Origin of the sequence: Nostoc sp. DedQUE09, assembly GCF_034530915.1 — a bacterium.
Lineage (GTDB): Bacteria > Cyanobacteriota > Cyanobacteriia > Cyanobacteriales > Nostocaceae > Nostoc.
This window is the reverse complement of record NZ_JAVRCE010000047.1, coordinates 1-57,671: the sequence shown is the minus strand read 5'-3', so window position 1 is coordinate 57,671 and position 57,671 is coordinate 1. Positions and strand designations below refer to the sequence as shown.

The following is a 57,671-nucleotide window of genomic DNA, read 5'->3' as shown; positions in this document are numbered from 1 at the left end:
GGTTAAAAAATGGGTAGAAATTAAAAGCATAAAAAGGTGCGCGAAAATCTATTCCGTTTTTGAGAGCGATCTTTTCAATTAAACGCTGATTACCCACTGGCGAAGACCATCCAGAGAAGTTATCTACTGGCACACCCGCTGTTTTTATCAATCTTTCCAGAGGTGTTGGCGACTTAGAAGACCCTTCATTAAAACTATATAACAGGAATTTAGCGGGTTCCGTCCCACTATTTGTAATTGCATATCGTGACTTGGCAGGAATATAGGCAAAAGTTCCAGCGGGCGCATTCACGACATCACCATTCACTTTTAGTCCCAATTCTCCGTCTAAGACCAGAAGCGCTGTAACGTCGCGGTAGTGGAATGCTATTGGAAGCCCACCATCGTGTTTTTCAATTGTAACCTGGTATGCTGAGTAACCGTCTGCTGTATCTTTTCCTTCTGCTAAAAACTTAAACTTACTGTCAAATAAGGAGTAAGTTGGAGTAGGTGTGTTTGATGCAACAGTGATAAAAGGCGAATATTCTGTATGAGAACTATTGCTTTGTTCAGTTGCTTGTCCTTGGGCGGCTTTCAAGCTTACATTGAATGAAACAAAACAAAACGTCCCTATCAAGATAACTATCAGGAATTTTTTCAGATTAAACATGAACAGTTGTTCTCCCGATAAAGTTCTACATCACATCAAGTTCTTTCTTGCTCGTTTGCCTCCTGCTCCTTTCTCCTCTACATTTCATACAAATTTGCAGCCCATTAGCAAGCTCTGATAATTTAGTTTGCTAATTCAGATTGCAATAGCCAAAAGGAAGCAATGTGATTTTGTTAAATCGAGTTTTAATTCTCAGTTACATAGCTATATTCTCAATAGAAATGAGCTATTTCGCCGCAATATCTGCAATAGGTTATACCTACGCTGACGCACTATTAAATAGGTGATTTATACCCCTAATTTTTAGTACTTAACAAAATCGCACTGCTCCCTTCTTCTTTGCTGTAGGAAGCAAAGTCAAAGCGTAAAAAGCACGCCCGACAAAGTTTGAGGTTCCTTATAGAGTCAAAGCAAACATTAAAGAAAAGCTTGATTTTCTTAGATTGTGAAGGCTGGCAGGCGCAAATCTGCTTCCAATGGAGGAGGATTATCTTGGTCAACAAATCCTTGACTTATCTCAATAATTCTACCGTCTGGATCTGCTACCCAAACTGTGCGCCATCCAGGGATATATTCATCAAAGTTAAAAGGCCCTAAAGTAATCTTAGCATCGTCGCCCATTTCAGCTAGTTTAGCATCCACATTATCGACTTTAAAAGCAAGGTGACGCACTGAGGGATACTCAGGCCCATCATTAATTGGAGGGGCTACAGGAAGCTCCTCTTTAGCCTTAAAAAGCTCAAAGTAGAATGGATAATCACTCATCTTGATGAAGACAATCTGACCGCCATCTGGCAGTTTTGCCACCCTAGCCCGCTTAAAACCAAAGTTTTTAGCATAGAAGATTTCGGTGGCGATCGGGTCTTTGCAAGTAAATGCCACTTGAGAAAAAGTTAGCGAAGCCATCTTTTGTTTCTCCGTAGTCTTTGAATTAGTGTTAATACCAATTTTGTTTGAGGCTGCATAGAATATTGTCTTGACTCACCAAAAGTTCTATGCTGTTCCTAATGTGCGACTTGATTTGGAATTGGTATAAAGGTGAGTAAATTTATTCTGTATTCCTTTATTGAAGAAACCTCTTGCATAAATATTTTTTGTCTCACGCAAAGAAGAAGATGAAAAGAAGGACTTTAGCAAGAGATCTAAGGAATACAGTTCTTCTGGTCAATTCAACTTTTGATTTACAAAAGGGCCAAATGGCAGTGTATCGTGGAAGTTTGCCATGTAAGCAATTTTGCCGTCCTTTATCTGAAAATAATTTGAGCCTCTAGCATCTATTGGTACACCGCTAGCATTAGCCGCCTCAATGTGCCATACAACGCTGGCTTCGTCACCTTGAACAACTATATGTAAAGGACGATTTTGAAAACTGGAGTAGCCCTTTTTAAGTCCATCAATTCCTCCTCTTAAGGACTCGACACCTTCGATACGACCTGCAAGTTGTTCATCCATAACAACATTGTCATCGAATAGTGTTAGCCAAGTTTCCCAATCACCAGCGTTTACAGCATCAAAGTATTTGTCAACTACTTCTTTCGTATTCATACAGACCTCTTGCAACAATTTAAAATGGTATAACGATTTACAACAGCAAAAATCTTGGCAGATGCATTCAGGAAGGTTTTTAATTCGCAAACTTCCTGTTTAGTTCCCGATTAAACATTACGATCGAGAAAAGCAGCAACTAGAGAATTTGTTTCCATGAAGCCATTGAATTTAGCAATCTTGCCATCACGGACAACAATAAAATGGACAATTGGCACATCATAAACTCTATTAGTAGCCCTATTAGAGGCTCTTTCATGGTTGAGAGTCATTGCTTTGTCGTCTTGAGCAACAATTTCCTGTAGCTGAAAAAAATTGACCTTTACTGTCTCATCAATAAGAGCGAAATATTCAGCTACTTTATCGCGGCCTTGTCGCTTACCACACCAGGGTACTACTTGTGTGGGTCCGGGTACTTCCCATTCAATATCATCTGTTACCATATCCAGTACACCCTGCATATTGCCCTTGGCAAATTCTGCATACCATGTTTTAACCAACTGGAGAGTTTCTTGCGTTCTGGATGTAGTCGTTTCTGCTGGACTTTGAACCATGAATTTTACCTTTATTAGAAAAACGACCTGCTTTAGGATGGGTAGATATAATCTTGCTGCTGTGCATTGCAACAGGGATATCTGCAAATGTAAATTTCAGAGAGCATCTGAGCATTAACAATGCTCTTAACTCATGTATAAACCGCCGTTAATATTGATAGTTTGGCCAGTAATAAAACCATTGTTTGCAAGCAGTACCGCTACCTCACCAACTTCTTCTAAGGTACCGAAACGACCCACGGGTATTACCTCCTCAGGTTTAACTTTAATATTTTCAATCACCGCATCAGTTTCAATCAGCGCTGGCGCGATCGCATTAACGGTAATTCCTTCTTTCGCTAGAAGGGAAGCGTAAGAATGAGTCAGTCCCAACTGACCTGCTTTAGTTGCAGCATAATGCGGGCCAACAGCTCCACCAGTGAATGCTGCTATTGAGGACACATTAATAATTCGTCCCCATCGAGCGACACGCATACTAGGCAGTATGGCCTGCGTAACTAGGAATGTAGACTTGAGATTCATTGCAATTAACTTATCCAAGTCTTCTTCGTGGATACTATCGAGTGGTACACGATAGCCGCCGCCTGCATTGTTCACTAAGATTTCCACAGGCCCCATTTCTTGCTCAATGCTTTTTAGCATACGGTTGACTTCAGAGGCTTGTGAGACATCGGCAGCTATAGCTAAGGTGCGACCTCCAAATTCTCTAATCACGGCGCAAGTTTCTATTGCCTCTTTCTCCCGCGATCGATAGTTCACGACAACATTTGCACCAGCTGCGGCAAGAGCTTCAGCAATTCCTTTTCCTATACCACGGCTTGCACCTGTGACTAAAGCCAGTTTGCCGCTCAGTTTGCTGGTCTTTTTAGCTTCAACAATTTCTAAAGTTTGTAAAGTTTGCTTTTGCATAAAGCCCTCTGGATTGATCTAAAGTTATGTAACTATCAAATGGACTGACAAGTGGATTTGAGGGTACTTTCAGTTGCTAGCATCTCAAACCACTGTCAGTAGTTTTTTCACATCAGGATGACGATTCAGCTATTAAGTACGCATCGAGGTAAAAGCAACATCAGTATTAAATGGAACAGAATCGTGATAGTTGCTCAAGTAAACAACTTTGTCATTTTTAACTCGGTAATAGTTAGCACCTTTGGTGTTAATATCTACACCATTAGAAGTAGTTGCCTCAACCTCCCAGAGAACGAATGCCTGGTCTCCTTCAACAAGCACTTTCCGGAGGTGCATAATCCATTTTGTGTAGCCCTCTAGCATCTTGTCTGCTAGGATTGCCATCGGTTGAACCCCTTCTTGGCGGCCTGCTAACTGCTCGTCCATTACAAAGTCTTCGGCGAATATGCCCACCCATTTACTTAGGTCTCCTTGGGCAAAGCCATTGTTAAGATATTCGTAGTAGTTCTCAATTACTTTTCTGGTGCTCATTCTTACTTTCCTTGCTTCTTTGTATACAACAGGACTTTTTTGTTTATGTGAGTAAAAAAGCTGAAACTAATTAACGACGCAGTTTTTTGTAGGCTGTGTCAGAGGCGAAAGGAACAGTGTCATGAAAGTTCTGCATATAGACTATTTTCTTGTCTTGAAATCGACAAAAATTGGCACCCACAGCGTGAATTGGAACGCCAGTATCAGTGACGGCATCAATTACCCAAGCAGTACAAACTTCGTCACCTTCAACAATCATGTATGTTGGCTTGATTTCAAACTTGGAATAATGCTTTACCAAGTTTTTTGATAGGGTTCTCATGGACTCAATGCCTTCAAGATGACCCGCTAACTGCTCATCTACTATAATCTTGTCATCTAGTAAAGATAACCAAGTACTCCAGTCGCGTTCGGTACCAGATTTGTAGTAGGTAGTCATTAATTCTCTAATATTAGCCATAACTTCCTTCAAACCTCTTAAAAACAGTATTGTTCAATTGATTGTGTTGCTTTAACTTTTGGGATTTACAACCAAAACCAATTTTTTGTGGATTATGGCTTTGATTGTTTATGTCTACTTAACTTCAGCGAAAGAATGAACAATGTATTTGGTAATAACGGGTTTACCAGTAGTAAGAGACTTTGTTAAAATCCAAGTTTGAGGAATACGAAAAGCCGATGATGTATTATCAGAATACTTACTTGCTTTCCAGACAACTATGACATCAATTTTTGCTGCATCGGAAATTGTAATGTCAAATTTTTCAACTGTATGGTCTTGATCGTAATAAGTTTTACCAACAGCTTCATACCAGCTTCGGAAATCATCATGATTTTGGATTGTACTGTCCGGAAAAATCATTTCTAACAAAGTGTCTGAAACCATTGGCAAAAGTTCTTCTACATCAGCGTGGCGATTTAGCCTGTCATACCAAATTTTGCCGAATTGAATAAGTTCTTCTTGTGCTAGGGTTGTTTTTTGTCCAACACTATGATTGCGCTCTTGCGATTGAATAGCCATATATTGATTGTTCCTTGTTTGATTTTCTGATTTACAAATTACTTGGTTTACTGTTTATCAACTACTTAGCGAAAAAGTAAGTTAATTACTGCCCACACTTGACGCCAATATTTGTGCCGACAATTTCGTTTGTCAGTACCAAATCAATCAAAAATGGCCCATTGTGATCCAATGCTTTTTGGATAGCTGGGGCAATCTGATCTGGTTTCTCTACCCGAATAGCCTGAACCCCTAAAGACCTTGCTAATTCAGCGAAATCGATATTTGGGTTGCACAAGTTAAAAGAAGATGGGTAGTCGTGTTCTGGTATTTCCTGTTCGCCCCAATAGTGCAGAATATTGAGCTTCAGGATTTGATAGCTGTGATTATTACAGATGACAAATTTGGCATCTATATTGTGGTGGGCAGCAGTCCAGAGGGCTTGGATAGTATACATACTGCCGCCATCACCCGTGAACGCAACTACAGTTTTATCTGGATTAGCCAGCTTAATACCGATCGCTCCAGGAATACCAACACCTAGCGAACCGCCTCGTGTTTGGTAATATTGTCCTAGTTTTGTCGGTGGAATATACCGACAAAGTTCGGGAGAATTGGTAATGGCTTCATCGAAAATAATGGCATCTGCTGGCAGATGGGCAGCTAATTCTTCTGCAAAACGAGTCATGTGCAGAGGTACTGAATCTCGAACCGCCTTATCAGCTTCCAATCGAGCCGTCGATTCCCGCTTCTTGTTTTCAGCTATCCGGCTAGCCCTAAAAGAAGCCTCTTGCTTCTGTTTAGGTGTCAAAGTTGACTCAAGAGCGATCGCTAATTTGCTCAGACTAGTTTTCGGATCGCCAAGCAGTCCCAAATCCACCGGAAAATTCTTCGCTATTTCGTAGGTATTCAAGTCAATGTGAATTACTTTCGCTGACGAAGCAAAAACTCCAGACAGTGCCGGAAATACCTCTGGAAAAACGTAAGTTCCAGTAATCAATATCACGTCTGCTTGTGACGTAATCCGACGGCTATCATCCCCAAACATGTGACCTAACAACCCTCCGAATAGAGGATGTGTGGCGCTCATATTTGCTTCCGATGAATCTGCTCCCCAAACTTGTGCGCCGATGAGTTCGGCTACATCTGTCAACTCAGCCTGGGCATCGGAAAAAGCCACACCATCACCCATAATAATTAGGGGATGTTTAGCGGCAGCCAATAAAGTTGCTGCTTTTGCCAGTTGGTCGGGTTCAGGCGCAACCCGTGTCACTGGAAAAGAAGTCGGAACAACCTCTTCACAATTAGGAGCATCAAGGATATCCATCGGTAGGGAGACGAACACCGGCCCCATAGGCGGCGTAGCAGCTATTTTGATAGCTCGGCGCAGCACACGTAACAAAGAAGAAGGATCGACTACCCTAGTTGACCATTTTGTTACAGGCTTGGCCATACTGACCAAATCTGCTGCCATTTGGGCATCCATCGCATCGTAGCAGATACCAGCTTCGCCAGCCAGTACTACTAATGGTGCATGACCACGCATGGCCTGATAAATCATCCCGATGCCATTGCCTAAACCGACTCCGCTATGGAGTTGCACAATAGTAGGCTTTTTGGTGGCGCGGGCATAGCCATCGCCTGCACCGACTGCGATTGTTTCTTGCAATGCAAAGATATACTCAAATTCTGGATAATAGTCTTTTAACGCATCTAGGAACCCCTGCTCAACAGTGCCAGGGTTGCCAAACATGTAATTTATGCCATCTGCCAGAAGTTGTTCGATCATTGCAAACCGACCATTTCTGTTAGCCTTCAAAGGCTTCTCGTTACTCTGTTTGGTCAAACTTACCATCCGTACCGCCTCAGTCCTTTATCCAGAACTTCCACTACCTTTTGACCAGTTGTATAAGAATCTGCGGTAGACCGACCTGTAATAAATGGATAATCGACAATCACGGAGATTTCTTTCCCAAAATTACCGTGATATGCTCCATCTGGGCCGGTGGCATCTTGGAGAATATACTCTAGAGGATAGGGAGGTGGCCCCATGTTAATGTCTGCGCCGACAAATCCGGTGCCATCCTTGTAATCATATTCCTTGCAATGGCCTGTGACGTGCTTACCCCAAATAATGCTCTTGCGGTCTGCTAAGTCACGAGCAAAGGCGAGACAAGTTACACCGTAGCATTCTGCTGCGATCGCCTTACCCTTTTTGTAGAAACTCAGGATCAGGTCGTGAACCCGATGGTTATTTACTAAATCAACAATAGGGCCACTACCACCGACTATTAGTAGAGCATCGTATTGTTCCAAATCCTTCTGCACTTCATCGAGTGCATTGTTATAGGCTTCCATTTCCCGAAGGAATTTTTCAGCACTCCAGTAAGGGCGATCGGGCAACCATTCTGACAGGATGATTGGGTTGTCCAGTCGTGGGTTCTTAGGATCTTCCAAGCGCTTGACTTTTTCCGCCATCTCCTGGGAGACAACTGTCCGACCTAAAGGTGGGTCGATATAAGTAGCGTCCATGCTGGGAGGAAGCGCTACTGGCCTTTTTCCTGTCGGAGTTGCAAAGTCAGCTTGATACCCCGCAGCATCAAAAGTTTCTAAAGGCCCTACCAGTTCTTCACCCCAATAACCATATTCCGATAAAATTATGAGAATTTTTTTCACAAAATTGTCTCCTAGTCATGAATTAGTTTTGAGATAATTAGCTTGCAACTTTTAGTCTTGAAACAGAGGTAGTAGCCCTTCTGTTTGAGAAACGATTAGTGGCAATAGATAATTGCTGGATTTGTTCGGTAATCGCATCAATGAATGGTTCAACCTCGTGTTTTGAGCGACCAGTAACAAGGTCGCCATCCACCACAACACCTGTAGGTGATGTTGTATAAACTGCGCCAGCATTGAGAATATCTGCAAGGACAACCTCGTGGCAGATAACTTGTCGGCCTTTAAGTAACTCAGGTACTGGTGTCAGTATCCAAAGACCGTGGCAAAGTGCGCCTTTAATAATTCTGGGATTTGCCATTGCCTTGGCGTAAAACTGTACAGCTGGTGAAGTGCGAACTTGTTCAGCACTAATTGGCTGACCTGTTGGTGGCTCAAAGTAACGCAGACGCACGCTAGTATAGTTAGCGGTCATAATCACAGCCGCGTAGTCGTTAACATCTACGTTTTGAAAATCAATGTTTACATCTATTGTTCTAGGCGTATTGCCCGTATCTTCATCACTGAAAAAACGAACACTCGGCTGATTCCAGAGCCTAGACATCAGATGTACCGTTGCTTTAAGTTCTGAGAAGCGTTTTTGATATGCTTCAATTTCTTCAGGGATGAACTCACTTTCTAAAAGAATTGCGATTTTTTTCCCACCAAGGGATCTAGGTATCATATTGGTTCAATATTCTTAGGGTCACTAAATTCTTCTTTTGGAATGTATGTGACTTATTCTTAAGCCTTTAGCAATAACTTTAGAGAGGCTAAAACATAAATACAAGGGTGAATGTTTTGCAGAAAGGTTACTTTTTTTATTGGCAGGATTTTATGTAAATTTAAAAAACCTAAAATAAAATCACAATGGTTGATTTTTTGTTAGAAGGTTGTATTGTTTTGGTAATTACGGCTCGACAAATACTCAGAATAACCTTTATACTGGAAGTAATAATTCAGAACTAATAAAATTTAAATACTTAAAAATAATAAGTATACGAAAATAAATAAGCGTATTATATTTTTATCAATTCTGAGTTTTGACTTCTGATTGCGGAATTATGTGTAATCAGAATTTTTCTCCCACTATCAATAATAATTGGCAATTTCTCACAGACTTATCTCGACTAAACTATGAATTCGATCGACCAAGAAATTTATTACAAGCTGGAGCTAATGCGAAAGGCTCTGAGCGAAACTGGTGCAATGGGCGCGCGATTGCGCGGTTCAGATTGGTTCGCTTGGGCTACTGCTGGCGGTTCTAACACTGTACTACTCGCTAGTGAGACTGGAGTAGCAGAAGTTTTAATAACCGCTCAAGATGCCTGGATATTGACTGATGAAATTGAAGCTCAACGCTTACAGGATGAAGAGCTTCCGGGTAGGGATGAGTCGTCAGATTGTCTTTACAAGCTGCACATTAATCCTTGGGCTGATCGGGTTGCCCGCGAGTCTTTTGTCCGTGAGGCGACAAACGGGGGAAAGATTTTGAGTGATATTCCGACTGCCGATGAAAGCCGATTACCTGTGTCACTCATAAATCAGAAGCGGGTGATCCTGCCAACAGAACTTGAGCGTTATCGGCGAGTCGGGCGTTTAGCAAGTGAAGCCATAACCGAAGTACTTTTAAAAGCCCAGCCTACCTGGACAGAGTACCAACTAGCTGGAGCGGGTGCAGAGGCGTTGTGGTCAAGAGGACTACATCCAGCTTTGACGCTAGTAGCTGGAGAAAGGCGCCTGCCCCTATACCGTCATGCCACGCCCAAACAAGAGGCGCTGGGACGTGCAGCAATGCTGGTTTTTTGTGCGCGGGGATACGGTCTGTATGCGAACTTGACGAGATTCGTCTTTTTTGGTTTGGGACAGGCCAATGCAGAGACACGAAATTTCGCATCTCTGCATTCTCATGTCCATAAGATTGAAGCTGAAGCCTTGAACTTGTGTGTTCCTGGTACCCCTCTCAATGAAATTTATGACGCGCTTGGTCAGGCTTATGAGCAACATGGTTATCCCGAAGCAATTCGTCAACATCACCAAGGAGGAACCACTGGCTATCTATCTCGTGAAATCATCGCTAATCCAACCACCAGCGAAAATTTAGTGGAAAACACGGCTGTAGCTTGGAACCCAAGTCTAGCAGGAGCAAAGATTGAAGATACTTTCATCATCCAGAAAGATGGAGGGCTAGAAAATCTGACTTTCGATCCAAAGTGGCCAAGCGTCAAAGTTGAAGGACGCGATCGCCCCTTACCATTAGAAATTGACTAAAATTGAGCCAGCTGCAAAAAGCCATTGCTACCATATCAATGGCTCTTGCGGCTAGTTTGTTCTAATTTTATTGGTGGTAAGTCGCCCGTCCATAAGTTTCAGTCATTGCTTTGAGGCGATCGCTAATCTCTACCGTTAAAGCTACGGACTGATATCGCCAACCCCAACTCCCTACATTTTTGCCCGGAAAATTCATCCTAGCTTCGGTGCTCAATCCCAAAACGTCCTGTAGAGGAATAATCGCCTGATTGGCTACAGAACTGAGTGCCAATCGAATCAAATCCCAGTGGATTCCAGACTCACTTTGACAACCCAAATAACCTAAGACTTGTTCTTTTTCTGGGGGTAACAATTGATTGAACCAGCCAACTGTCGTGTCATTATCATGAGTACCTGTATACACAATACAATTAGACTGATAATTGAACGGTAAAAAACGCTTTTCAGCTTGTGAACCATCGCCAAAAGCAAACTGTAAAATTTTCATGCCGGGAAATTCAAATCTGTCTCGCAGAGCATATACCTCTGGTGAAATTTCTCCCAAATCCTCGGCGATGATTGGCAGATTACCTAACTTCTGTTTGAGTACCTCAAAGAAAGCTTCTCCAGGAGCTTCAATCCACCTACCATTGATAGCAGTTGTTTCGCCCTGCTTTACAGCCCAGTAAGCTTGAAACCCCCGAAAATGATCGATGCGAATCAAGTCTACATAATTAAGCATGGACTCGAAGCGTTGCACCCACCACTTGAAGTTTTCCTGTTGTAGCCGCACCCAGTTATAGACTGGGTTCCCCCAAAGCTGTCCAGTAGCACTGAAGTAATCTGGTGGTGTTCCTGCCATTAGTGCTGGCTCACCTGTGGATTCATCAAGGCAAAAGTTACCGGGATTAGCCCACACGTCAGCGCTATCGTGAGCCACATAAATTGCAATATCTCCTAGTATTTGAATTTTGCGCTGGTTAGCGTAGCGCTTCAGTTGTAACCACTGCGAGAAAAACTCAAACTGTAGATATTTATGGTAAAAAACTTCATCAGCTAATCGTTGTTGCCATTGCTCGATCGCTTCTGGTTTGCGTTGAGCGATCGCCATCTCCCAAGCATTCCAACTAGCGCCCTTATGGGCATCTTTGAGCGCCATAAACAAGGCATAATCATCTAGCCAGTAAGCCTGACTCTGACAAAACTCTTGAAATTCCTGTAGCTGTCTTGATGTTGCATTAGTTTTGAAGTTTTTGCAGGCTTTTTGCAGCATTGGTATCTTTGTTTGGATAACCTGCGAAAAATCTACTCTTTCAGTGGAAAACTTTGGTAAATTTGTGAAATCTTCAACCAGCAAGCCCTTTTTTTGCAGCAGTTCTGGGCTGATTAACAATGGATTTCCGGCGATCGCTGAATAAGAAGCATAAGGAGAATTACTATCTCCGGTAGGCCCCAATGGTAATATCTGCCAAAGCTGTTGCTTACTTTCTACTAAAAAATCAACAAAGCGATAAGCTTCCGATCCAAAGTCACCAATACCAAACTGACTAGGAAAAGAAGTAGGATGTAGCAAAATCCCGCTAGTTCTGGGAAAAGGCATAATAAACCTCTATCTTAAGAAATGGGAATAAAACAATTGATAGAACTGACCAGCAGAGGATTACGAGCCTATTTGAACTATCTCATATCATGTCCGGTAAATGACTTACGATTAAATGCCATAATATCTCCCATCCTCTCTGTCGGCTAATTGTTATCCCTGTGAATTTACTCAACCAATCTGCAACTTTTTGGTATGGCATTCATCAACTCTGCTGAATGGGTTTCATGCAGAACTTGAAGAAGCATAACTTTTTGTTGTACGATATAAGATTAAGATGCATAAAACATAGACGCAAAGGTTAATTTTTCGTAAAAAGTTTGCATTATTTTGCTCTCTTGTTTTGAAATTAAATTTTCACTAAAACATAATTACTATAACCACCAATCTTTTTAATTTTTGCCAAACAAACTAGATTGAGCAATGCATCACTATAAAAATAAGACTGCACTATCTCATAACTCGTTTCTGATTTAGAGAGAATGAAATGTAAATAAAAATCAGTAAAATCAAAAAACTGCAACCTTTTACCAAAATTATAGCCATTGTATTTATATTAAATACTTTATAAAGTATTTCATGTTTATAGGATATTTTAAATTTTTGATGCCCTTTTATTTAGCAGATATAAGTATTTCAACATATAGCTAAAACCTTGATTGATAGTCGAAGTAAACCAAGCAAAAACAGTAAGATTATACCTTATGAAATTTTTAAAGCATCCTTTTAGCTCGACTTTATCCAAGCAAAGCTTTAATGTTAATATCTTTTTTTTGTTAATAAAATGTTCTTCTGAAATCAAATATTTAGTAAGTTGAATTTCCTTGTAAATTTACCCGCGATCTGTTTCTTAAAACAACCACGAAAAAAAGAGGTTTTTCTCTGATGCGGAAATTTTATTTGATGGTTTTCAGCTGTGCACAAATTTTGCTACTGGCTTCTTGCCGTTATACTTCCAATAACGCCACATCTACCTCTGCACAGGCGGTAACGCAGTTCCCAAATAGTACTGTAGGTGCTACCTTATCTCAAGTAATACTGCCGCCAGCATATCTCATTTCACCAATGAAGGTTTTGCAGAGTGATAAATACTCTGAGGGAATTGTCTTAGACGGTCAGGGCAACCTCTACTTCTCTCAAACTAAAGCTGGAACAATCACAGTTATAACTCCTGAAGGCTTCACTAAAATCTGGGCTAAAGTCCCAGGTGCTAACGGTCATAAGATCCTGCCCAATGGCACTCATCTTGTCGCTGCCAAAAACTCGGTATTGCAGCTAGATACTGATGGCAAGTTCCTGAAAGTGATTGCGAAGGAATTTAATGGCAAGCCCTTGGAATATCCCAATGACATTACTATTGATTCACCAGCAGGAAGTTTTTACTTCACTGACTCCGGTAACTCAAACCCCCAGACCTCAAACGGCGCAGTTTACTATGTGGATTCTACAGGAAAAATTAATTTAGTCGTTACCGGATTGGCTTTTGCCAATGGCATTGTCCTCACTCCGGATCGTAAGCGGCTATTTGTTAGCGAGAGCAATAAGAATCAAATCTTGGTCTATGACATACCGTCACCAGGAAAAGTGACTTCGCAGAAAGTGTTTGCTCAACTCCCTGTCAAACAGGGAGAGCAAATCGACAATAAGCCTGACGGTATATCTCTAGATGCGATGGGTAATCTTTACGTAGCTCACTATGGCATGGGTCAAGTGCAGGTTCTCAATCCTGAGGGTAAGCTGATCCGTCGATATTCGACTGGTAATCTCACCACCAGCAACTGCGCTTTTGCAGGCCCAAAGCTCGACCAGCTATTCGTGACTGGCGGTATAAAAACAGAAGACGGTTACGGAGGGATATTCCGCTTGGATATTGGCGTACTTGGATTAGATATCCGCCAAATGGGAACGTTGACGAAATAATGACGGTTTCAGCCGTCGGTTTTGGGACTGGCAATCATAGCCAGTTGCGATCGCCAAAAAGTCCACCCAGAACAAAAGTTTTTGAAACGCAGATTACAAGCTGATTTCGGCTTCTGGTATTTCCAAGCGTAAATCAACGACTGGTAAGGCTTATAGAAAACTTTTCGGTCTACTGAGTGTATATCAGCGATGCCTACGGCAGGCTGCGCCTATGCTCTCATCGAAAATCCCACTGCTTCACTCCGTCAGGCACTTAAGTAAGCCCTCCAAGACATTGACTCCATCAGCTTCGATGCGGAATGGGACTGTATTTCTGCACAACAAGTCGGCTTGCCAGATTTAGATCGCGAGTCTTTATTATTGCCTACCCCAATGGCTTATTCCACCATCAACAGCCGATCCCGTGGACAGACCTGGAAATTAGATTGCGTCAGTACGACTATCTCATGAAACAAGAAGCTATCAACCAGGTCTTCTTACGATGGCTGATGGGATTTCCATTGGAGTAGCTAAGGCAATTACGATACCTGTCACGCTTATGACTTAAGTTGTTCTCCACAACAAGCAGCTGTGGCTTGGAAACGAATTGATTATTTGTGCAGTCTATTGTTTGCTCGGGAGGCATAAGCATGATTAACCTTGTCCACACTCTAGAAACATGCTGGTATCTTTCGCCACCTTGGGGCAAAGAAATTGCACCCCTAAAAGTTTGCCTGCTGGAGAGAGTCTACCTCACCACCATCAAATCATTCGGCTACTGTTGCGGGGTGGAATGGTCAGATCAAGGCTGGAGTTATGAGATTGCCTGTGATAAAAATAATACAACTGTTTTGGGACATGAAATTATTGGCACAGGCGAACTCTTTGCACTGACTTTTGAAAAACCTATTTTCCGACTGGGTGAAACCGTCGCATTCCGATTTCATGGCGACGGGCCCGAGCTTCGGATTATCCAAGGCATTCAACTGATTTGCGATTCTTGGTTTTACTGCATTGAATGGATGTCGCCACGGATATCTTATAAAAGGGATGAAGTGAAAACCTCCAGAGATTCCATCGCACGAGTGACTGACTACGATTTGGAAAAGGTACGAATATGACTAAATACACCTTATACTACCGTGGCAAATCAAAGGAGAGACTGTTTGAATTTCCTAGTGCTAAAAGTAAACGATGGCACGCCCCTTTAATCTAGAAATAAGCGAGAGTACAGAGTATTTGTCCAAAAGCCTCAAAAATGCTCGGACTGCGATCGAGAAAGAACGCTTACAAATGATTTGGTGGCTAAAAACAGGACAAGTTACACAGCATAAGGAATTGAGCCGCATATTGGGTAGAGATACCTCAACCGTCACACGGTGGTTGCAAAAGTATCGACAAGGGGGATTAGCAAAGTTACTAGAGGTCAACGTTGCACCTGGAGCAATGCCAAAAATTCAAGGAGAGGTCTTGTCTCGGCTCAAGGAGAAATTGGAATGTCCACAGGGATTTAGCAGCTATGGACAGATCGTTGAATGGCGCTTAGCAGGAATTTAATATGCAAGTCAAATATAAGACGGTTTACCGTTGGGTACGCTATGAACTCAAGGCAACACTAAAAGTGCCTCGACCAGTAAGTAAGGAACAAGATGAACAGGCAGTGAGCCTGTTTAAAAAAACATTCCCTTTGCCTTACTAGCTCTTGCATTACCTGCTGGGTAATGGTAAGCGATTACGTTACTTATGCCAAGATGAAACTCGAATTGGTCTGAAAACCGAAACAGGGCGAGTGATTACGGCTCGTGGTGTGAAATCAACAGTATCAGTGCAATGGCCACGTGAAGCATTCTGGCTATATGGAGTAGTTGAGCCATTTGCAGGTTGGCAGTTTTATCAGGAGTACGATCATCTCAATGGTGAGACTTTTCAGAAGTTTTTAGATGCCCTCTCATTAGAACTGGGCAAGGATATAGCATTGATTCAAATGGATCGGGCTTCTGCCCATCAAGCGTTAGCATTAATCTGGCCTGATAATCTTATCCCAATATTTCAGCCTGCTCATAGCCCTCAACTCAATCCTATTGAACGATTGTAGCAGCATATTAAACGTCAATGGAAAGGTGAAAATTTTTCTTCTTTGCAGCAGCTGCGTCAGCGGGTTCAATTGGAATTGGCTCAAATGTCTTCTGAATTTATCTCCTCTTTGACAAGTTATGATTTCATCCTGGAAGCTCTATTTTATGAAGCTTTATTCTGTGCAGCTTCTTAGAGAATTGGTATTAGTGTCACAGTGGTGTTTATGATGTTGGCTTATTCGTCTCAAAAAAGTATTTCACGGACGAGCTTCGCTTTTTCTACCTTCAAAAACTTTTTGAGCAAACGTACATCATCAGACCTGCTTTATTTTCAAGGCAGGTCTAGTATTTAGGTAACGCAAGTAAGAATTAAATAAGTTTGAGATTCAAGCACAGCCAACTTCCTACCCAGAAAGCATTGCAACAATCTCTTGATGCCCACTTTTCTTGGCAATATCTAAAGGAGTGTCTCCGTTCTTACTTTTGATATCTAAGCGAGCACCTGCGTTTAACAGGAGCCTGACTCCTTCAATATTGTTCTGCCAAACTGCATCGTGTAGGGCAGTATATCCGTTATAAGGACCCTGAACATCTATATTAATCCCATATTCAATCAGAATTTTCATGACCTCTGGATGTCTCAAATAGGCAGAGGCATGGAGTGCAGTAGCCTTCATATTTGAGTCAACCGCGTGAATATCGGCACCAGCGTCAAGGAGTAGTTTCACCATTTCTGATTGACCGTTAGCAGAACTGACAAGCAAGAGGCTATTTCCATTACTGTCTGTTTGGTTAACGTTTACGCCAGTTTCAATTAATTTTTTAGCGTCTTTAAAGTTATTATTAATTACCGCAGCAACTAATTTCATACTCATATTTGTAGGATAAAAAACTTAAAAACTATTTATAAAGCAATGTAAATGGTAGTAATATGTGATGTATAATGACGAACTAATTGACATATATACATTCTTAAAATACGCTTTATATAAAATAAAAGTATTTATATTTACCTCAATTTTTATTTTTATAAACTTTAGATAGCAAACTGTAACCTATTGATATAAAAAATCAATAGCGAGTTTTTCCAGTAGCAATGGTCAATTTTTATTTTGCAAGTTTCTATTCTTTTAGCCATGCTTGATATTGCTGCTAGAGCGATTGGAAAACCTCCTTAAGCGTGCTTGTACTACTTCTTTTTTCTCCAAATTGATAAAGTTGATTAAGCTTTCAGCTTTTTCTTGAGTTGAACTTTCTAATTTCAGCAAAGGCATTTCCAACCAGCAGCTTCGGCAGAACCAGTATACTTGATTATTACTAATGTGTTGTAGAAGCCGATGGGAGCAGAAAGGACAATTTTTCATATGATATGCTGGTTGAGAGTTGACTTTTTACTGCTGATTGCTCTCAAGCTTTGATTAGTTAGGAAGTGCATTTGACGATCAATAAATTTATTGCAGAGTTTGCGAAAGGATTAAGATTAAAGATTCAAGATTCAAGGAAAAATCAGTCTCTTTAACCGTTTTTTATTCTCCTGTTCCTAACTGTTGCAAAAGATAATTTTGCAAGAGGCTAATAACCCAATGGGGCATTGCTGAATTCAAGTATGAAATTCAAAAGTTCAGTATTTTCAACTATTCCATTTGTGTCTTAGCAAGAAATTAAATTCATACTCAAAATCAGCAACGTCTCAGCACGAGCAATTACTCCCTTGCTGCTACTACCGTTATTATCAAATCACATCAAACCATCCCGCTGATAATTTATTGCCTTTTGTACCTGAGGATAGTTATTTGCTCGGTAGTAGCTCGTAGTTACCTTCCGTAGCCATTCATATGCCGATAGGGCCTCGGAGTGCTCCGATTTGAGTACAGAATTGTCACCTGATGGGTAGATTCTGGTGTCAGGAAGAGGAAATCCCAAACCATGTTTGCATCTTTAATGATTTCAATTTCAACACGATTCGCAAGTTGAAACTAAGGTTATGTGTATCAAACCATTGTCTATTTTTGCAACCGAACCATTTTCGCTTTTTAACATAAGTACTTCATTAGCAACAGTACTCTTATTAAAAATTGCAGCAATTTCTTGGATACAGGCTTGCAACCGTTGAGCTTCTGCAAAAGTTACAGTTGTAGGTTCCTGGTTGATTAATTCGCTTGAGTTTGCCTTTTGTGGGACTCTTTGCCAACATGGGATGCTCTTACTCCGATGCGATCTCCGCCATGTTTGCGGGGTTGTATTGTGGAGGCGGAGAAATTGGCGACCGAAATGGCGTCTATCTAGATAGCCCACAGCTTCAGCAATCTGCTCTACCGATTGGTCTGTTTCGATAAGCAGACGGCGTGCCTCTACCATCCGACGCTCAACAATCCAACAGAGTACGGTTTTTCCAGTCTCTCGCCGTACAAGATCGGTAAGGTAGGCAGGGGATCGACTGACCGCCTCAGCCACCTCTCTAAGACTAATTGAATTATGATAATTTGTCTCAATAAAACGAAAAACATGGCTTAACAAAGGTTGGGACTGAAGCAAGAACTTTTCAAAACTTGTAAGTATCGCCGTATTAATAGCGATGTTAACGTTATAAGAGTCAATGCCATTTAATAAGTAATTAGAGTCCATCACTTTAGCCTCATTTATTGTATTAAATACACTTGGGTTTCATGTCAGATGACCTGAACTAGAGTAGAGTTTAAACGTTTCTCATGTTATGTCAAGTTTCAGTTAGTCTCCAAAAAATAATTCATTGAATGTTATATTTTTCCCTCATTCATTTATGAATTTTCACTGATAACTAATTTGGTGAACGCCTGATCCAATAGAGCAATTCCTCAGACGCATAAACGTCGCGATAAAAGCTAAGTTGCTCGCATTTTAAGTAGCACGCACCTCGATGTCCACGTCGAAGCAAAGTTTCGTTTCCCTTGGCAATAACTTCGTTCGTTTCATCATCGAAACAGTTCCATTCAGAGTAGATAACTTCACCATTGAACATAATAATTGGCCAAGCTATTGTTACACTTGGTTGAGCAAGAATTGCCCAACGATTTACTTCTCTATCTGTTGCTGCGGTTCTACCATAAAAAGGTCCATCAGCACAGAAATATACAAGATTATTGGCATACTCACCTGCTAAAATATCTCCCCGTCCTTGTCGTAGTGCTTCACAGTGTGTTGGCCACCAATGTTTATTTTCCTGTTCTACTTGCTCTAAGCTGTATTCTAGACTTGTTTCAGGTAAAGTATCATTACGTAGAGAAAGATACATCTCTGCGTTTCTGAGTAGTTTTACTGCTAGTTCATTAGAAACTAGCTCCGGCTTGGAGTAATCTACTAACAGATCATTGTAATAGTTAGTTCGCTTCGTCATTTTAAGCCTCTACAATCTGCAACCAATTTTTTTTGTGCATGCGCTTAATCATAAATGCCTATAATTCTTGTTTTATGAAAGCTTGACCAACCCAGTTTTCTGTGTAATCAGTATTAGCGTGGGGTAGTTTTCATAGAGCTAGTTGTCAAACTGACGACTGAGCGAGACGTTAAAGAGTAGAAAGCGAATACCTGTGTCACTTTATTGTGCGTCATCTAATTTTTTAGATGCCGTTAATACTAAATCCATGTGGAACAAGGCTTGAAACTGAAAAATCATGAGAAAATTCACCAGGTTGAAAGGACTGGTAATCAAAAATTAAACATGGATAAACAAATTTTATAGAAAGTTTTAACTGTTTTTACAGAAGCGCTATTATAATGTTTATTCTTAGACATAATATGCTGTTAAAAAACATATTAAGTTTCTGCTAAGGGTATGCTCCTTACTAAAAAGGAATCGGAAAGCAAAACTTTTGTTGTCCAGAATATGTATATATAGCAACCAGCGAAATTAGAGGGGAAACCCCCCGTGCATGAATCGGGGGATATAACCGAGTAAGTAAGTGTTAGGAGGCCTTGAGAGTGAGTAACTCTCTCAAAGGCTTTGCGTATAATTATCCATTTCAACATTGGTTTTAGCCAGTTAAGATAGAAAACTTAAGCGGAAAAGTTTGTGTTTTTCAAGTGGATTTTAGGCAAAGTTCCAACTGAAACGGTTTTTAGCCAACAGTAAATGTAAATAACAGGTTTTACTAACTTTGCTAAAATTTGCATCTTGTACCATTCTCAAGCAATCAGTTATTTAGGTAATTTGCACAGCTATAATGTCTAAATTTTTTGTTAGTAGGGTTGAACATTACTAACTCTTCTAAAAAACAGAAATGTTTCCTTACGTCCATTACGAGCGATCGCGTGTAAACAGCTTTTATTACTCTCATGAGAGTATAATCAATGTACTGTCCGCTTAACTCATCAGGGGTATTTGATTGGGTTTAAGAACGGCTACCTCCACTATCACCGTGGTAGATGAGTACATCAAACAGCGCTAATTAATTTTGTGGCCAGTTGAGGGTTTAAATTTAAACTCACAGAGAAGTCGGAGACACTGCCCGTAAGTCTCTGTCGTAGGGAAGGGTACGGTGGGGATAGAAAGTAAGCCCAAGGGGACGCACAGTCTTACCAAATTTAATTCGTTAAGAACTTATGCAAAGCTACACTAAGATGTTATCCTTTGCCAAACTAGTTTTTACAGATGTACGTTTTTGAAAAATAAAATCGCGCTAGTGCTCACTTATCAAGCTTTTTAGGCTCAATAGTACATTTGTATGTGCAACTTTAAATTTGAAGGGAAGAATGTCACAGGAAAAAAGAACTTATCTTTATCTTAAGTTTCTTATCTTGAGTTGCAAAAGTTTTGTAAAGTTAGGAAACTTAACTGCAACAGGCATCAGTCAACTAACCACATAAATGAAGGTGCGTAAGATGAGTAATTAGCAATGCTGCGAAACTTTAGATTCGTATACATTGCCTCTGGACAAACTCCTTCGGTTGCAGATTGAGTCTGCTACCGAACGGTTTTGACTACCAGCAAGGCACTTTGGCAGGATACGAGATGCAGGAGTATTTACTTCTAATTCTCCCACCACTAAGTGGAGTTCCTCTATGACGGAGGTTTGCAATAGGGAAGACAGATGACAACGCCCATGCATTGCTTCTTTCACCAGCATTGCAACTAAAGGGCAGTTTGGACTTTGTTTGACACTATCCGATTGAAATAAGCGTTGCTTCTAATTAAATGTGCAGGATGGTAGTGAAACACATCCTGTCTGCAATTGATTTGTTACTCATAGAATAAAAGCTTCCTGTTAGTTTCCCTAAACCTTATACACGAATGAAGCCGTTTGTCAATCAGGTTTCTGTCAATACATAAGTCCTAAGGGTATGGGATTTTCTCGCCATTTTAGTCATCTTTAACTACCTTTTTGCTTGCAAACGTCTAGTGAAACTCATAATTTGGATATTGCCTTTGTCAAAGAAAGTCAGCAAATTAACCGAAGACGTAAAAATGCAATATGCATTTGGTATTTCGGTAGGTGCGATGGCGTAACCGCCCGCCGTAGGCGATCGCATTCCTCTAGCATTCTAATACCACAAGCTGTAACACAGTTCAATTTACTTACTTGACTGGCAATTGTTTGGAATTGTCGCTTAATAACGCCTAAAATAGCTCAAACCATTGTACTGTCTACATTTTAACCATTTGGCGAAATGCTTGCTGTGCTGGATTTCATGGGTTATTTAGCTTATTTAGCAACAACTCTGTTATTGCCACGAGTGACTTGCCCAAATTTTGTAGCAAATGTAAGTTAGGAAACGAACTATGCGTAATGACTTGTTAATTAATACTGAATCAGCATGTTTCGTGCCTGACGAAACAGCGATCAAGACTGCTAATTACACTCAAAGGCATCGATCCACTTCTGCAAAAGGTGGCGATCGCTCCGTCTCAAAGATGAGTGATGCAGAGAGGATAGCTCAAACTCAGAAGCTTTTAGATAGAGCGATCGCCTATGCTTGGCACACAGTCAAGAGCGATCGCAGACCACCAAAATTGACCCATACACGTTGGGTATGGCAAATGGCAGGTGCATACCATTCAAGCCGCCACACCTCACGACTGATGGAAAAAGCCGCTCAACGCTTCGCTGCATCTGGTCGCACCAGGTTAGCAGACTGGGCTACACAGAAAGCGAAAGAAGAGGCTGGTCATGATCGACTCGCCCTGCTCGATATTCAATCAATGGGATATGAAGCTGAGGCTGTAGTGCAGGCGCTTGTTCCATCGGCTGCAACGGCTGTGGTAGATTATTTCACCCAAAGTGTACATGCGATCGATCCAATTAATTGCGTTGGCTATTGCTATGCCAGCGAACGCCTAGGAACATTTCAAGGAGAGGAGTACATCCAGAGTGTAGAGGCTTTGCTACCATCAGGTACTCATGCCACACGCTGGCTGCGGGTACACAGTGGTCTTAGTGCTGAAGTGAAGCATGTAAAAGAGATAGTGGAGGTTGTTGCAGAACTTACTCCTCAAGAGTCTATTCCCGTAGCGAGAGCTTGTTATGAAACCGCCTTGTTACGCTTTACTCCACCTAAGGAGAGATATATATCAGACGAGGAACTTCAAAAGGTATTGAAACCAATGGAGTTAAATACTTGCCCACAAGTGTGAACTGATCTTCAGAAGCTAAAGAAATAACCTGGTAAGCAACAAGAGCTTTTCTCAGACATCCATAACTGTACTGTTCAAACTACAAGGAGAAAAAGGATGCTATCGCAGATTTTGGATTTTGGATTTTCGATTTTAGTATCGCTAGGGTCAGGTCTTGCTAATGAAGCTGTTTTTTCACAGATATTTCCAAATGGAATGAAGGCTACAACTATCGAACAGCAGTTTTTAAGGCAAGATATCACCAGTAACCTAATTGAGACTAGTTTCGATGTACTAAATAATATTGAACTTGATGATTTGGAAAGTATCATGCTTACTGAATGCACGCGAGGATTGCGAAGCGAGCTACCCGGCGGTATTTAATAAACTAATTCTTTTATCACTTTGGGGTGAAACCTTAATTTTTCGTTAGCTGAATTAGAAATTTCTGGATGCGCTGGGCTTTTTCAATCAACTGCCCCCAGCGCTTTTAGTGTAACAATGGTCGCTTCTGTTAAACTTTTAACCCCCATGATGTTCATGCGCGCATAAAGTTTTTCAGCTTTCAAGATTTTTAAGCACTGACCTGTTCTGACATCCCAAAGTCTAATTGTTTCATCTTCGCTGCTGCTAGCCAAAGTTTGATTATCACAACAAAAAGCGACTGACCAGATCCAAGCTGTATGTCCTTGAAAGATTTTGAGGCACTCACTGGTGTTTACATCCCACAACTTGATTGTGTGATCAGGACCACTGCTGATTAAGGTCTGGTTGTCTGGACTAAAGGCAAATGATTGTAACCAACTTGTATGTAATTGCCAAATTCTGAGGCATTCACCATTGCTGACACTCCATAACCTTAATGTTCCATCTTGACTAGCACTTGCCAGCATATTACCATCCCAACAAAAGGCAACTGCGTAAATCCAACTCGTATGGCCTTCTAAGGTTCTTTTGCACTCACCGGTTTTGACATCCCACAACTTCACTGTCTGATCCCAAGCACCACTAGCTAGTATTGTTCCTTGAGGGTTGAAGGCAACTGACCACACAGCAGCACAATGTCCTTGGAAAGTTCTCAAAGCTTGACCTGTATGGACATCCCATAATCTTATTGTTTGGTCATCACTGCTACTCGCCAGCATCTGACCCTCTGCATTGAAGGTAACTGATCGAACCGCGGCAACATGTCCCCGCAGAGTTTTCAAAGCTTGACCTGTATAGACATCCCATAGTTTAACAGTTTTGTCTCCACTCCCACTTGCCAAGATATTGCCTTGTGGTTTGAAACCTACTGAGTATATCGAATTAGTGTGTCCGTGGAATGTTTTTAAGGCTTGACCAGTACTTATATCCCACAATCTCACTGTCTGGTCATGACTGCCGCTTGCTAACGTCTCCCCATCTGGACTGAACGTGATCGAGAGTACCTCATTGGTATATCCCCGGAAAGTTTTGAGGCATTGGCTGTTGCTAACGCTCCATAATCTAGCCGTCTGGTCGCGGCTGCCACTAGCTAAGATATCACCCTGTGGGTTAAAGGCGACTGAAAATACCCAATTTGTATGCCCTTGGTAGATTCTGAGGCATTCACCAGTACTTGTATCCCACAATCTCACTGTCTGGTCATGACTGCCGCTTGCTAGGCTATCACCCTGTGGGCTGAAGGTGACTGAAAATACACTATTGGAGTGTCCCTGGTAGATTCTAAGGCATTCACCAGTACTTACATCCCACAATCTCACTGTCTGGTCATCGCTGCCACTTACTAGCATCGTACCCTGAGAATTAAGGGATATTGACCGTATCCCATCACTATGTCCTTGGTAGATTCTGAGGCATTCACCAGTACTTATATCCCACAATCTCGCTGTCTGGTCATCGCTGCCACTCATCAGTGTCCGTCCAGATGGACTAAAGACAACTGATAGTACCCAATTTGTATGTCCCTCTAAAACTCTAAAGCATTCGCCGATGTGGACATACCATAATCTTATTGTCTGGTCATCGCTGCCACTTGCTAATACCTCACCATCGGGACTAAAAACAACTGACCAAACCTCATTATTATGCTCGTGTAAAGTTTGAAGGCATTGACCCGTAATTATATCCCACAACTTCACGGTATAGTCAGTACTACTGCTCGCAAGGATATTCCCATCAGGACTGAACGCAAGCGATACAACCCAGTTAGTATGTCCCTTACAAATAAAAATTTGTTTCCAATCTGAGACTTGGTACAAGTGAATCTCGCCATTGGCATCACCCAAAGCCAAAAGTTTGCCATCAGGGCTAAAGGCTACTGACATAACACCGCCGAAGGTTTCAGCAAAAACAGACCTATTAAAATTGGCGTTTTGAAAATTTACATCGTGCAATTTCAAACACCGCAGGTCTGCTTGCCAAATACTCAGATCAGAAAAATCATAGCCACTGAGATCGGTTTCCAGATAACAAAGCAGATTGAGAATATTTCCAGCTGTATAACTTTGTTCTAGCGGTGATGTCTCTCGTGAACTTGCTATAATTTGGCTTAGTTGATTCTCCAGGTTTCTTTTGCTTCTCAAGACAGTGAGCAACCCATCTATAACTGGCTTAAGAATGAGACGAATTTGAGTCTCCCTTACGTAGTCTTTCGCCGTCGCCTTCATCAAAGCATGACACCTGAACAAATCAAGATTCTGAGTTTCAATCTCCTTACAAACTATCTCTATCAATCGCTGAGTCACATACTCCATGACTACAGGTTGCAGCGTGAAGAGTGCTGTCCTTTTCTCAACCAACGATCGCCTGACCAGAGACTCCAGAGCCTCTAGTAAGTTTTGTGGTGGAATTGGTGATACAATATCTTCTCGTATTTCTGATAGCGAAACTGGCTCACGATTGATTGCTAGCCAGTAAATTATATCCTTCTCTAAATTTGCCAAGCGCGAAAACTGCTGTTCTAGCAGATCGCGAATGCTGCCAAAAACAGCCGTGTAATGTTGCAGAAATTCAGCAACATTACCATCAAAAACATCTTGTATGGTTGTCGCCACTATCTTCAAAGCTAGGGCATTGCCTGCATAACGCTCGACTACTGCTGGTAATTCTGACTCTGAAGCAGAAAAACCCTTGGCTTCAAAAATTTTCTGTCCTGCTACTATCTCTAAACCACTGAGTTGTAATGAGCGAACAGACAGTGTTTCCCCTCCGAGTGAAGCTATATCTTTTGGTTTTTCACGAGAAGTCAACACCAAGGAGCTTTGATGCATAACTTGTCCCAATCGTTTTATAAGTGAGCCATAATCTTCATAGCCTTCTCGATAGCATCCAGCATAAGCGCCTGTTTGCAAAATAGTCTCTACATTATCTAATACGATCAGACAGCGCTGTTGTTTCAAATATTCAATTAGCTGTGATATTCTGCCATCTACACTTTTTGGTAAGTCAGTTTCTAATATCTGCTCGTTAGAGAAAAATTGAATTAAATTTGCCAGCAGATCAAAAAGTGGAGGAGCATTGTAGAGCGATCGCCAGATAACGTACTCAAACCATCCTTGAACCTTTTGTGATAATTTGGCAGCAAGAGAAGTTTTACCAATTCCTCCCATTCCCAACAGCGCCACTACTCGACAGCGTTCCTGAATCAGCCATTGCTCTAGTAAAGTCAGTTCATTTATGCGTCCATAGAAAACAGATACATCCACCATCTCCCCCCAATCAACGCGCTTGGGGTTATTCAAGTTTTCCTGCCCTTTTAAATTAGAGTCTGGACTTATATAATCGCTTACATCCAATTCTAAATTAAACATCATAAACAAACGAACAAGTGTCCGTTTGTCAACCCCGGTTTCACGAGTAAGTATCTTTCTGAAAGTGACAGGAGTGATCCCAGCTTGTTCGCTTAATTCTTCTAAGGTAGATTTGGAGCCATTGTTTTTCCTAAATTCCCACTCAAGTTTGGCATCCTGAAGCTTTTGCCAGCCTTCACGAGTCAGTATAAGCCCACGATTGCGTTTGGGTTTCTCCGGTTTCATAATTTATTAGGGAGAATTGTATTTGGAGTAATAGGCTCCTACCACTGGCGTTTACAAAGGGAATCCTCAGTAAATCAGAGTTGTTGCAAAAAAACCTAAATAATCGATAAAACCCTGTCAGAGCAACTATTTCAAAAATCTAATTTTAGATAGTTAAAACGAAAATAGTACAAGAGCCTGAGGAACTTTAGACGTTATTAAGCAACAATTATATTATTAGCAAACTAAGAGTTGATTTGTAAATTTACACCCACAAGCCATGATTATATTGATAAATATCTCTTGAATTGAGGTACCAAGTATTTACTCTAATGTAAGGAAATTAAAATTTGCTGTTTTTAACTTTTGTTTCCTTTTGATTAGTCATTAGTTTACTATATAATAGTAATTGGAAAGTCATTAAAAGTCAATGACAATGGCTAGAAAAAATGCTGCTAATTTAACAATTCAATTTTCGCTAGAGGAGAAAATAATTTTGGAGGAATATTGTGAGAAAATGCAGCGGACAAAGAGCGATGTAATTCGAGAGATGGTACGCACGCTTAAAAAATACTTAGACAGTAGCCAAAGTCTTTAGCAACTTGGGAAACCCATACATAGAAAATAAGCTGTTGTGCATCTAATTTTCCAGAACGAAGTCCCCAAATCTCCAAAATAGGGATCGAAATCTTCAATTTATGGAAGCAAGTTAAATACGCAATAGCTTATAGCTTTTTAAACCTCTGTAATTTCCTATATGCAACGAATAAATTCAAAGCCGTCTTTTAACCCCAGGCTAAACACAAAGTGAAACGGAGTCAAGCCGAGGAAAAAGTCAATTCTCAATTGCTCCCAAAACTTTCAAAGAAACAATAGTTGCTTGGGTTAAACCTGTAACGCCAGTAATGTTCATTTCCTCGTAAGGCTTTTCGTTTCTTAAAGTTTTTAGGCATTCACCCGTCAAAACATCCCATAATTTAACAGTTTCATCTTCGCTGCCACTTACCAGGGTTTGACTATCTGGACTAAAGGCAACTGACCTTATCCAGTGAGTATGACCATGCAAAGTTTTGATACATTGACCGGATTGGACATCCCACAACCTTACGGTTTGATCTACACTTCCACTAGCCAGAAGTTTACCTTCAGGACTAAAAGCAACGGACAATACCCAGCTTGTGTGTCCTAACAAAGTTTTGAGACATTCACCTGTGCTAACATCCCAAAGCTTCACTGTTTGATCTTTACTGCTACTGGCTAAGGTCTTACCTTCAGGACTGAAAGCGACGGACAATACCCAACTTGTATGTCCCGACAAAATTTTGAGACATTCACTTGTGCGAATATCCCAGAGCTTGACTGTTTGATCATCACTGCCACTGGCCAGGATATTACCTTCAGGACTGAAAGCAACCGACCATACCCCATGACTATGTTCCAAAATATTCAAAACTTGACCAGTGTTAACGTCCCACAGCCTTACAGTTTTGTCATCACTGCCACTGGCGAGAATTTTACCTCCAGGAGCAAAAGCAACTGACTTTACCCAGCCAGTATGTCCCTGTAAGATGTTGCAACATTGGCAGGTGCTGCTATCCCACAGCCTCACAAGTTGATCGTAACTGCCACTTGCTAATATATTACCTTGAGGACTAAAGGCAACGGTTCTGACTCGATTAGGTTGTCCTTGTAAAGTTTTGTAGCACTTCCCATCCGCGACATCCCAGAGCTTTACAGTTTGGTCATTATTGCTGCTAATTATGGTCTGCCCACCAGGAGCAAAGGCAACAGACCACACCCCATTATTGTAGCCCTGCAAGTTTCTTAAGGCTTGACCAGTGCTAACATCCCAAAACCTCACAGTTTGGTCATCACTACCACTGACCAAAGTTTGACCATCTGGACTAAAAACAACAGAACAGACCAAACTTGTGTGACCCTGCAATGTTTTAACGCATTCTCCTGTGCGGAAATTCCATAGCTTCACAGTTTGGTCATCACTGCCACTAGCCAGAATATTACCATTAGGAGCAAAAGCGACTGACCTAACCCTGTCACTATGTCCTTGGAAAGCTCTTAGGCACTTCCCATCTGAGATACTCCAGAGTTTCACAGTTTGGTCATCACCACCACTAACCAAGGTTTGACCATCCAGATTGAAAGCAATTGAGGAAACCGAACTAGTGTGTCCCTGCAAAGTTTTGAGGCATTCTCCTGTGCGGAAATTCCATAGCTTTACGGTTTTATCACTACTAGCACTGGCAAGAATTTTACCTTTAGGACTAAAAACTACAGATAATACTGAATCAGTATGCCCCTGTAATATTTTGTAACACTTGCTATCCGAAATATTCCACAAACGCACTGCCCGATCATCGCTGCCAGAAGCTAGAATTTCACCTTGAGGACTGAAGGCAACAGATCGTACCCGCTCAGGATGTTCTGTTAAAGTTTTCAGGCATTCACCTGTGTTGACATCCCACAATTTCACATTCTGGTCAGTACCTCCACTGCAAAGAGTGCTACCATTCGGACTGAAAGCGATCGCTTGAACCCAATCAATATGTCCTAGACAGGTCGAAAGTTGTTCGCCCTCACCAAAGTCTCGCCACAAGCAAATTTTGCCATTTGCGTCACTCGCTGCTAAAATTTTTCCATTGGGGCTGAATGCTACCGCAGAAATTTTGCTAAAATTTTCAGTAAAAACCGATTTAGATAAATTGGCATTTTGGAAGTTGACTTGAGGTAAACTTACACCCCGCATATCTACTTGCCAAACGCTTAGGTTAGAAAAATCATATCCTCTTAAATCTGTCTTTAACTGACAAAGCAAGTTGAGAATATTTCCGCTTGTATATCCAGGTTCCAGTGATGATTCTCTTTGTAGCTTGACTAATATTTCATTTAAATGATTTTCTAGCCTTCTTGGAATTTTAAAAATAGTAAAAAGTTCATCAATAACTGGCTTAATAATTAAGCGTATTTGAGTTTCTCTAGTGTAGTGTTTGGACTGAGCTTTACTCAAAGCATAATATTTAAGAAGCACAATTTCTTTAGTTACAATCTCTTGATAAGTTTGCTGAATTAATTTGCTAGTGACATACTCCATTACCATAGAGTGTAATGTGAAGAGTAAACCAGTTTTTTCACTTAGTGTTGACTGAAATTTGTCGATGAGGCTTCGCCTGATCAAAGATTCTAGAGCTTCTAGTAACTTGTGTGGGATTATTAATGAAGTTAAATCTTCTTGCAAATTGCAGAGTGAAATTGACTCCCGATTAATTGCCAGCCAATACATAATCACACGTTCTAAATTAGATAAACGCTCAAACTGTTGCTCTAAAACAGTACAAATATCACCAAAAACAGATGTTTTTTGGTTCAAAAACTCAGAAATATCACCATTGAAAACATCTTGAATAGTCGTTGCAACTATCTTCAAAGCCAATGGATTACCAGAATAAAGCTCAATCAGTGTTTTATTTTGGGACTCTGCTCCAAGCAAACCTTTCAGGTGAAAAATTTTTTTTACTTCTTCCTCATTCAGACCTTTCACTTGTAATGAACGAACAGGTAGTGCTTGTCCTTCCTGTGACGCCACGTCTTTGGGTTTTTCGCGTGAAGTCAGCACTAAGGAACTTTGATGCATAACTTGCCCCAATCTTTTGATCAGTAAGCCATAATCTTCATAGCCTTCTCGATAGCATCCAGCACAAGCGCCTGGTTGCAAAATAGTCTCAACATTATCTAATACGATTAGACAGCGCTGTTGTTGCAAATATTCAATTAGTTGTGATATTCTGCCATCTACACTTTTTGGTAAGTCAGTTTCTAAAACCTGCTCGTTAGAGAAAAATTGAATTAAATTTGCCAGCAGCTCAAAAAGGGGGGGAGCATTGTAGAGCGATCGCCAGACAACGTACTCAAAACATCCTTGAACCTTTTGCGCTAATTTGGCAGCCAGAGAGGTTTTACCAATTCCTCCCATTCCCAACAGCGCCACTACTCGACAGCGTTCCTGGATCAACCATTGCTCTAGTAGAGTCAGTTCATCTGTGCGTCCATAGAAAACAGATACATCCACCATCTCTCCCCAATCAACGCGCTTTCGAGACTCCAAAACTGAAAGTCTCGCTAAATCAGGATTTAACTTAAAATAGTCTTGGGGATTTAGCTCTAAGTTAAACGCCATGAATAAATAAACTAGCGTTCGTTTGTCAACCCCTTCTTGGTTAATAAGTATCTTTGCGACTGTATTTGAAGTTAATCCAGCGCGTTCACTTATTTCTTCTAGAGTGTACTTGGAACCAAATTTTTCTCGAAGTTCCCCTTCAAGTTTTGCCTGCTGAAGTTTTTGCCAGCCTTCAGGAGTAAGTATAACGCCACGATTCCGTTTTGGCTTGTGCCGATTCATAAATTATGAATACCTATTTTTTACAGCAAAAGTTCATGACAAGCTTTTCAAAAGAGGTGATCTCCATTGTTGCTTTTGGCTTAAAGCCTAGCCATATATGTAACCAGGACTAATAATATCTAAAAAATGGGACGCAATGCTTATTAGCCAAGCATGTCCCTTTTGGACTGGTACCCATTAAAAACGATCACGTATACGACTTGCTGGGGAGCGAGTAAAGGAAGACCTTATGAAGATTTATCAGAAGCTCTTTAGGCATTTATGCAAGTTCCAAAATACATTTATGATTTTGCTGAATTTGTAGCGTCGTTTTTTTACCCATTCTTTTAACCAGACTTTAAGAGAACTTTTGCAAAAGTGTTTTGTGGGATCATTAAGGATTTAGTAATTTGCAATTAAGATGTTAGGAGCAGTGAAATGCCAAATAATCGATTTATTTTGTTTATATTTTTGTCAAGTTTTGCACTTGTATAGATGACTTTGAAATCCTTATCAGTTTTTGTTAGGAAATAAGGTGCGTTTCCCCTGGCAATGGAGCTTATTCTGTCTACGTTTTAGTTTTCATATCGTCCACTTAGGGTTTTAACCCAAATTTAACTTGAATTTAAGTCATCAGTAAATAAACGTTAAACCATAGCATTCAAACTAAAGCACAATCAGGAAGACTAAATATATAAGCTTGTTTTCTCAAATGAAAACAATATTTGTATTAGCTGCCTTTTCTTAGCAATAAAGCTCATTTTAAATATCTTTGCTCTTCAAGTAGCTATTACTTAAAGCAAGGATTACTAGGTAGTGCCTCGCAATGAATTTTAAAACAGAGATTGTATGAATAAAAACAAAAGAGAGCTTTTAGCATCTCCACTCTCAAACAAGATTCCCAAAATGCTCCCTGGTAGAGTTAAGCAACGTTTATTTTTGGGTGGGTTAATTATTGGGATGTCTGCTGTTACTTTCTGGGCAGGAGAATTCTTCCTACGCCAGAATACAATAACATTAGCTGATATAGCCAACCAAAAGAAGTCTTATGTTTTACCACCTGGGCAAGCTCGTCTCAATCTAGTTTTAATTCTAGATGGACTACGCCCTGATTCCATCAATCCACAAAATACACCAAACTTATATCGTCTACGACAACAAGGTGTCAACTACCTCAATGGACACGCTGTTTTTCCCACAGTCACAAGGGTGAACTCGGCAGCGATCGCCACTGGGTATTATCCAGGTAAAAATGGAATTGTCAGCAATTCTATGTATGTGCCACAAGTCAATCCAACCAAATCATTTAGCACAGGAGAATATCCCGAACTCCTTAAGCTTGATCAGGTAACGGACGGAAAATTAATTTTTGTCAAAAGTTTGGGTGAACACCTTCAAGAAAACGGGATGAAACTGGCTGTTGTTAGTTCTGGTTCAACCGGAAGTGCTTTACTACTTAATCCTCGAAGCATCAGTAAGAATGTTGGCGTTTTGATTAACGGCTACTTTGATCCTGGTAAACTTGTAGCATTCCCCCCTGAAGTCAACCGGGCAATTTTAAATCGTTTCGGTGCTGCCCCTGCAAATAAAGATACTAACAACGACGGTCGCTTAAATGAAGCAGTGGACTGGAGTGAGAAAGTTCTTCTAGATTATGTCATTCCAGAATTAAAACCTGATGTAGTCTTTAATTGGTTAACCGAACCTGATAGTACTCAGCATGAGCTTGGGGCAGGATCTCCAGAAGGAATTAGTGTAATCCGCAACGATGATCGCAATATTGGTTTAATTCTAGATCAACTCAAAAAACTTGGATTGTATGACCGAACTAATATCTTTGTGATCTCAGATCACGGCTTTAGTGTTCATACCTATACAGTCAACCTGACACAAGAATTAATTAATGCTGGGTTAAAGCTTTCAAAAGATTCAGATGACGTAGTTTTAGCTAGCAGTGGTCAGGCAGTGTTGCTACATATTAAAGACCGCAACCCCCGACAGATAGAGAAAGTAGTTAAGTTCTTACAAAAACAGGATTGGGCTGGGGTTCTGTTTACAGCAGCATACAGACCCCAAAACTCCCAACTTGACGGTTCATTTGCTCAAGAAAATAAGCAAAATCATCTCAAACCAGAAGGTTGGGTAGGTGGAACCTTTTCTTTAGAACTCATCCATGAGTTTAATCAAGAACGAGGTGCTGACATCATTTTGACTTTTCCCTGGACATCCCAAAAGAACGCCTTTGGAGTCGAAGGAACTGATTTTACAGAAACTACTAGTGGAACAACTGGACCGCTTACAGGCAATGGCAGCGGTCATGGCAGTATGAGTCCTTGGAATATTCGCAATACCTTTATTGCTTGGGGAGTCGATTTCAAGCAAGGGGTAACTATTGATACCCCAGTCAGTAACGTTGATATTACTCCCACGATTTTGGCGCTTAAGGGTATTAATAGCAATGAAAACTTTGACGGTCGTGTACTCAAAGAAGGCTTAAAGGCAGGCATAAACCCGATAGACATCAAAGTTCAAACTAAGGTTTTTACAACCACAGCACAATTCGGCTATAAAGCTTCTATCCAAGTCTCAGAAGTGGAAAATCAACGCTATATAGATAAAAGCTGGCGTGAACGCTAAGGCATAACCTCAGAAAAAAATTACTAACCATTATCAAAGAGATCCAAACCATTTTCCTTTCAACCGAACAAACTACAGTTGAATATTTGGGTACTGACAATGGCAGTACCCTACCCCAGTCAAATCTACTACGCGACTATGTTAGAAAGAAGGCGCGTCCATGTCGGCTTATTTTCATCGTCAGGCTGTAAACCCTCTACTCTTGGGTCTTTGATATCAGAGAAATGCTCCACTAAACTCTGTTGAATACTGCCGATGTCTGCCACTTGTGTTGGCTGCCTCTGACCACCAGAATTTTTCGTAGCATCAGCAGATTTAGTTTCAAAGCCTTGTGACATCAACCTGACTCCTGACCGAATAACTCAAGCAATTGAACCGAGCATTATTGAGTTAAGTAATTGGGTAAAACAGACACAGCCTAATGTTCATGTGGATGAAACGCCTTGGTCAGTTAAAGGTATCAAAGAAGTTATAACGATTGGGTCAATCAATGATGAAGCTAAGTTGCACTCCTCACTCAATCAGTGGATTGACAAAGCAGGAGCAAAAGCCGGTCAGCTTTTACGTTCTTTGCCTGATAAAGCAAGTCAATGGTGGTATTTCCTTGACTTAAGAGAAGTTCCTCCTGATAACAATCAGGCCGAACGAGAGTCCTTCGGACACGCTTCGCGAACGCTTCGTTTGGCTGTGACGAAACGTAAGGTTAGCGGTGGTTCCCGTTCAATGAGCGGTTTCAACATACTGCCAATTTGTTGACTGTGGTGCAAACCTGCTGCCGTCAAGGTAGGTCTGTAATTGATTTTTTTGCACAAGCTCTACTGGCTGGTTCTCTTGATTATCAGTCTCGTCCGTCTTTGCTTCCTGAATATTAGACCTGAATCCTTACATAAAAACTACTATGACGGCGAACTGTTCGCCCCAATTAAATAATACGACCGACATAAATCCTGTAGATTTTGTATATTTAATACCTTGGTAAAAGAATGAGACGCCAGGTGATAAACCTGAATTTTTTAATTGAAGCTAAAATTTCGGTTTTATTTCTATAGAAGCATCAATATTTATACGTAAACAGTTACTTTTCCCCTTCTTCAACTCTTGTAAAAGTAGTTTTTACAAGAGTTGAAGAAAGAGTGTCCTAACGACTGTTATTCATTAACAATCGTAAAGCCTTCATAATCGATGGCTCCAGTCGAAGCACTTGGTAAATTAACTGTACCAAGTAAGGTGGCGGTTGCAAAGCCGGCACCATTAGTACCAGTAGCACTACCTAAACCTAGACCTGATGCAGCAAGTTCATCTTGGTAGCCTGTGATCTCATAGACAGCGCCATTTTCCAGCAAAGCCAACAATCTTTGAGAACCGCTGTTAGTAAATGCCAGCCCAGAATCTAAATCAACATTCAGAGCTTGCCCTGAAGGAGTTCTCAAAGTAATCGGTGCAGATAGCTCACCAGTGAGCAAATCTACTTTGTGAAGCTGGTTGCCATCTCCATCACCACTGGTGAAATCGCTAGCAAGAACGCGAGTTCTACCAGGATTGAGATTGTCGATAGCTAATCCATCGGCATGTTTTCCAGGGTTGGTAGGTTGAGTTCCTTGTCTTTGTGCAGCAGTAGTAGGTGCGCCAAAGGCGTCTACAAGGCTGATAGTTCCAGGGTTAGCTGTACTAATTTTATAAAGAGAGCTTCCTACGGGCGTCTCAGCATCCGCCGAAATGTTATATAAAACAATTGGTTGACCAGCTACTGAATAATCACGTCCAAAGTCAGCACCTGAGTCAAACCCAAAACGACGTAGGTCAGATGGTGTAGGTGTTGGTGAGGCACTAGCTGGAGCTAAAGGCTGATCTACATTATTTACCCGAATAACTGGACCAGGTGTTAAATTAGGACCACGCGCTTCGTTAACCGCACTTGCCCTTCCAGTAATGGGGTTAGTCCCCAAACCTTCTAGTTCTGCGTTATTAATATTCGCAGCAGTGATTTCGCCTACTTTTTGGGGAGTAGTAGCAAGAGGGCTTATGGGGAATCGGTAAACTGCGAATTGTTCTCCACCTTGGCTAGGATTGATATCCGCATCTCCAATAGTATAGCCGTAAAGAACCATGAGAATTTTCTCCTTGTTGAAACCTGTTAAACTTTTGAGAACATTCCAAATATGCAGTATTCTAAATGTGCAAATTGCTATCTTGCTAAAAGTCTTTAACGACACAAACAAGAGCTTTCCTTCGCAGGGCGAGATTTCAAGTTAGTCTGCGTTGTTTTACTTTGCTTATATAGCCTATAAGCTTGCAAAACTGAAATACTACTAAAGTTTTGACTGTAAATAGGCTAAGAAAAATTAACTCAATTTGCTCATTTTGTGAAAGTAAGGTATGTGAGAACTTGATGTCAGGATAAAAATCTCAAAACTACATCTAGTTTCACTTACAGCACATTCTTTGAAAATTCCTCATTCCCAATTAGGATTAAATGAACAGAGATTTAAGCGTCTTTAATTTGCCCATTAAAAGTCAAAACTTAAGTTTAAGAACTGTATTTGGAGTTGTCTTAATCAAACTATATTTGAGTAATGTTAAGAAAAACTTTTCTATTTATTAAGGTTTTATAACATCTTGGTTAAGGAAAACGGCGTTGCATAAATGCGGGATGAATCAGCTAAATACAGGTATTTTTATATACCTTAAATAGTGAAGTAATAATAGAATCGAGTATTTAAATATATCTACTGACTTGGAATAACATAATGTTTTTCGATTTAGTCGTGCTAAATAATGTCTTAACCTTGTATTTTCACCCTCGACCCTAGTCATATAGGTTTTACTGACAATATGGTCTCCTGACTCTATAAAACAGGGATAAACTTTCCACCCGTCTGTAACATAAAAGTAACATTGCCAGCAAGAAACAATGTCCCACAATAATTTAAAGGTTTTTGCGCTGCGGTAAGCGAAGCTATGCCGTAGGCTTATCGCCGATCACCCAAGCTAAAATCCCTTCTCGGAAGTGATTTACTGCTGTCCACAACCAAATTTTGTTTTTTTTGAACCTACGAAGGTTTCTAACTCATCTAATTCTCCAACTTCTGGTAGGGTATTTTTTGAAGTAGGTAAGGCACTTGCAGAATTACGCGCTCGCAGATTATACTGTTCCCAACGCATCACACATTTGAGGAGTATTGCCGCGTTCGCCTTTGGCGTTGGCGAAGCCATCGCTTTGAGCATAGTCGGTAACAGTCGAATTATTTGATTGCCGCAGCTGGTGTTTACGAAAATCTGACAACTAATGGTTGCCAAACTCTACATTTCACTGCGTAAGTTCTGTTGTAAACTGGCACTTAGATGAATCAACTCAACAACCTGAAATTATCAAGAAAGTGAGCGATGAGATTAATTAGCAATATTATAGATAAACATCAATATATATAAGGATAACTATCATGTCTCGTGTTCAACTTGCCCTAAATTGTAGTAATATCGATGCTGCGGTTGATTTTTATAGCAAGCTTTTTGGTACGGAGCCAGCAAAACGTCGCCCCGGTTATGCTAACTTTGTACTCACTCAACCTCCTCTGAAATTGGTATTGATTGAGAATAAAGAGGCGGCTGGCACTCTCAATCATTTGGGAGTAGAAGTCGAGACGACTGCTGAAGTAAACACAGCAACCAATCACCTGCAACAACTTGGGTTAGAAACCCGAACAGAGGAACAAGTGACCTGTTGTTATGCCCTTCAAGATAAAGTTTGGGTGCATGACCCAGATGGCGCACCTTGGGAAATTTATAAAGTTTTGGGTGACTCACAAAGCAGAGATATCAAACCTGTTGAAGTCAACACTAACAAATGTGCGTGTTCTTAGCTTTAGACTTTCTCCGCAACGGTATAAACTTGCGACAGAATCGAGAATAATTGCTAAAAATCTGTACTGAAATATATTGCAATCCATACCATTTCGATTTCAGCTTAAGCAACACGATCGCCTCGGCAGATAGTTGCCTTCAATCGGGGTACAATACCATCATTATGAACAATAATAAAATCGGCTCTTTTGCCTATTTCTAGGCTACCGCGATCGCTAAATAAATTAATAGCTTTAGCTGGGTTACTAGTAAATAATTGCATCGCTTGGTAAATAGGTTTGCCTGTCTTCTCAACAATCATAAAAATAGATTGCAATAGGCTTTGCGGAACGTAATCAGAAGAAATCACATCCACTAAATCGTGTAAGACAAGTTCCATTGCAGAAACATTACCAGAGTGAGAACCTCCAAGCACTAAATTAGGCGCACCCATCAAAACTTGTAATCCTAAACTATGCGCTGCTTTGGCGGCTTCTAAGGTTGTGGGGAACTCAGCTAAGACTACTCCATCTTCCAATGCTTCTTGGACGTGTTCTACTCTTGCATCATCATGACTGGCTAAGGAAATACTTTTGGTTTTGGTAAGTTCTACTAAAGCTTTGCGGTTTTTCTGTGCATATATTTGTTGTTTTTGCTGACGAATTAAAATAAACTCATCAATTTCGTCAGCAGTCACACCGTGCTTGCCCATGTAATACTCTTTAAACTTGTCTAACCGGACAAACTGCCTTTGGCCGGGAGTGTGATCCATTAGTGAAATCATCGATAACAGAGGATGATCGGCATATTGTGCTGTAATCTCATAAACTTGTTCATACGCAAGTTCACAGCGTAGATGAATGCGATGTTCCACACAAAAGCGTCCAGTTGATTGACCTTGAGAAATGACATCAATCATTGGTGCAAAGTTAGTTAAGCGCAAAGAACCAGCTGCCACATCACCAATTGCGATCGCATCACATACTGTTGTTACTCCCGCGCTGGCTATATCTCGGTCATGATAAACTGCTGCGGCTTCTAAAGGCCAGCGAATACCGGGACGGGGAGACATACAGCGTTCGAGATTATCGGTGTGTAACTCAATCAATCCTGGTAATAGATAATCTCCCTGACCATTTTGACCATGACTTACAATCCCTGGCTGAATATCAGCAATCAATCCATCTCGCACTACCAAAGTACCTAGCAGTTCTTGATCTGGCAGTTGTAGACGATAGTTAGTGTAAATCTGTTCATTCATAATATTGTTGACTGATGACTGTTAAACGTCAACCATTAAAAATTAATTCGCGGTTGCAAAGTTGCGATCGCACTTCTTCGTCGTGAAAAATGCCAATTAAGCCACAGCCTTTAGCTTTTTTCTCTTGCAACAGTTCAATGACTACTTGGCGATTGGTAGAGTCTAGGGCTGAAGTTGGTTCATCTAGTAACAAAATAGGATAATCAACCGCTAAAGCACGAGTAATATTTACCCGTTGCTTTTCCCCCCCAGAAAAGGTTGTGGGAGAAAGATGCCACAGTCTTTCTGAGAGGTGGAGGCGATGAAATAAGTCTTTAACTTTGTTATATGCAACATCTATATCTACCCCTAATTCCAAAAGTGGTTCTGCGGCAACTTCTAACGCTGGTACTCTGGGAATGACTCTTAAAAACTGGCTAACATATCCAATGGTTTTCTGCCGGACTGCTAAAATTTCGTGGGGAGCGATTTGACACAAATCAACCCAATCTTCCTGATGCTTTATCCAGACTGAACCACTATCAACGCGATAGTTAGCATATAAACAGCGCATAAATGTAGATTTCCCACTGCCGGATGCTCCAGAAAGGGCGACACATTCCCCAGCATTAACGCTCAAAGATACTCCTTCCAGCACCGATAGATTAATGCCTCCTTGCTGATGCAGAGTAAAACTTTTTCGCAAATTCTCAACTTGCAAAAGTGCTTGGCTAGAAAATTTTACTGGATGATGATTAAGAGTTAATGATTGCATTGTTAAGAAAATAGATGACTGTTGGCTGTTGACTGTTGACCGTTAACAGTCAACACTTCAGGGTATTAAAGCGGCGCTGACTAGTAATTGAGTGTATGGATGTTGTGGATCATCAAGCACTTGGTCAGTTAAACCTGATTCGACTACTTGTCCTTGTTGCATAACTAATAATCTGTGTGCCAGCAGCCTGACTACGCCGATATCGTGGGTAACTATAATCACGCTGAGGTTAAAATTGCGGACAAGCGATCGCAACAAATCTAATAACCGCGCTTGCACCGACACATCCAACCCTCCCGTCGGTTCGTCCATTAATATCAACCGAGGACGCGTCACCAACACACGGGCAAGTTGTAATCTTTGTTGCATCCCTCCAGAAAAGTGAACTGGCAGATTATCTATCCGGGCTGGGTCAATTTCCACTTGTCGTAGCCAATGGGCAGCCTCATCCCGAATATTGCCGTAATGTCGCGCCCCAATATCTAGTAAGCGTTCGCCGATATTCGCTCCCGCGCTGACCTTCATTCGCAGACCATCACGGGGATTTTGCTGCACAAAGCCCCACTCAGTTTGCATCAACAACCGCCGTTTAGCTTCCGCAAGTTGAAAAATTTCTAAGTCTTCACCGCTACGGTTAGTATAAGTAACATTACCTTGATCAACTGCAATGTGATTGGCAATCGCACTCAGCAAACTAGACTTACCTGAACCTGATTCTCCGACAATACCGAGAACTTGCCCAGGATAAAGATTAAAAGAAATGCGATCGCAGGCATTAATTGCACCGTAAGATTTACTCAGTTGGTGAACCTGTAAAAGAGGTTTCATCGGTTTTAAATTTTTACTTTTGAATTGTTACAGTAGTCTGTATCTGAACAGATCCACATTCGCCCACCTTGGTCGTCAATCACTACCTCATCTAAGTAGCTTTCTCTAGAACCGCATAATTCACAGGCTTTATCCCATTTTTCTACGGTAAAGGGATGGTCTTCAAAGTCGAGGCTTTTAACTTTGGTGTAAGGTGGAATTGCATATATGCGTTTTTCTCTACCTGCACCAAATAATTGCAATGCTGGACTCATCTGCATTTTGGGATTATCAAAGCGTGGGATCGGACTAGGACTCATCAAATAGCGGTTATGCACCATTACTGGATAGTCGTATGATGTAGCAATATGTCCATGTGTGGTAATGTCTTCGTAAAGCTTGACATACATAGCTCCGTATTCTTCTAAAGCGTGCATTTTGCCTGTCTCTACAGATGAGGGTTCTAGCCAGCGTAAAGGTTCGGGTATTGGTACTTGGTAAACTAAAATCTGTCCGTCCTGTAGTGGTGTTTCAGGTATGCGATGGCGAGTCTGAATTAAAGTTGCTTCTTGTGTGCGTTCTGTTGTCTTTACACCACAAACTTTTTTGAAAAAGCGACGAATATTAACAGCGTTAGTAGTGTCGTCTGCGCCTTGGTCAATTACTTTTAATACATCAGTTTGACCAATCACAGCAGATGTCACCTGAATTCCACCAGTACCCCAGCCGTAAGACATGGGCATTTCTCTGGAAGAAAAGGGAATTTGATGTCCTGGAATTGCAACGGCTTTCAGCAAGGCGCGACGAATAGAACGTTTTGTTTGCTCGTCTAAGTAAGCAAAGTTAAAGCCTGTTTCTGGGGAACTTAGGGTCCCCTCTGGGGATAAGGGGTAATGGGGATTGGGAGAAATATTCATTTTATTGGCGAGATTAAAGAGGCCGTTATAAATTGGGTGAAATGGTTTAAATCGGGTGTTGGCAGATTTGTAATTTTGGCTTTGTCGTCATAAATCCTTAACTGCACAGCATCTTGAGCATAAGGTTGTTGAATAAATTTCTCTGCCTGTTCTGGGGAAAATATGCCTCCTTGCAGTTCTAAGCTACGTTTGGATGCGGCTGAAAGACTTTCCCAATATTCAGGAACAACTGAGCAAAGATAGCGTTTGGCAACGACATGAAGCCTAATTGGTTGTGTAACTGCTGGACTGAAAATCTGACGTAGTAAGGGAATGGCTTGATGTTCATGTTGATCGTCTATGCCTTTGCTGGCTGGATTATCTCCCAAGTTATGGATTAAATGCCCTAAGTCATGGAGTAGACAAGCGGTAATCAATTCATGGTTTTGATCTGATATTTCAGCGAGGCTAGCACATTGCAAGGCGTGTTCTAGCTGGCTGACGGCTTCCGCACCATAGGATTGAGAACCCTTTTCGGTGAACAGGTCAATAATGCTTTCGATAGTAGGTTTCATTGTTATTTGATGTGATATCGGGCAACTTCTTGCCCTGTTACATAAACAGATGCGATGCCTACGGCGATCGCAGATGGTAAAGGATTATCAGGAGATATCAACAGGAAATCAGCATCTAAACCAGGAGCGATTTTACCTTTTTGATCGCTTATCCCCGCCGCCTCTGCTGGTTGGCTGGAAACTAATGACCATGCTTGTTCAAAGGACATTAAACCTAATTCTTGGAGTTTGAAGGGTGCATAGAACAAGGAAGGATAATGATAGTCTGAGCAAAGACAATCAATTACGTTATTTTTAACTGCCTCAGCTACACTCATCAAACCTAAGTGAGAACCACCACGCACTAAGTTAGGCGCACCCATGAGAACTGCTGCACCATATTCACGAGACTTAGCAGCTAAGTCTACAGTAGCGGGGAATTCTGCGATCGCTACTCGGCGTTTCTGACTTAGTATTACTTTCTCTGGGGTATCATCATCGTGAGAAGCGACGGGAATACCGTAGGTATGAGCTAAACCCACCAGTTGTTCTATTTGCACATCTCCTTCATGTCGCCGTTCTGTTACTTGGTTGATTAATTCTTCGATTTCTTCAATAGACATGGATGATCTTTGCCTCACACTATTGAGATATCGACTCAATCTCTTTTGATTTCCTGGGGGTGGTAGGTGATCGTTGATAGACAAAATATGCACACGGCCGGATACCATCCAATCACACAATTCTTGATGTCCGGCGATATTTGCCTCTTCATGTCTAATATGAATGCGATGATTACAATTTAAAACTTGTTTTCCTGCCCCTAAGATGAAGTCAATTAAACCACGGGCAGAATCTCGGCTGCGTAAACCTGGTTCGTAAGAGTCGGTGATTGAGCAGTAAAAAGTTGTGATACCCGATGCTAAGAGGTTGCGGTCATTATCTGCGATCGCTATTGGTAGAGGAAAGTTAACTCCAGGGCGAGGGCAAATCATCCTTTCAAAAGCATCGCCGTGTAAGTCAATAATTCCTGGCAACATCTGGAGTCCTTGAGCATTTACCAGATGAAATCCATTAGGACTACTGGCCTGATCAATGCTGGTAAATTGCCCATCTTCAATTAAAACTGTGGCATCTTCCAGCCAACCATCGGAAGTTAGTACATTTGCTCCTTGAATAGCAATTTTTGTGTTGGTTGGTTTTGATAATATTTGAATATTTTTAGTTGTTGTCACTGACTTACCTCAGTAAAAAATTTCATGCCTTTATATGGAGCTTTTTGAGTAGCGGCAATTCTGGAAGATAAATCACCTATATGCAGTTCCAGCTTGTGGTGATCGGGGTCGAGAATATATATTGAATCGCCTTCACTTGTATTTTGTTTCCATTGTTTGACTCCTAAAATTTTCAGGCGATCGCTATATTCTGAAAACTTATCTTCAGGGATACTAAAAGCAATATGAGTGTACTCATCCATAGGATTTGTACGTGTGTTGGAATCTAAAGATAGGCACAACCACAAGTCACCTGCTAGTAGATAAGCACCTGTTTGCCATTTGGCGATCGCTTGACAACCTAAAATTTCGGTATAAAAGCTAAAAGATTTTTCCAAGTCGCACACAGACAAAGTAATATGGTTAATTCCTCTAATCATTTCGCTTCTTCCAAAATCAAATCACCGTGTTCTAAAGATTGAGATTCTTCCGCAGTACCAGTTAACTCTGAAGATTGATTATTTAACTGTTGCTGTCGGATTTTCCGCACCAGATTTAACTCTGCTTGAAAGTCGATGTAGTGTGGAAGTTTGAGGTGTTGGACAAAACCTTGTGCTTCCACGTTATCGGAGTGGGAAAGTACAAACTCGACATTTTGGGCTGGGCCTTGAATGGTTTCCCCTAATTCCTCTGCTCGCATTGCCCTATCTACTAACGCCATCGACATCGCTTTACGTTCGTTGTAACCAAAGGTGAGTCCATAGCCACGGGTAAATTGAGCAGGTAATTCTTTATTACCTTTAAACTGATTTACCATTTGCACTTCGGTAACAGTAATATCTGCGATCGCTATTTCAAATCCCAATTCTTCTGGACAAATTATCACTTCTACTTCCCCCATACGAATCTCTCCGGCAAAAGGATGGTTTCTGCCATAGCCTCGCTGTGTAGAATATGCCAAAGATAGCAAAAAACCCTCGTCTGCACGCGCTAGATTTTGCAGTCTTGCATCCCGTCCAGCCGGAAAAGTTAATGGTTGACGAGTTAAATCAAATGGTTGAGATGAGGGAGATAACGGAGAATCATTATTTAGTTGCTCCCCCTGCTCCCCTGCTCCCCCGCTCCCCTGTCCTTCTTCTGCTTGCATCAAGCTTTCACGATCTAAAGTGTCAATTACACGCGGAACTGATTCTGTAATTGCTTCTGCTTCTGGTGCTGTCGGGACTTGTCCTTCTGCGATCAACTTAAAGTCTAGTAGGCGGTGGATGTAATCGAAGGTAGTCCCTAATTTTTGTCCTCCTGGTACATCTTTAAAAATGGCAGAAATGCGGCGCTGAATCTGCATTCTGCTAGTATCTAAGGGCTGGCTATAGTAAAAGCGGGGTAGTGTTGTCCGATAGGCTCGTAACAAGAAAATTGCTTCTACTAAATCACCCCAAGATTGTTTAATAGCTAGGGCTGCTAACTCCCGATCATATAAACTACCTTCACACATCACCCGTTCTACTGCTAGGGTAAGTTGTTGTTCAATCTGGTCTAAGCTCAATTCAGGAATAGCAGGATCACCTCTGCGTCTACTTTGCAGGAGTGCTTCTGCATTTTCAATTGCCTGTTCACCGCCTTTGACTGCAACGTATGGCATAATTTTTAATTCGTAATTCGTAATTCGTAATTTTTGATTAAGAAAGTTAGGCTTTAATCGAGTTTTCAGGTTTCCATATTTATATTTTTATCCTCCGCAATTTTTGCTTTACTGGCTTGGTTGGACTAAGCATTTAAAACTCCAGCCATGTTGCTCGAATCCCAGTGATTGATAGAATTGATGGGCGCGATCGCGTTTCAAATTAGAAGAGAGCATGACTTTATAACACCCAGCCTCAGCACTAAATTGGAGCGCGGCTTTTACCATTTGGCTACCAATCCCCTCTCCTCGCATTTGAGAAATAACTGTCACTGCATCTAGAACAGCAAATTTGTGATAGCCTCGGTGCATCATTGTTGGCGCATAGAGGAGGCTGAAAGTACCTACAAGTTGCTGATTTAAAAAAGCAATATAGATGTAATAATTAGGAACTTGTGTGATTTCTGTCAATATTCTTTCTACATCATTGCTTGGTAAGGGTGGCTCACCATCCATGTCAGCATAAAGCTGATTCAATAGAGGCCAATCCTCACGGGTAGCAATGCGAATCTCAAGATTCATAGTAAACCTCTGGTTTAGCGGTGCGTGGTAGTCCAATTACTGCATATTGTGTAAATAAAAATACATCTACACCTTGTGGATAGGCTTGATGATTCTGCATCCAGAAATCCCAAAAATGGACGGGAAGTGTCGGGCCGATTGTTTGCTGGTCTAAAATTCCTGGCCCCGTCAACATCACAGGTTGTCCCATCTCAAAACTTTCCACCTGTACCAATAATGTTGTTGAGGCTTCAGGCTTTTCTCCTGTACCCCAGCTAAAAATAGATAATTCTTCCAACCCTGCCAAATCTTGAATTAAGGCAAAGTCAGCTTCTTCTGGGTACTGCGTAAACCGACAGCCAGTATGGAACAACAACCAAGCTCTTACTTGATCTGTAAAACTCGGCTGTAGCCATACCACAACATCCAAATCCAGCAATGTCAAACAAGCAGCCCCACAAGCAGGCGTTAAACCCAAAGGCACGCTCATCTCAGCAGTTATCCAATAAGGTGTCCCTGGTCGAGCATTAGCATCAAGCAACGCCCGAAATGTCCTTTGGGCATCATGAATTGAGTCTTGAAACCCAGGTAAATGTGTAACTATATTTGACATTAATCAATAATCCAATTTTTTAATTTTTAATTTTTAATTGATTCACCCTTCCCCCCTCACCATTGTGAAGAAATTGACCTTAGTGGCTGCTGCTTGACGCTGCTTGAGTTCCTGCTGTTTTTGGTATTCTACTTGCAAGGGTTGAATTACTTTAGCCTGAATCTGATCGTGCCAATTTGGGGTTTGTAGTAACGCATCACAAACAGCAACTAGTTCTGCATGACGGTGCGATCGCCCCGCGACATAACCAAATCCAGTGATTGCTTCATCTCCTTGGCTCTCTAACTGCACAACACAGCGAGTCATGGTAATTTCTCCTAAGTTAAATGGCTCTCCTGTACCCCCAGCACGTCCCCGCACCATTGTTAGACCAATTTCTGGGCAGCGTAAAAAGCTATAGTTGGGCAAATTATCTAATGTGTTTACCAGTTTTTCTAATAGCTCTAACTCGGCTTTAGCTAATGTTGCCATCCATGCTTGTCGCTGGCTCACAGTAGGCATAAGTTGGTTTGTGGTATTTTGTTTTAAACTATTCTTAACTTGTCTAGACATCTAGATGAAAGTAGATTAACGCAATTCTGACAAATTGACAATCTAAAATTGATACATGAAGGAAATAATGCCAATTTATGTCCAGATTGCTGACCAACTGCGACAAAATATTCATCAAGGGGTTTATCAGATTGGGGAACAACTACCGACGGAAACGAAGTTAGCAGAACAGTTTGCAGTTAATCGCCATACCCTCAGACAAGCGATCGCTCTCCTAAAAAACGAGGGATTGTTGCGAGTTGATCGAGGACGCGGAACTTTTGTAGCGGCTAAAACCATCCGCTATGCTATTGGTAAGCGAGTGCGTTACAACCAAACGCTGAAAGCACAGGGTTGGCAAGTGAGGTTTCAAGTGCTACGTGTTTTAGAAGTACCTGCGGATGATGCGATCGCTAAAGGATTAGAAATTTCTTATGGTGAGTCGGTAGCGTTAATTGAACGTTTAAGTTTTGCAGATGAAGAACCTATAAGTATGGGTACTGGGTATTTTCCCCTTAAGCGATTCCCTGATTTTTTAGAACCGAAAAATATCAAGATTTTACAAGAACAGCAATCAATATCTCAGTTTTTACAACAAGTGTATGGATGCGATCATATCCGTCGTAGTACCTGCGTTTCTGCTCGTCTAGTCCAGCCTCAAGATGCTAAGTGGCTACAAATACCGCTCAATCAACCCATTCTTTTGGCGGAGTCAGTGAACGTCGATGAAACAGGTAATGTTATTGAATATGGGGTAACTCGACTGCGGGGCGATCGCATGGAATTATTTTTTGAAAATGACTTAGCGGTTAACTGATGACTGGTGACTTACTGCTTGCAGTGATGGAACGTGTACTGTAGCTTAAGTCAAGATGATGAACTTTTATTTTAAATTAGCGAATCCATGATTTATATAGTCATAATTCGCTTAATCTTGAAACAACTTATAAAGTTTCAATTTATTGGTTCATAATACTTAAAAAACATCCTATTAGACCTTTAATATTCAACTTCAAATTTCAGAATTTATTGATATTAGGTTAAATATTAAAAATAGCATTTACGGATGGATTATCTTTGCTAAATAAGATTTTAATGCTATTAACAAGCAGTTATATTTTTGCTAAGTTTTCAATCTCTGAAAATCCTAATTTTAATCGGGTTATTCATGCAACTTAGAAATTTGTATTTTTTCTACATTATTTTAATGTTTTTGATAATCTTTTTTTAACCGATTATTAATTTTAAAAACCCTGCTCATCGTAGATAATTAAGGCTGTCTATTTGCAACAAATTAAGCTTCATTCAAAACATTAGGAAATATACATTGAATCTATCGAGACGTCAGTTTTTTACCCTGGCAGGGGCATCGGCTACAGGTGCTGTCCTTCTATCTCCTTTACAAGCGTTCTATGCTAAACCTGCGATCGCTGCGGGCCCCTACGGCAATTTAGTGACCGACCCCAACGGAGTATTAGATTTGCCAGCTGGATTCACCTACCGCAGACTGTCCGAAACAGGCCAAACGATGAATGATGGTTATTTAGTACCGGGTGGTCACGATGGTATGGGTGCTTTTGCCGGGTCTAATGGCGATACAATTCTAATTCGCAATCATGAACTTGGTACTTCTGGCAACGGTGTGGGCGCTCCCAATGGCAGCAAGTACAACTCAAATGCAAGAGGCGGCTGTACTAAATTGGTTGTTAATTCTTCCCGCAACTTGGTAGAACATCGGGGTGTTCTAGCGGGAACTATTCGCAACTGTGCCGGTGGCCCTACGCCTTCAGGGTCATGGTTAACCTGCGAGGAAACTTTTGAAAACAATAACGGCAAGAAGCATGGTTATGTGTTTGAAGTTCCCAGTAGTGCAAATACTTTTGTCACTCCCGTCCCACTAACCGCTATGGGGCGTTTTAATCACGAGGCTGCTGCTGTAGACCCCAACACAGGGTATATCTACATGACGGAAGACCGGGGGGACGGGCTTTTCTACCGCTTCATTCCCAACCAAAGCAACAACCTGAGTGCTGGCGGTTCGCTATACGCTTTAAGGATTACGGGGTCGTCTGGAATCAACACAGCTACGGGTTTCCCAAAAAATACGCCTAGGGCGGTAAACTGGGTACAGATTAGCAATCCTGATCCCACATCTGATACTGTCAGAACAGCAGGGTATAACAGTGGTGCGGCCAGGTTTTCAGGTGGGGAAGGCATCTTTTATGGCAGTGGTTATGTCTACTTCACTTGCAAGAGTGGAGGTAGTTCTGGAGATGGGCAGATATGGCGTTATTCGCCCGCTAATAATACCGTTGAGCTATATATTGAACCAAACAATTCTGGTGTACTAGATAATCCAGACAATATTATAGTTTTCCCCAACCGCGACATCTTCCTTTGTGAAGATGGGGATGGAACGGATTACATTCTGGGCATCACTTCCAGTGGCGGTCTTTACAAGTTTGCCAAGAATGCCCTCAATACATCAGAGTTCGCTGGGGTCTGCTTCTCTCCCGATGGTCAGACGATGTTTGTCAACATGCAAAGTCCAGGAATAACCTTCGCTATCTGGCCAACCACCGCCTCCTGGTAAGCCTACTTCCTGTTTCAGCTCAGTCAGGGTAGAGAGCGATCGCCTTGGCTGAACTCCTACCGTGACTTCAAATAGAGGAATAATTTGGGAGGACAAAATATTATCAATGCCGAGCAAGGATTTTAACCGTCAACCGTCATACTAAACTAACCACTCTCTCACCTTGGCAGAGAGTAAATCAATAACACCAGTAGTAACAATCAAAATAATGAGAATTGTACAGGCTTTTTGGTATTCAAATGAACCAAAACTCTGATATAGTGAAACGCCAATACCACCAGCCCCGACAATTCCTAACACAGAAGCAGAACGGACATTTGACTCAAATCTGTAGAGAATGAAAGAAGTCCACAAAGGCATTACTTGGGGAATTACTCCATAAATTACTTCTTGAATCTGACTTGCACCAGTAGCTCTAATTCCTTCTACCGGGCCTGACTCAATTGATTCTACTGCTTCTGAGAAAAGTTTACCCAGAATACCAGCAGTATGAATAAATAATGCCAAAACTCCAGCAAATGGCCCTAATCCAACAGCAACTACAAAGATTAGCGCAAAGACGATTTCGTTAATCGCCCGCATAGCATCTAATAGGCGACGTATTGGTTGAACAACCCATATTGGACAAATATTATTAGATGCTAGGATAGATAAAGGAACAGCTGCGATCGCAGCCATTAAAGTTCCCCAAATTCCCATTGATATCGTAACTAGGGTTTCTGAGAAATAATAATTCAAATCGCTAAAGTCTGGCGGAAAATATGAACGGATATATTCCACCATGTTGTCTCCCCGTTGCAGAAGTACAAAGAAATTTAACTCGCTTTGAGTATAGGCAAAAATCAATACAGCAGTACTGACTAAAAGAAACAAAACTTTTTGGCTAGTTACAAGCTTTGCTTCTTTTTCTAACATTGCTACTACATTAGGAGATGCGTAAGTAATTATCTGATTTTGTGGGCGCACTTTTTTCTCCCTATAGCTCTAATTTTATTGAATTTCTTTGAGTTGCTGATTTAGTTCTGCTATCGTTTGCTGCTTTTCTTGCTCACTGAGATTTTCTTTAGCTTGAGTTTCTTGGATTTTTTTAGCAATTTCTAGTTCTCGAATTGTATCCCAATTTTTATCTTCAGCCTGTACAAAACCAGAAATTTTAAATTGCCCTAAAACTTGAGCATCTTTGTAGTTGTAGAAAAAGTTTTGCAACTTCTTTTTAATATCATTTGGTAAATCCCGACGATAAACAATCGGGTCGCTGGGAATTATAGGTGATTTCCAAATAATTTCAATCTTCTGTCTAGCTTTAGGATTGGTATTTTCTAAACGGCTTAATGCTTCATTACTGACAGTAGCTACATCTACTTGCTTATTAGCTACAGCTAGAGCGCAAGCTTCATGATTACCAGCAAAAATCAAGCGTTTAAAACCTTTCTTAGGGTCAATATTATTTTTAGTAAAAATATAGTAACTAGGAACTAAAAACCCAGAGGTAGAATTAGGATCATTAAAAGCAAAGGTGAGTTTAGCGGCATTTTGAATCACATATTTATCACCACCTGCTGCTATAGCTTCCGCAGTGATAGGATTATCTTTATTGGTAATTAAATGAGAATAGTAGCCTCTACCGCCATCTGCACTCACAACTTGAGCAAAAGCTTCTGCATCAGCAATTTTTACTGCTTCAATATAAGATTTACCACCTAACCAAGCTGCCTGAACTTTACCAAAGCGCATAGCTTCTATGACTGCTGCATACTGTGTAACATAGAAGGGTTTAATGGTAATCCCAATTTGCTGAGACATAGCAGCAGCAAAAGGTTCCCAAATTGGTTTTTGATTAGCTTGAGATTCTGTAGATAGAACACCAAAGTTAATTTCTTTAATCGCTGCGGTACTCTTATCAGCATTAGAAGTACAAGCTGAAAGTATCTTGGCACTTGCCAAAGTTATAGTAAACAAAGAAGTCTGCTGAATAAATAACCTTCTGTCCATAAATTTAGTTGTGAGATGTAAGTAAAAATTCTGTATTTTGGGGTTAAACTACCAGTTCTCCGTGTCCTCTCATAATGAGTTCTTCAGCAGCTGTGCCATAAAGTTCATTGAGCTTGTGATCATTCATCTCTGTGGTTGCGCCATCAAACATCACTTCTCCATCTTTGAGAGCGATCGCTCGATCAAAGTAAGTACGCACCATTTGAACCTGATGTAAGGAAGCGACTACAGTAATTCCGCTTTGGCGATTTAGCTGCACCAGCAATTCCATGACTTTACGCGCCGATTCAGGATCTAGAGAGGCGATTGGTTCGTCTGCGAGGATGATTTTCGCTCCTTGCACTAAACAACGAGCGATCGCAACTCGTTGTTGTTGCCCTCCAGAAAGCATAGATGCCCGTTTATAAGCGTGTTCAAGAATTCCTACCCGCTCTAATGCAGCAAGAGCTTGAATTTTCTCTTCTTTGGTAAATAAATGTAATATTGAACGAAAAATAGACAATCTTGCTAAGTTACCAATGAGAACATTTTCGATAACTGTTAGCCGATTGACTAAATTAAACTGTTGAAATATACAACCTATCTGGCTTCGTAAAGACCTAATTTTAGAGTGGAGTTTCCCGCTACTCTGTAAGACTGAACCAAAAATATAAACTGTTCCCCCATCTCCAATGTGCAAGCCATTAATATGCCGTAACAGAGTAGATTTGCCTGAGCCAGATGCACCTATAAGCGCAACCAGTTCTCCCCCATTAATTGTGCAGGATAAGTTTTTAAGCGCTGTCTTACCTTTAAAAGTCTTCGAGAGATTACTAACTTCGATAGCCACTGTATTTGCCATTTTTTGACATTTAGATGTCTATGATTAACATTAATAATATTTTCTAATTAAGAAATAGTTAAGAGAAAGATAATTTGTGATTTAATTTCTGAACTATCAGTCTAATGATTGAGCCAATTTTGGATATAAATCAATATATTGTAAAACTTATAATAGGTAGGCTTGTATACATTTTTTGATTAAGAATTAATTAATAAAAAACTTATTTTTGGTAAACCTGGAATTAACTTGCTAGGAATTAGTAGAACACGGTCTAAGTAAACCACCCATTTCAAATCAATAAAACGCTTACACTGTATACCTGTTTGAATTTTGTTAGAGGCAATTCAGAAATTGCCTCTACGTATAGATGTGGTTTCAAATCATCAATATTTAGTATTTGCTGTCATCCGTAAGCTTTAGTAAATAAGCTTTGTTACTATAAAATAAATTAATAATATGGTAAGGATTCAGGTCTAATATTGAGGAAGTAAAGAAGGGCGAGACAGAGAATTATTAGACTCAGCAATTAGAGCCTGTGCAAAAAAATCAATGACAGACCTAGCTTGACGGCGACAAGTTTGTACCACAGTCAGCAAATTAGCAGTGTGTTGAAACCGCTCCATCGAACGGGAACCACCACTAACCTTGCGTTTAGTGACAGCTAAACGCAGCGTTCGCCAAGCGTGTCCGAAGGACTCTCGTTCGGCCTGATTATTATCAGGAGGGACTTCAGGATTATCCAGGAAATACCACCATTGATGAGCCTTGTCGCGTAAAGAACGTAAAAGCTGGCCTGCGGTAGCTCCTGCCTTATCAATCCATTGAGCAATTGAGGAATGCAACTTAGTTTTGAATTTATAGACCCAATCGTTGTAACTGGCACATTCAAAAGTCTGAAACCATTGGCCCAAGTTCCCAGAGCATAACTTGGTTGTTTTTCATAGGGCAGATGTGCATAATTATTTGCCCATCCTAAAAACGCCTGTAATCTTATCCCTAAATCTTGTCCTGGGATAATATCTTCTGGCCAAGTGGCTATTTGTACATTTCCACAGCACTCACATACGCAGGTGTGACGTTGATATTCAACTATTTCAATTGGACGTTCTACTAGTTGCGCTACAGATTGTTTTTCTACTTTTACTGCCACAGCCGTAAACTCTTTCTGACCACAACAGACACAATTACTAGGTCGCAGGATTTCATAACGAACGATCTATTCTGCCAAAGCCCTTGCGGGTTTTGCCTTGATGTCCTGGTTGTCCTCCTGGTTTCTTTTTCTGCTGATTTGATTCTTCTTGTTGGGGTGATTTTTTGGTTTCGCTTTTTTTCAGGATATCTCCTGATCGGGGTTTCGATGAATTCGTGCTATCTAAATCTCTGCTGACTTTTAAACGTTCTACTTCTTGGTGTAGTGCTAATATTGTTTTCTGTAATTCACGTATTACCTGACTCTGCTCAATAATTATCTCTACCAGTTCTTCCTTCGATAACTGGTTCAAGCTTTCTCAGTCTAAAACAGTACGGCAGGTTTTGGTTCATATTTGTGATACTCCCCCTCAAGTGTTCCCTTTGTCAATACTCTGCCACCTGAATCCTTACAGTAGGCGAGTACGCCGGGAGCAGATTTACTATTTATTTTCTAGTGGATTTCTAGCCAGTTGTGGTGAAGTGATAACCGAATACTGTGAATTGGCTGCTGAGTTCTACAGCGTTGGGTCAACAACTGGCGATTTGTGTCTGTTCTGTCGATATCTTATTTAAACCGCAATTCACAGACTTGTGATGCCAAATTGCCAAAACCTATGAATGTGGTTCGTAACTTCAAATTTTTCAAGCGAACGCGAGTAGCGTCTTGTACAGAGGAAAACCCAAGAGCGATCGCTCTCTCTTCACCCCTCAAATTCTTAACCCTGCTATAAATCTCCATATTCAATCACACAAACCTACTACCATTCCTGGCAAAGGATTTGAGCAACGCCAAGCTACAAAAATCGATAAACTTAGTCCATCGCTTCCCCAATCGATTCTCACGAGTATTGCCGAAAGTCCTACTGATGTGTGGCATTGATAGGAAATCTGGTGTGAAGATTCGGTTTGGAAGCTTTTGTGTTAGAAAAGCTACTGCTGAGGGAAAACTTAAAACAAGAGTCTGTGTTAAATAAACTAAAAGGATTCATATTACAAATTATCGAGGTTTTATTGTTAGTCAGCAACCTCAATCAAGATGAAAGTATTACCCGACGATAGCTTTACGATTTTGACACCTGATGCCCTGCCTATAGTTCTGGAACGGCTGAATGCACAAGTTGAACCGACAAAAGCATTTAGATTATCTAAGAAACACCTCCTTTATCAAGGAAGCATTTCGGAATCAGGGTTTCAAATCAGTCGCATAATTCACTACCGGAACTCGTTTTTACCAGTGATTCGAGGACGCTTTGAAGTAGAATCTCACCAAACCTTGATTCATGTACAAATGAGGATACATCCTTTTGTGATGGCATTTTTAGGATTCTGGTTTTTACTCTGGTATGGTGCAGTCATTCCTATAGCGTTAACAGGGGCTATGCCTAATTATATGGCTGCACTATTTGTAGGAATGCCTATGTTGATACTGATTATATTTGGTGTAGCTTTTTGGTCAGAAGCAAATCGCAGCCGTCGTGAATTGACTCAAATTCTTGAGGGGCAAGTATAGTTAACCTATTTCAAGATGAAGTCACACAAGACTAATTGCACCCCTGGCTGTCTAATCAGTATATTTAAGCTTATCGATTAACGATTTTGCTAGGATTCAAGCTTTCAAATCTATTCTTATATACCGATAAGACAGTCAGGGGTATATTGTCAAAAACTAAATTGGAGTTTTAGATGCCGAGTCAAAAGAAAGAGCCAAGCGGATGTGGATGCTCAAATATTCCGATCTCTATAATCCTAATTATCTTAGGAGGTGGTTATTGGTGGTTTAGTCAGAGAGGATATTTAGAAATAAGCAAGTTTTTAGATAATAGTAAGAAGATAAATATACATATTTTTAACCCTGCGATAATTAGCTCTCCAACTATTACTCCAACTGCTTCTATAGCTCCGTCAGGTTCTGTAAAAATTACTCCAATATCATCTCCTAACGACAATAAAAAATTCCCAAAAGTAATCCTAAAAGAAAAAATCCAATTGCCTCAAACGCTTTGGGAAAAGAAAGTAATTAGAGGAATTTATTTAACTCGCTATCAAGTTACCAATAATGCTGACGAACAAACGATTCGTGAAAGAGTTCGTTACTATCGTTCTCAAGGAATTAATACAATTATTCACGGTGTTTGGGGCAATGGTTGTACGATGTATAATAGTGAAGTTATGCAGCAAAGCTTTGGGTATAAAAGTTGTCCAAACCAGTTTCAAGACCAATGGTTAAATTGGTTAATAGATGAAGCACATAAGCAAGGGATGCAAGTTCATGCTTACTTCGAGAAGGGAATTAAAATAGATAAGAATAGCCCGATTTTTGATTTAGCAATTAATCGTAAATGGATTGTTCCAGGAGTGGATAAAACCTACTCTGGAATTGATCATTATGTACTGGATGTGGAAATTCCTGAAATTGCTAATCTTTTTAAAAATATATTAGTAGAGTTTGTCAAGAAATATCCAAATATCGATGCAGTTCAATGGGATGATTATTTAGGTTATTATGCTGAATTACCTGGGAAAGTTGACCGGACTGAAAATTTAACCCGATTTGTGCAACAGATGGTAACTTCTATGAAAAAAGCTAATAAATCGGTGAGTTTTGATATTTGCCATCATAACCCATATTGGGCTAAAAAATATTTTGCGGCTGACTGGGAAAAATGGGGTGTAGATCGTGTATTTATTCAAGCTTATAATGATAGTAATTTTGTTGAAGAATTAAATTACGCTCAAAAATATGCTGGAGTTGCAATTACAGATCGGCAGCTTGGGCGTTTAAAAGAATTAGTTGATAACCCAAAAATTAAAAGTATCTTAGTTTTTCCGTTTTCGGGAAACCCAGAAAAAACAGCTTATAGCTTGAAAAACTCGCTTTGAACTGAGAGTAAATTTTCTATTGGGGACAATAGGTGGATTGGTGAAAGGGATGTCTATACTGGACCCGCTTGGAATATGCAATATAGCGCAATATTTCTCTAGAAGCTTCGATTACTCACAACAGGCAGATGATTCACCATTGTGTGCAAGTTGTGAATCTGGCTTCTACTGTGCAATATAAAACTGCCCTAGACGAAAGCTAGAACAGTTTTTGATAGAAGTAAATTATATAGGAGACTTTTAGTGTTGTCTCCGGTTTATCCATAGTAAATACCGTTATATAATACTATTCACCTCAAGTTTCGTAATTTACGCAAAAAACGAATAATTTTGAAGTTGGCATTACAAACTTTAGAGGTCAGCATCAGCCAACGTATCAAAGACGACATCCGCGACTTTTAGCTTCTTCCTTGGTGGGACTCAAGATATGGTTGCTGGTGATGGGGTGCTAACTAAGTAAGGAAATCTGGGAATAGAGTTCGTAAGATTTGAGAGAAAGTCGCACATGGCGTAATTTATGAATATTTTCCTAGAAACCGCAGAAATAGATTGTGCTTCCATCTACTTCTTGCATTTTGCCCTTCACTGATGCAACGATGCTGTAAGCTTGACCTTCATAACCAGGTTGCCAAAATACAATCATGGGTGCTGATTTAGCGTTAGCCTGAAAAGCACCAATTGGGAAAGGTATTCCTGGTGTACCGTCAAATTTAGGAAATTTAACAGGTTCAGGGTTGCCACCTTCAAAATATAACTTTTTCTCCACTGCATTGTAAGCTATCCGAGAATTGATTAATATACTTAAGCGCACTTGGTCATTACTTTGTTTCTGCATCACAACAGTTGCTCCCCCAGCCTTCCAAGCGCGTGCAACTGATGGTTTGCGTTTGTTTACAGGTAATACGCTCGTAGGAACTTCAGATAAATTCAACGCTTGCAAAGTAAACGATTTTGCTTCTCTGGCTAGGTTCACGGGTAAAAGCCAAACAGGCCCTTCTGGAAAACGTTTAGCTGCGGTAAACGTTGCCATTTTCGTTTTATTATCTTTACAACCAAAAGGTTCTTCTTGAGAACGGCGAAATCTTACCTGTTGTTTGATTCCTCCAGCCAGACCAACTAAAGATGTACCGGGTTTGACTTGATCCCATGCATCTGAGAAAAGTGCAACCTGGGCATCCGCATTCACAGGCAGCAAACGCAAAAATGTACCGTTTTTGTTAGCTGTAGTTGCAAAACCTAACCATCCTGTCATTGCTGACTGTGGTGGTGTGGTACTGTTTGCTTGAGCTATTAGTGTTTGTGGTTGATTGGCGCTCGCCTGTAAAGCTTGATTTTTGGCAAAGGATTTATACAAAACCGAAGTGCCAGACATTAATGCTAGCAATCCGCAGATAACAAATAGCTTGAGTTTTTTTTGCATTGATTATGAAACATTGTATTGTTCAATTTTTCTACTAAGCAGTCGTCATAAATTGATTTTTTCTGGCTATGTTGTAGTCAGCCACAAACTGCTTCTATAGCAGCTATCAACTTGCTAGCTATAAATAATGCAAAAAATTACATAACTTTATAAACTGGTGAAAGCTGTGAAAGGCATAGCAGTAATCACAATAAGAAAGCACAATCTTAACCGCAGTCAACTACCTACACTCCATAACAGCAAGGGCATCGGGTGTGAAAGCTAGAAGAATGAATGGCACACTTGTAAAGCGTAAATCCCTGGTATTCCTGGATGAAAGAGTGTGGGGTTGCAGGTTCGGGTGTGGGAAATTAAAAAAATTTTGTAGTACGGCAAAACGACGCTGCATATCTACATCTAACACTAGTCTAAAGAGCAACGGGATGGGCATCTCCAATCTGGCATCAAGGAAGGACTGGGCGAGACTCTCAATCGTCTCGAAGAACTCCTCAAATCAATAGGATGACAATGCTACAAGGGATAGTATTTTGAACTGTAGATTGAGGTTAGGATAAGGTTTAAAGGTGCTTGCTTTGCTTTTGTCCCTTCCTCAACCGACAAGAATTGACTGGCATGAATGCGATCGCTGAATATTTCTGTGTAACGAAGTTTTTCAGCAATAAAAAATTTACAAAAAACAATACACACTCCTCTTAAAGATTAATTGAAGCTTTTGCTGTATTTAATTGCCTCCAAAGATATTGTAATTGGATAAAATTTAGGCAAGCGATTAAAATCGAGAT

The 57,671-nt window shown here is 40.8% G+C and carries 52 protein-coding genes and 4 pseudogenes (1 of these 56 running past the window's edge); 17 read left to right on the top strand and 39 right to left on the bottom strand.

Going from position 1 to position 57,671, the window contains the following annotated elements:
• The 11 genes from RMY27_RS24910 to RMY27_RS24860 form a co-directional block, all read right to left on the bottom strand.
• Positions 1–649, bottom strand: the 5' portion of a protein-coding gene (locus tag RMY27_RS24910) for a cupin domain-containing protein (protein WP_322667554.1). It extends 548 nt beyond the left edge of the window; only the first 649 of its 1,197 coding nucleotides appear in the window; it begins with the start codon at positions 647–649; its stop codon lies beyond the left edge, outside the window.
• Between the two features lie 438 nt (positions 650–1,087).
• Complete coding sequence (locus tag RMY27_RS24905; protein WP_322667553.1) at positions 1,088–1,555, bottom strand: VOC family protein; 468 nt, start codon at positions 1,553–1,555, stop codon at positions 1,088–1,090.
• Between the two features lie 258 nt (positions 1,556–1,813).
• A complete protein-coding gene (locus tag RMY27_RS24900) occupies positions 1,814–2,194 on the bottom strand; it encodes a nuclear transport factor 2 family protein (RefSeq protein WP_322667552.1) in 381 nt (126 codons plus the stop codon).
• A 110-nt stretch (positions 2,195–2,304) separates the two neighbouring features.
• On the bottom strand, positions 2,305–2,748 hold the full coding sequence (locus tag RMY27_RS24895) for a nuclear transport factor 2 family protein (protein ID WP_322667551.1): 444 nt from the start codon (positions 2,746–2,748) through the stop codon (positions 2,305–2,307).
• Positions 2,749–2,874: 126 nt separating this feature from the next.
• Positions 2,875–3,657 carry an SDR family NAD(P)-dependent oxidoreductase gene (locus RMY27_RS24890; protein ID WP_322667550.1) on the bottom strand — a complete coding sequence of 261 codons (783 nt, stop codon included), beginning with the start codon at positions 3,655–3,657 and terminating at the stop codon, positions 2,875–2,877.
• A 132-nt stretch (positions 3,658–3,789) separates the two neighbouring features.
• Positions 3,790–4,188, bottom strand: coding sequence for a nuclear transport factor 2 family protein (locus RMY27_RS24885; RefSeq protein WP_322667549.1), 399 nt, complete (start codon positions 4,186–4,188; stop codon positions 3,790–3,792).
• A gap of 70 nt (positions 4,189–4,258) precedes the next feature.
• Positions 4,259–4,648: a nuclear transport factor 2 family protein gene (locus RMY27_RS24880; protein WP_322667548.1), complete on the bottom strand. Its 390-nt coding sequence runs from the start codon at positions 4,646–4,648 to the stop codon at positions 4,259–4,261.
• A 114-nt stretch (positions 4,649–4,762) separates the two neighbouring features.
• Complete coding sequence (locus tag RMY27_RS24875) at positions 4,763–5,209, bottom strand: hypothetical protein (RefSeq protein ID WP_322667547.1); 447 nt, start codon at positions 5,207–5,209, stop codon at positions 4,763–4,765.
• Positions 5,210–5,294: 85 nt separating this feature from the next.
• The gene (locus tag RMY27_RS24870) at positions 5,295–7,043 is read right to left on the bottom strand and encodes a thiamine pyrophosphate-binding protein (protein WP_322667546.1); all 1,749 of its coding nucleotides are present in this window, start codon (positions 7,041–7,043) and stop codon (positions 5,295–5,297) included.
• Entirely contained in the window at positions 7,037–7,864 is an 828-nt protein-coding gene (locus RMY27_RS24865) for a type 1 glutamine amidotransferase domain-containing protein (protein WP_322667545.1), read from the bottom strand. Before RMY27_RS24865 ends, RMY27_RS24870 begins: the two co-directional genes overlap by 7 nt.
• 37 nt (positions 7,865–7,901) lie before the next feature.
• Positions 7,902–8,585, bottom strand: a complete 684-nt coding sequence (locus tag RMY27_RS24860; RefSeq protein ID WP_322667544.1) for a DJ-1/PfpI family protein — start codon at positions 8,583–8,585, stop codon at positions 7,902–7,904.
• 452 nt (positions 8,586–9,037) lie between these two features.
• Here RMY27_RS24860 and RMY27_RS24855 point away from each other — a divergent pair, with 452 nt between their 5' ends.
• Positions 9,038–10,171 (top strand): M24 family metallopeptidase, encoded by a 1,134-nt coding sequence (locus tag RMY27_RS24855; RefSeq protein ID WP_322667543.1) that lies wholly within the window; start codon positions 9,038–9,040, stop codon positions 10,169–10,171.
• A 67-nt stretch (positions 10,172–10,238) separates the two neighbouring features.
• Here the strand turns inward: RMY27_RS24855 and malQ are convergent, their stop codons facing one another.
• A complete protein-coding gene (gene malQ, locus RMY27_RS24850) occupies positions 10,239–11,750 on the bottom strand; it encodes a 4-alpha-glucanotransferase (RefSeq protein WP_322667542.1) in 1,512 nt (503 codons plus the stop codon).
• A gap of 903 nt (positions 11,751–12,653) precedes the next feature.
• On the opposite strand from malQ, the gene RMY27_RS24845 reads away from it, so the two are divergent.
• The 5 genes from RMY27_RS24845 to RMY27_RS24825 all read left to right on the top strand — a co-directional run bounded on the left by RMY27_RS24845 (position 12,654) and on the right by RMY27_RS24825 (position 15,744).
• Positions 12,654–13,670: an SMP-30/gluconolactonase/LRE family protein gene (locus tag RMY27_RS24845; RefSeq protein WP_322667541.1), complete on the top strand. Its 1,017-nt coding sequence runs from the start codon at positions 12,654–12,656 to the stop codon at positions 13,668–13,670.
• A 629-nt stretch (positions 13,671–14,299) separates the two neighbouring features.
• Positions 14,300–14,770 carry a DUF1392 family protein gene (locus RMY27_RS24840; RefSeq protein WP_322667540.1) on the top strand — a complete coding sequence of 157 codons (471 nt, stop codon included), beginning with the start codon at positions 14,300–14,302 and terminating at the stop codon, positions 14,768–14,770.
• A gap of 73 nt (positions 14,771–14,843) precedes the next feature.
• Positions 14,844–15,206: a helix-turn-helix domain-containing protein gene (locus RMY27_RS24835; protein ID WP_322667539.1), complete on the top strand. Its 363-nt coding sequence runs from the start codon at positions 14,844–14,846 to the stop codon at positions 15,204–15,206.
• A gap of 1 nt (position 15,207) precedes the next feature.
• The gene (locus RMY27_RS24830; RefSeq protein WP_322667538.1) at positions 15,208–15,348 is read left to right on the top strand and encodes a winged helix-turn-helix domain-containing protein; all 141 of its coding nucleotides are present in this window, start codon (positions 15,208–15,210) and stop codon (positions 15,346–15,348) included.
• Positions 15,349–15,351: 3 nt separating this feature from the next.
• Positions 15,352–15,744 (top strand): transposase, encoded by a 393-nt coding sequence (locus RMY27_RS24825; RefSeq protein ID WP_322667537.1) that lies wholly within the window; start codon positions 15,352–15,354, stop codon positions 15,742–15,744.
• 384 nt (positions 15,745–16,128) lie between these two features.
• Here RMY27_RS24825 and RMY27_RS24820 read toward each other — a convergent pair whose 3' ends face one another.
• The 5 genes and pseudogenes from RMY27_RS24820 to RMY27_RS24800 form a co-directional block, all read right to left on the bottom strand.
• The gene (locus RMY27_RS24820; RefSeq protein WP_322667536.1) at positions 16,129–16,593 is read right to left on the bottom strand and encodes an ankyrin repeat domain-containing protein; all 465 of its coding nucleotides are present in this window, start codon (positions 16,591–16,593) and stop codon (positions 16,129–16,131) included.
• A 951-nt stretch (positions 16,594–17,544) separates the two neighbouring features.
• Positions 17,545–17,664: pseudogene (locus tag RMY27_RS24815) on the bottom strand (catalase); the annotation flags it as partial.
• 13 nt (positions 17,665–17,677) lie between these two features.
• Entirely contained in the window at positions 17,678–18,349 is a 672-nt protein-coding gene (locus RMY27_RS24810; protein ID WP_322667535.1) for an AraC family transcriptional regulator, read from the bottom strand.
• Positions 18,350–18,521: 172 nt separating this feature from the next.
• Entirely contained in the window at positions 18,522–19,097 is a 576-nt protein-coding gene (locus tag RMY27_RS24805; RefSeq protein ID WP_322667534.1) for a hypothetical protein, read from the bottom strand.
• Positions 19,098–20,589: 1,492 nt separating this feature from the next.
• Complete coding sequence (locus RMY27_RS24800; protein WP_322667533.1) at positions 20,590–20,826, bottom strand: hypothetical protein; 237 nt, start codon at positions 20,824–20,826, stop codon at positions 20,590–20,592.
• Positions 20,827–21,479: 653 nt separating this feature from the next.
• Between RMY27_RS24800 and RMY27_RS24795 the strand changes: the two genes are divergently transcribed.
• Positions 21,480–22,331, top strand: a complete 852-nt coding sequence (locus tag RMY27_RS24795; protein ID WP_322667532.1) for a hypothetical protein — start codon at positions 21,480–21,482, stop codon at positions 22,329–22,331.
• A gap of 96 nt (positions 22,332–22,427) precedes the next feature.
• On the top strand, positions 22,428–22,694 hold the full coding sequence (locus RMY27_RS24790; protein WP_322667531.1) for a hypothetical protein: 267 nt from the start codon (positions 22,428–22,430) through the stop codon (positions 22,692–22,694).
• Positions 22,695–22,777: 83 nt separating this feature from the next.
• On the opposite strand, the gene RMY27_RS24785 is transcribed toward RMY27_RS24790, so the two are convergent.
• Positions 22,778–26,329, bottom strand: a complete 3,552-nt coding sequence (locus RMY27_RS24785) for an NB-ARC domain-containing protein (RefSeq protein ID WP_322667530.1) — start codon at positions 26,327–26,329, stop codon at positions 22,778–22,780.
• A gap of 415 nt (positions 26,330–26,744) precedes the next feature.
• Between RMY27_RS24785 and RMY27_RS24780 the strand changes: the two genes are divergently transcribed.
• A complete protein-coding gene (locus RMY27_RS24780) occupies positions 26,745–26,906 on the top strand; it encodes a ribbon-helix-helix protein, CopG family (RefSeq protein ID WP_152592085.1) in 162 nt (53 codons plus the stop codon).
• Positions 26,907–27,143: 237 nt separating this feature from the next.
• On the opposite strand, the gene RMY27_RS24775 is transcribed toward RMY27_RS24780, so the two are convergent.
• Positions 27,144–30,722, bottom strand: a complete 3,579-nt coding sequence (locus tag RMY27_RS24775) for an NACHT and WD40 repeat domain-containing protein (protein WP_322667529.1) — start codon at positions 30,720–30,722, stop codon at positions 27,144–27,146.
• 828 nt (positions 30,723–31,550) lie between these two features.
• Here RMY27_RS24775 and RMY27_RS24770 point away from each other — a divergent pair.
• The gene (locus RMY27_RS24770) at positions 31,551–33,338 is read left to right on the top strand and encodes an alkaline phosphatase family protein (RefSeq protein ID WP_322667528.1); all 1,788 of its coding nucleotides are present in this window, start codon (positions 31,551–31,553) and stop codon (positions 33,336–33,338) included.
• A 128-nt stretch (positions 33,339–33,466) separates the two neighbouring features.
• On the opposite strand, the gene RMY27_RS24765 is transcribed toward RMY27_RS24770, so the two are convergent.
• On the bottom strand, positions 33,467–33,676 hold the full coding sequence (locus RMY27_RS24765; protein WP_322667527.1) for a hypothetical protein: 210 nt from the start codon (positions 33,674–33,676) through the stop codon (positions 33,467–33,469).
• A 7-nt stretch (positions 33,677–33,683) separates the two neighbouring features.
• On the opposite strand from RMY27_RS24765, the pseudogene RMY27_RS24760 reads away from it, so the two are divergent.
• Positions 33,684–34,210: pseudogene (locus tag RMY27_RS24760) on the top strand (IS66 family transposase); the annotation flags it as partial.
• Between the two features lie 276 nt (positions 34,211–34,486).
• On the opposite strand, the gene RMY27_RS24755 reads toward RMY27_RS24760, so the two are convergent.
• The 3 genes and pseudogenes from RMY27_RS24755 to RMY27_RS24745 form a co-directional block, all read right to left on the bottom strand.
• Positions 34,487–35,446, bottom strand: a complete 960-nt coding sequence (locus tag RMY27_RS24755; protein WP_322667526.1) for a hypothetical protein — start codon at positions 35,444–35,446, stop codon at positions 34,487–34,489.
• A 547-nt stretch (positions 35,447–35,993) separates the two neighbouring features.
• Positions 35,994–36,434 (bottom strand): annotated as a pseudogene (locus tag RMY27_RS24750) (IS1 family transposase); the annotation flags it as partial.
• A 46-nt stretch (positions 36,435–36,480) separates the two neighbouring features.
• Positions 36,481–36,621: a hypothetical protein gene (locus RMY27_RS24745; protein WP_322667525.1), complete on the bottom strand. Its 141-nt coding sequence runs from the start codon at positions 36,619–36,621 to the stop codon at positions 36,481–36,483.
• A gap of 157 nt (positions 36,622–36,778) precedes the next feature.
• On the opposite strand from RMY27_RS24745, the gene RMY27_RS24740 reads away from it, so the two are divergent.
• Positions 36,779–37,198, top strand: coding sequence for an ArsI/CadI family heavy metal resistance metalloenzyme (locus RMY27_RS24740; protein ID WP_322667524.1), 420 nt, complete (start codon positions 36,779–36,781; stop codon positions 37,196–37,198).
• A 104-nt stretch (positions 37,199–37,302) separates the two neighbouring features.
• Here RMY27_RS24740 and phnM read toward each other — a convergent pair whose 3' ends face one another.
• The 11 genes from phnM to phnG form a co-directional block, all read right to left on the bottom strand.
• Positions 37,303–38,439 (bottom strand): phosphonate metabolism protein PhnM, encoded by a 1,137-nt coding sequence (phnM, locus tag RMY27_RS24735; protein WP_322667523.1) that lies wholly within the window; start codon positions 38,437–38,439, stop codon positions 37,303–37,305.
• Positions 38,440–38,467: 28 nt separating this feature from the next.
• Positions 38,468–39,193, bottom strand: a complete 726-nt coding sequence (phnL, locus tag RMY27_RS24730) for a phosphonate C-P lyase system protein PhnL (protein WP_322667522.1) — start codon at positions 39,191–39,193, stop codon at positions 38,468–38,470.
• 57 nt (positions 39,194–39,250) lie between these two features.
• Positions 39,251–40,021: a phosphonate C-P lyase system protein PhnK gene (phnK, locus tag RMY27_RS24725; RefSeq protein ID WP_322667521.1), complete on the bottom strand. Its 771-nt coding sequence runs from the start codon at positions 40,019–40,021 to the stop codon at positions 39,251–39,253.
• A gap of 5 nt (positions 40,022–40,026) precedes the next feature.
• The gene (locus tag RMY27_RS24720) at positions 40,027–40,917 is read right to left on the bottom strand and encodes an alpha-D-ribose 1-methylphosphonate 5-phosphate C-P-lyase PhnJ (protein ID WP_322667520.1); all 891 of its coding nucleotides are present in this window, start codon (positions 40,915–40,917) and stop codon (positions 40,027–40,029) included.
• Entirely contained in the window at positions 40,914–41,471 is a 558-nt protein-coding gene (locus tag RMY27_RS24715; protein ID WP_322667519.1) for a phosphonate degradation HD-domain oxygenase, read from the bottom strand. Before RMY27_RS24715 ends, RMY27_RS24720 begins: the two co-directional genes overlap by 4 nt.
• 2 nt (positions 41,472–41,473) lie before the next feature.
• On the bottom strand, positions 41,474–42,685 hold the full coding sequence (locus RMY27_RS24710) for an alpha-D-ribose 1-methylphosphonate 5-triphosphate diphosphatase (protein WP_322667518.1): 1,212 nt from the start codon (positions 42,683–42,685) through the stop codon (positions 41,474–41,476).
• Entirely contained in the window at positions 42,682–43,104 is a 423-nt protein-coding gene (locus RMY27_RS24705) for a fosfomycin resistance glutathione transferase (protein WP_322667517.1), read from the bottom strand. The genes RMY27_RS24710 and RMY27_RS24705 overlap by 4 nt, the downstream gene beginning before the upstream one ends.
• Complete coding sequence (locus tag RMY27_RS24700; RefSeq protein ID WP_322667516.1) at positions 43,101–44,306, bottom strand: carbon-phosphorus lyase complex subunit PhnI; 1,206 nt, start codon at positions 44,304–44,306, stop codon at positions 43,101–43,103. Before RMY27_RS24700 ends, RMY27_RS24705 begins: the two co-directional genes overlap by 4 nt.
• A gap of 108 nt (positions 44,307–44,414) precedes the next feature.
• Entirely contained in the window at positions 44,415–44,867 is a 453-nt protein-coding gene (locus tag RMY27_RS24695) for a GNAT family N-acetyltransferase (protein WP_322667515.1), read from the bottom strand.
• Positions 44,857–45,459, bottom strand: a complete 603-nt coding sequence (gene phnH, locus RMY27_RS24690; protein WP_322667514.1) for a phosphonate C-P lyase system protein PhnH — start codon at positions 45,457–45,459, stop codon at positions 44,857–44,859. Before phnH ends, RMY27_RS24695 begins: the two co-directional genes overlap by 11 nt.
• 42 nt (positions 45,460–45,501) lie before the next feature.
• Positions 45,502–45,960, bottom strand: a complete 459-nt coding sequence (gene phnG / locus RMY27_RS24685; protein ID WP_322667558.1) for a phosphonate C-P lyase system protein PhnG — start codon at positions 45,958–45,960, stop codon at positions 45,502–45,504.
• Positions 45,961–46,066: 106 nt separating this feature from the next.
• Between phnG and phnF the strand changes: the two genes are divergently transcribed.
• Positions 46,067–46,807, top strand: coding sequence for a phosphonate metabolism transcriptional regulator PhnF (phnF, locus tag RMY27_RS24680; protein ID WP_322667513.1), 741 nt, complete (start codon positions 46,067–46,069; stop codon positions 46,805–46,807).
• Between the two features lie 510 nt (positions 46,808–47,317).
• Positions 47,318–48,583 (top strand): alkaline phosphatase PhoX, encoded by a 1,266-nt coding sequence (locus RMY27_RS24675; protein ID WP_322667512.1) that lies wholly within the window; start codon positions 47,318–47,320, stop codon positions 48,581–48,583.
• A gap of 141 nt (positions 48,584–48,724) precedes the next feature.
• Here RMY27_RS24675 and phnE read toward each other — a convergent pair whose 3' ends face one another.
• The 4 genes and pseudogenes from phnE to RMY27_RS24655 form a co-directional block, all read right to left on the bottom strand.
• Complete coding sequence (gene phnE, locus RMY27_RS24670) at positions 48,725–49,498, bottom strand: phosphonate ABC transporter, permease protein PhnE (RefSeq protein ID WP_322667557.1); 774 nt, start codon at positions 49,496–49,498, stop codon at positions 48,725–48,727.
• 75 nt (positions 49,499–49,573) lie between these two features.
• The gene (gene phnD, locus RMY27_RS24665) at positions 49,574–50,575 is read right to left on the bottom strand and encodes a phosphonate ABC transporter substrate-binding protein (protein WP_322667511.1); all 1,002 of its coding nucleotides are present in this window, start codon (positions 50,573–50,575) and stop codon (positions 49,574–49,576) included.
• A 43-nt stretch (positions 50,576–50,618) separates the two neighbouring features.
• On the bottom strand, positions 50,619–51,416 hold the full coding sequence (gene phnC / locus RMY27_RS24660; RefSeq protein ID WP_322667510.1) for a phosphonate ABC transporter ATP-binding protein: 798 nt from the start codon (positions 51,414–51,416) through the stop codon (positions 50,619–50,621).
• A 455-nt stretch (positions 51,417–51,871) separates the two neighbouring features.
• A pseudogene (locus tag RMY27_RS24655) lies at positions 51,872–52,940 on the bottom strand (IS66 family transposase).
• A 313-nt stretch (positions 52,941–53,253) separates the two neighbouring features.
• Between RMY27_RS24655 and RMY27_RS24650 the strand changes: the two are divergent.
• The 3 genes from RMY27_RS24650 to RMY27_RS24640 all read left to right on the top strand — a co-directional run bounded on the left by RMY27_RS24650 (position 53,254) and on the right by RMY27_RS24640 (position 55,469).
• Positions 53,254–53,469, top strand: coding sequence for a hypothetical protein (locus RMY27_RS24650; RefSeq protein WP_322661330.1), 216 nt, complete (start codon positions 53,254–53,256; stop codon positions 53,467–53,469).
• A gap of 156 nt (positions 53,470–53,625) precedes the next feature.
• Positions 53,626–54,099 (top strand): hypothetical protein, encoded by a 474-nt coding sequence (locus tag RMY27_RS24645; RefSeq protein WP_322667509.1) that lies wholly within the window; start codon positions 53,626–53,628, stop codon positions 54,097–54,099.
• Positions 54,100–54,272: 173 nt separating this feature from the next.
• Positions 54,273–55,469 (top strand): family 10 glycosylhydrolase, encoded by a 1,197-nt coding sequence (locus RMY27_RS24640; protein WP_322667508.1) that lies wholly within the window; start codon positions 54,273–54,275, stop codon positions 55,467–55,469.
• 529 nt (positions 55,470–55,998) lie between these two features.
• Here the strand turns inward: RMY27_RS24640 and RMY27_RS24635 are convergent.
• The gene (locus RMY27_RS24635; RefSeq protein ID WP_322667507.1) at positions 55,999–56,889 is read right to left on the bottom strand and encodes a hypothetical protein; all 891 of its coding nucleotides are present in this window, start codon (positions 56,887–56,889) and stop codon (positions 55,999–56,001) included.
• Positions 56,890–57,671: the final 782 nt, after the last annotated feature.

What these genes read in the sequence shown, in the direction of transcription:
- RMY27_RS24905 (WP_322667553.1), bottom strand. Translation starts at nt 1,555, where the DNA reads ATGGCTTCGCTAACTTTTTCTCAAGTGGCATTTACTTGCAAAGACCCG.
- RMY27_RS24900 (WP_322667552.1), bottom strand. Translation starts at nt 2,194, where the DNA reads ATGAATACGAAAGAAGTAGTTGACAAATACTTTGATGCTGTAAACGCT.
- RMY27_RS24895 (WP_322667551.1), bottom strand. Translation starts at nt 2,748, where the DNA reads ATGGTTCAAAGTCCAGCAGAAACGACTACATCCAGAACGCAAGAAACT.
- RMY27_RS24890 (WP_322667550.1), bottom strand. Translation starts at nt 3,657, where the DNA reads ATGCAAAAGCAAACTTTACAAACTTTAGAAATTGTTGAAGCTAAAAAG.
- RMY27_RS24885 (WP_322667549.1), bottom strand. Translation starts at nt 4,188, where the DNA reads ATGAGCACCAGAAAAGTAATTGAGAACTACTACGAATATCTTAACAAT.
- RMY27_RS24880 (WP_322667548.1), bottom strand. Translation starts at nt 4,648, where the DNA reads ATGGCTAATATTAGAGAATTAATGACTACCTACTACAAATCTGGTACC.
- RMY27_RS24875 (WP_322667547.1), bottom strand. Translation starts at nt 5,209, where the DNA reads ATGGCTATTCAATCGCAAGAGCGCAATCATAGTGTTGGACAAAAAACA.
- RMY27_RS24870 (WP_322667546.1), bottom strand. Translation starts at nt 7,043, where the DNA reads ATGGTAAGTTTGACCAAACAGAGTAACGAGAAGCCTTTGAAGGCTAAC.
- RMY27_RS24860 (WP_322667544.1), bottom strand. Translation starts at nt 8,585, where the DNA reads ATGATACCTAGATCCCTTGGTGGGAAAAAAATCGCAATTCTTTTAGAA.
- RMY27_RS24855 (WP_322667543.1), top strand. Translation starts at nt 9,038, where the DNA reads ATGAATTCGATCGACCAAGAAATTTATTACAAGCTGGAGCTAATGCGA.
- malQ (WP_322667542.1), bottom strand. Translation starts at nt 11,750, where the DNA reads ATGCCTTTTCCCAGAACTAGCGGGATTTTGCTACATCCTACTTCTTTT.
- RMY27_RS24845 (WP_322667541.1), top strand. Translation starts at nt 12,654, where the DNA reads ATGGTTTTCAGCTGTGCACAAATTTTGCTACTGGCTTCTTGCCGTTAT.
- RMY27_RS24840 (WP_322667540.1), top strand. Translation starts at nt 14,300, where the DNA reads ATGATTAACCTTGTCCACACTCTAGAAACATGCTGGTATCTTTCGCCA.
- RMY27_RS24835 (WP_322667539.1), top strand. Translation starts at nt 14,844, where the DNA reads ATGGCACGCCCCTTTAATCTAGAAATAAGCGAGAGTACAGAGTATTTG.
- RMY27_RS24830 (WP_322667538.1), top strand. Translation starts at nt 15,208, where the DNA reads ATGCAAGTCAAATATAAGACGGTTTACCGTTGGGTACGCTATGAACTC.
- RMY27_RS24820 (WP_322667536.1), bottom strand. Translation starts at nt 16,593, where the DNA reads ATGAAATTAGTTGCTGCGGTAATTAATAATAACTTTAAAGACGCTAAA.
- RMY27_RS24810 (WP_322667535.1), bottom strand. Translation starts at nt 18,349, where the DNA reads ATGGACTCTAATTACTTATTAAATGGCATTGACTCTTATAACGTTAAC.
- RMY27_RS24805 (WP_322667534.1), bottom strand. Translation starts at nt 19,097, where the DNA reads ATGACGAAGCGAACTAACTATTACAATGATCTGTTAGTAGATTACTCC.
- RMY27_RS24800 (WP_322667533.1), bottom strand. Translation starts at nt 20,826, where the DNA reads ATGCTGGTGAAAGAAGCAATGCATGGGCGTTGTCATCTGTCTTCCCTA.
- RMY27_RS24795 (WP_322667532.1), top strand. Translation starts at nt 21,480, where the DNA reads ATGCGTAATGACTTGTTAATTAATACTGAATCAGCATGTTTCGTGCCT.
- RMY27_RS24790 (WP_322667531.1), top strand. Translation starts at nt 22,428, where the DNA reads ATGCTATCGCAGATTTTGGATTTTGGATTTTCGATTTTAGTATCGCTA.
- RMY27_RS24785 (WP_322667530.1), bottom strand. Translation starts at nt 26,329, where the DNA reads ATGAAACCGGAGAAACCCAAACGCAATCGTGGGCTTATACTGACTCGT.
- RMY27_RS24780 (WP_152592085.1), top strand. Translation starts at nt 26,745, where the DNA reads ATGGCTAGAAAAAATGCTGCTAATTTAACAATTCAATTTTCGCTAGAG.
- RMY27_RS24775 (WP_322667529.1), bottom strand. Translation starts at nt 30,722, where the DNA reads ATGAATCGGCACAAGCCAAAACGGAATCGTGGCGTTATACTTACTCCT.
- RMY27_RS24770 (WP_322667528.1), top strand. Translation starts at nt 31,551, where the DNA reads ATGAATAAAAACAAAAGAGAGCTTTTAGCATCTCCACTCTCAAACAAG.
- RMY27_RS24765 (WP_322667527.1), bottom strand. Translation starts at nt 33,676, where the DNA reads ATGTCACAAGGCTTTGAAACTAAATCTGCTGATGCTACGAAAAATTCT.
- RMY27_RS24755 (WP_322667526.1), bottom strand. Translation starts at nt 35,446, where the DNA reads ATGGTTCTTTACGGCTATACTATTGGAGATGCGGATATCAATCCTAGC.
- RMY27_RS24740 (WP_322667524.1), top strand. Translation starts at nt 36,779, where the DNA reads ATGTCTCGTGTTCAACTTGCCCTAAATTGTAGTAATATCGATGCTGCG.
- phnM (WP_322667523.1), bottom strand. Translation starts at nt 38,439, where the DNA reads ATGAATGAACAGATTTACACTAACTATCGTCTACAACTGCCAGATCAA.
- phnL (WP_322667522.1), bottom strand. Translation starts at nt 39,193, where the DNA reads ATGCAATCATTAACTCTTAATCATCATCCAGTAAAATTTTCTAGCCAA.
- phnK (WP_322667521.1), bottom strand. Translation starts at nt 40,021, where the DNA reads ATGAAACCTCTTTTACAGGTTCACCAACTGAGTAAATCTTACGGTGCA.
- RMY27_RS24720 (WP_322667520.1), bottom strand. Translation starts at nt 40,917, where the DNA reads ATGAATATTTCTCCCAATCCCCATTACCCCTTATCCCCAGAGGGGACC.
- RMY27_RS24715 (WP_322667519.1), bottom strand. Translation starts at nt 41,471, where the DNA reads ATGAAACCTACTATCGAAAGCATTATTGACCTGTTCACCGAAAAGGGT.
- RMY27_RS24705 (WP_322667517.1), bottom strand. Translation starts at nt 43,104, where the DNA reads ATGATTAGAGGAATTAACCATATTACTTTGTCTGTGTGCGACTTGGAA.
- RMY27_RS24700 (WP_322667516.1), bottom strand. Translation starts at nt 44,306, where the DNA reads ATGCCATACGTTGCAGTCAAAGGCGGTGAACAGGCAATTGAAAATGCA.
- RMY27_RS24695 (WP_322667515.1), bottom strand. Translation starts at nt 44,867, where the DNA reads ATGAATCTTGAGATTCGCATTGCTACCCGTGAGGATTGGCCTCTATTG.
- phnH (WP_322667514.1), bottom strand. Translation starts at nt 45,459, where the DNA reads ATGTCAAATATAGTTACACATTTACCTGGGTTTCAAGACTCAATTCAT.
- phnG (WP_322667558.1), bottom strand. Translation starts at nt 45,960, where the DNA reads ATGCCTACTGTGAGCCAGCGACAAGCATGGATGGCAACATTAGCTAAA.
- phnF (WP_322667513.1), top strand. Translation starts at nt 46,067, where the DNA reads ATGAAGGAAATAATGCCAATTTATGTCCAGATTGCTGACCAACTGCGA.
- phnE (WP_322667557.1), bottom strand. Translation starts at nt 49,498, where the DNA reads ATGTTAGAAAAAGAAGCAAAGCTTGTAACTAGCCAAAAAGTTTTGTTT.
- phnD (WP_322667511.1), bottom strand. Translation starts at nt 50,575, where the DNA reads ATGGACAGAAGGTTATTTATTCAGCAGACTTCTTTGTTTACTATAACT.
- phnC (WP_322667510.1), bottom strand. Translation starts at nt 51,416, where the DNA reads ATGGCAAATACAGTGGCTATCGAAGTTAGTAATCTCTCGAAGACTTTT.
- RMY27_RS24645 (WP_322667509.1), top strand. Translation starts at nt 53,626, where the DNA reads ATGAAAGTATTACCCGACGATAGCTTTACGATTTTGACACCTGATGCC.
- RMY27_RS24640 (WP_322667508.1), top strand. Translation starts at nt 54,273, where the DNA reads ATGCCGAGTCAAAAGAAAGAGCCAAGCGGATGTGGATGCTCAAATATT.
- RMY27_RS24635 (WP_322667507.1), bottom strand. Translation starts at nt 56,889, where the DNA reads ATGCAAAAAAAACTCAAGCTATTTGTTATCTGCGGATTGCTAGCATTA.